This is a genomic window from Gaiella sp., from assembly GCF_057140465.1.
The window spans coordinates 1-56086 of record NZ_DBNHWK010000065.1; the positions used below are offsets into that span (position 1 = coordinate 1).

Genomic DNA, 56086 nt, shown 5'->3' on the forward strand with positions numbered 1-56086 from the left:
CGGGGCGGGCCTCCCGGTGGGAGGCCCGCCTCGAAAGCTTCTGTCGCCCGGCCTAGGCCGCGGCGACGACGTTCGCGGCCTGGGCGCCCTTGGGCCCCTGGACGACCTCGAACTCCACCTTCTGACCCTCGACGAGGGTCTTGTAGCCGTCCATGGTGATCGCGGAGAAGTGCACGAACACATCCTCGCCGTTGTCGCGAGCGATGAAGCCGTAGCCCTTCTCGTTGGAAAACCACTTGACGGTGCCCGTCTCAGACACGAACGTCCTCCTACACACACGAAGCGTCGACGTGGTCGACGCTGAGGAACACCAGCGACGGAACCGTAGCGGTCACAGGCCCGGGTACGCAAGCAGTCTCCGCCGGAAGCGGGCTGCCTTGACCGCGCTCCGCAGGAGCATCGCGATCGTCATCGGCCCCGTGCCCCCGGGCATCGGCGTCAGCAGCCCGGCCACGGAGGCGACGTCCGGGTCGACGTCGCCCCGGATGCCCTCGTCGGTCCTCGTCAGGCCGACGTCGAGGACGGCCGCGCCCGGCTTCACCCAGTCCGGGGTCACGAGCCCGGGGCGGCCGACGGCGGCGACGACGATGTCGGCGCGGCGGACGTGGTCCGCGAGCTCCGCCGTCCGTGAGTGACAGATCGTGACCGTTGCGTGCGCCTGGACGAGCAGCATCGCCATCGGGCGCCCGACGATCTCGCTCCGCCCGATGACGACGGCGTCCTTTCCCGCGGGGTCGACGCCGTACGCAGCCAAGAGCTCCATGCAGCCGGCGGGCGTGGCGGGGACGTGGAGCGGCGTCCCGAGGTACAGGTGCCCGGCGTTCACCGGGTGGAAGCCGTCGACGTCCTTCGCCGGCGCGACGGCGTAGGTCACCGTCGTCTCGTCGATGTGCGCGGGCAACGGGAGCTGCACGAGGATGCCGTCGATCTCGTCGTCCTGGTTCAGCTGCTCGACGAGCGCGAGGACGTCGGCTTCCGGGGTGTCGGCGGGAAGCCTCACGTCGCGCGCGTCGATCCCCGCCTCCGTCGCGGCCTTGTGCTTGCCGGCGATGTAGACGTGCGATGCCGGGTCGTCGCCGACGAGGATCGTCGCGAGCCCGACATGGCCGAGCTCCTCGACATCACGGGCGACCGCAGCACGCACCTCCGCTGCGAGCGCCTTCCCGTCCATCAGCGTGGCCGTCACGCGGGCGACTCTACCGGCACGCGCGCCGGGGCACCGGCGGAACGACGCTCAAGTACCGCCCGCCGAGTGCCGATCCCAGGAGTGCCAACCGACCCCTCCTCTGGACATGGTGATCATCAAGATCGGGCTCGTCGCCGCCGCACTCGCGGCCGTTTTGATCGTCGCGCACCAGCAGGCGTGGTTCGAGCGCTCCGGTCTCCTCGCCGACTGCCAGCAGATCGCGGCACCGAGGGGCGCCCCAATCGGGGGACAGTGGTGGTCCTGCGAGGAGGGTGCGTTGAGCGGGCTTCCGAACCTCGCGGCCGACAACTGCCAGAGCAAGGGCATCCGCGGCAACACCGAGACCTGGTGGTGCCCGCTCGCGATCGACCGGCCCACGTTCGAGTAGGCCCGCCGAAGCGCGACGCACAACACCCGAGCGCCCGCTCACGCCTTCCCGCCGGGCCGGCGTCTTCGAGCCGTGGCAGCGGCTCCATCCGGCCCGTGAAGCGCCGTCACGGGCGGCCGGTAATACACAACTACACAACCGATCAGTTGTGCTACTGTTCCGCCGTCCCAGACGACGGAGGAGCACATGACCCTTCCCCATCCCCTTCCCGAGGCGCTCGTCGAGCTGATCGCACAGCGCTTCAAGATCATCGGCGAGCCCATGCGGATACGCCTCCTCGACCAGCTGCGCGAGGGCGAGGCGAGTGTCCAGGAGCTCGCGGACGCGACGGGTGCGTCCCAGCAGAACGTGTCCAAGCACCTCGGCGTCCTCCACGGCGCAGGCATCGTCGGCCGTCGGAAGGACGGCAATCGCGTGCTCTACGCGATCGCGGACGAGAGCGTGCTCGAGCTCTGCGAGGGCGTCTGCGGCGGCGTCCAGCGCCAGCTGGCCGAGCTCAACGAGCTGCTCGACGGGGTGGCCCGATGAGCTGCTCCAGCCTCTCCCTCGAGCGGGTGCTCTTCGCGCTCGCCGGCTCGATGGTGCTGCTCGCGACGGCCCTCGCCGTCGTCGTCAGCCCCTGGTGGCTGCTGCTCGTCGCCTTCGTCGGCGTCAACCAGTGGCTGTACGTCCTCGTCGGCAACTGCCCGGCGTCGCTGGTGCTCGGGCGCGTGCCCTGCCTCGCGGAGACGCAGGAGGTGCGGTCGTGACGCCCGTCGGGCCGATCGGGCGGCTCGGCGGCTGGATGGCCGGCCACGTCCGGCACGTCGTGATCGCCTGGGTCGTGATCGCCGTCGGCCTCGGCGTCTTCGCCCCGTGGGCCGAGCACGCGCTCTCCGGCGCCGGGTGGGAGGCGTCGGGCTCGGAGTCCGTTGCGGCACGCGATGAGGTCGAGCGCTCCTTCGGCGGCCAGTCGAGCTATGCGCTGATGGCGGTCGTCCACGGGGCCGGCGATCTCCAGCCGACGGTCGCCGAGGCGACCCGCGTGCTCGAGGCCGACCCTCGCGTGACGACGGTCGCGCCGCCGCAGGTGTCGGAGGACGGACGCACGATCGTGCTCTCCGCCGGTGCGGGCGCGAATCCGACGGAGATGGTCCGGGCTGCGGACGACCTCAAGGGTGAGCTCGCGGCACTCGGCACCGAGACCACGACCGTCAGCCTCACCGGGGCTCCCGGCATGTGGTCGGACTTCAATCAGGCCAACAAGGACGCGATGATGAAGTCCGAGCTGCTCTCCTGGCCGGTGACGCTCGCGATCCTCGTGCTCGCCTTCGGCTCGCTCGTGGCGGCAGGCCTGCCGCTGCTCCTCACGATCCTCGGGCTCGTCGCCTCCGCCGGGAGCCTGTTCCTGCTCTCGCAGCTCTTCGACATCTCGATCTGGTCGATGAACTTCGCGCTCATGTTCGCGCTCGCGCTCGGCATCGACTACGCGTTGTTCATCGTCGCCCGCTTCCGCGGCGCGCACTTCGGGTCCAAGATCGACACGCGCGAGGCGGTCGCCGTGACGATGGACACTGCCGGGAAGGCCGTGCTCTTCTCGGGTGTGACGGTCCTGATCTCGCTGTCCGCGGTGATGCTCGTCCCCAGCCCTGCGTTCCGGTCGATGGCGCTCGGGATCATGCTCTCCGTGATCTTCGTGCTCGCGGCGACGCTCACGCTGCTCCCGGCGCTCCTCGGCAAGCTCGGCGATCGCGTCGACAAGCTCGCACTGCCGTGGGTCCACGCCGGTGAGCACCGCTCTCCGCTGTTCGCCCGCTGGGCGGGGCTCCTCTGGCGGCGACCGGCGCTGTTCGGGATCGGCGCGACCGCGATCCTCGTCGCGCTCGCGATTCCGGTCTTCTCGCTCGACACCGGGATGCCCTCGATCAAGGTCGTCCCCGAGGAGGACGGGAGCCGCGCCGGCTACGTCCAGGTGCAGGAGGCATTCGGCCCTGGCGCTCCGGGCACGCTCCAGGTCGTCGCCCCCGCGGCCGAGGCGCAGCGCGCTGAGGCCGTGCTCTCCGACGACCCCGGGATCGTCGCCGTCACGCCCGCGCAGGAGTCGGGAGGGACGGCGCTCCTCCTCGCCGTCCCGGCACAGGATCCCTCGGATCCCGCCGTCGGGGCGACGATCGACCGTGTCCGGTCTGCGCTCCCTCCGGGCGCGCTCGTCGGCGGCGCCGTCGCCGAGAACCACGACCTCGAGGAGGCGCTCGCGAGCCGCACGCTTCCGGTGTTCGCGGTCGTCCTCGTCCTCGGCTTCGGGCTCCTGCTGCTGGCGCTGCAGGCCCCGCTGATCGCCGCGGCGGGCGTGGTCACCAACCTGCTCGCGACCGGCGCGGCCTTCGGCGTCGGGAAGCTGATCTTCCAGGACGGGAACCTCCAGGGCCTCCTCGGGTTCGAGTCGCAGGGGTTCCTGAACGCGTGGGGCCCGGTGTTCTTCTTCGCGATGATCTTCGCGATCTCGATGGACTACACGGTGTTCCTGCTCTCGTCGGCGAAGGAGCACTGGGACCGCTCCGGCGATGCGCAGGAGGCGATGATCGGCGGCGTGGCCCACTCGGGACGCACGATCTTCGCGGCCGCGGCAGTGATGGTCGCCGTGTTCTTCACGTTCGCCCTGTCGGGGCCCCTCCCGCCGAAGGAGATGGGCGTGATCCTCGGCGTCGCCGTGCTGCTCGACGCGATGCTGATCCGCCTCGTGCTGATGCCCGTGCTGCTGAGGGTGATGGGCCCGGCGGCGTGGGCCCTCCCGCGCTGGCTCGACCGGCTCCTCCCCGACGTTCGCTTCGGGCACTGACCGACCCCGCACGGCGCGGGGCCCGGCCCTCGGGTCAGGCTCCGCGCCGAGCGGCGATTCCGGTGAGCGCCTCGCGCACGATCCTCTCCGCGACGAGGGCGGTCAGGTCGCCGGACCCGACGCCGGTCGGTATCACCTCGACGACGTCCATGCCGACGAGCTCCAGCTCCGCCGCGACCGTGCGCACGGCCCACAGGAGGTCGACCGAGGTCATCCCCCCGGGCTCGGGCGTCCCCGTGCCCGGCGCGAACGCCGGATCGAGCACGTCGACGTCAACCGTGAGGACGACGGGCCCTGGGCCGACGACCCCCACCCCCTCCTCGACGACCGCGCGGATGCCGCGGTCGCGTACGTCGTGCATGAAGAACGCCGTGATCCCGTGCTCCCGCTGCCAGGCGAACTCGCGCTCACCGGGCCAGTAGCCCCTGAGCCCGATCTGCACGTAGCGCGCGGCATCGACGTGTCCGTCTCGGACGAGCCGGAACATCGGCGTCCCGTGTGACACCTCGACCCCGAACACCTCGTCGCCCGTGTCGGTGTGCGTGTCGAAGTGGACGAGCCCGACCGGCCCGTGCACGCGCGCAAGCGCACGGACGTGCGGCTCGGTGATCGAGTGGTCGCCCCCGAGCACGACCGGCACGACGCCGGCCCGTGCCACCTCCGTCACGAGCGCCTCGATCGCCGTGCGCGAGCGGGCCGGGTCGGCCGGGAGCACGGGCGCGTCGCCGTAGTCGACGACGCGGAGGCGCTCCCCCCAGTCGATCCCCGCTTCGAGATGCGGCCCGGGCGGACAGCTCGCCGAGCGGATCGCGCGCGGGCCGAAGCGCGCTCCCGGGCGATCGGAGACGAGGTCGTCCATCGGCGCGCCGAGCACCGCGACGTCGACACCGTCGAGCTCGGCCGGATCCTGTGTGTACGGGAGCGCCGCGAACGTGAGCAGCCCGGCGTAGTCGGGCTTGTCGGGCAGGCCCAGGCGGCGCCAGCGCTCGAGGGGGTCGACCACGGGCCGATCCTACTGCGGCCGGCGCCCTCCGCGATCTACCGTGGGCAGGTGGACAAGATGGATGAGCGCGGAACCGTCCAGATCGCCCTCCGCATCGGTGCGCTCGGCTTCGTCGTGTGCTGGCTCCTCGTGCGCGCCCTGCAGGAGGCGATCCCGTTCTGGCTCCCGTTCGTGATCCTGCTCGTGGCGGAGGTCGAGGTCCTCGCACGCGGCTGGCGGGAGCGACGATGGGGTGGCGTCGCGCCCACCTCCACGGAGCTCTCGGCACGCCGGCGGCCGGGCGAGGCGGACGCCGACCTGGGCTGGGGTGAGATCGTCGAGGGAGAGGACGGCCCGGTGCTCCTCCCGCCGCCACCGCGTCCGCCGCGCACGCGGCGTCGCCGCATCGTCACCGTGCTCGGTGTCGCCGTTGCCGCGGCCCTCTTCATCGCAGCAGCGCGCGTCGACCGCGATCGCTCGTGGAGCGCGCTCTCGAGCGAGCGGCGCGCGGCCGCGGAGGCGCTGTTCAGCCGCGAGGCGGGTCGTATCGCCGGAGCGCCGGTCACCGTCCGGTGCGACGACGGCTACGCGTACACCGGCATCGGCAGTGACGCGCTCGGTGTCGCGTTCGTCCGCAGCAGGCTCGCACTCCTCGACCCCACCATCTGCCGGCGCCTCGTGGCGATCGTGTTCGACGACGACCGCCGCGAGCGGGACGACTCGGCCCGAGCCGTCCTCGTCCTCGCCCACGAGGCCGTACACCTCGGCGGAGAGCGGGACGAGGGGGTGACGGAGTGCAAGGGGCTGCAGGAGGGCGTCGCCCTGGGGGAGCGACTGGGCCTCGAGCGCGCGGCCGCGCAGCGCATGATGGGGACGCTCTATCTCCGGAACCTCGGCGAGCGGAGCATCACGCGGCTCTCGTACGCCCTTCCCGACGGGTGCGTCGACGGGGGCTCGCTCGACCTGCGCCCCGACGACGGCGCGTTCCCGTAGCGGGATCCGGAGGTGCCTACCGGAGCGCCTGCTCGAGGCGGCGCCGGACGAGGGCGACGCTCGTCCCGACCATGTCCTCGCCGAGCACCGATGCTCCGAGCGACCCCGCCTCGGCCACGATCCGCTCCCGTTCGGCGTCCAGCGTCCCCCGGGCGACGAAGAGCGCGGCGCGCGCGCGTCCACCCCACTCGTCGAGCTCGGCCAGCGTCGTCCCGGGCTCGCTCTTCCCGCCGTCGGAGACCCGCGGCACCTCGGCGATCGCCGCGGCGACCTCCCGGGCCGTGACGACCGCCCCGTCGGCGGCGGCGGCGAGCGCGCGCTCGAGCTCGTCGAGCTCCACCCGCCGACCCTGCAGACGGACGATCCGCGCCTCGGCGTCGGCGACCGCCTCGCGGGCGTCCTGCGTGGTGCGCCGCATGCGCTCGATCTCCTCGTTGCGCGGGCGGCGTGCGCGCTCGAGGTCGGCGAGGCGCGCCTCGAGCTCCGCGAGCTCGCGGTGGGCACTGCGCGCTGCCTCCAGGGCGTCGCCTTCGGCACGATCGAGCCCCTCGAGCTCCGACGGGATGGCGGCGAGCTGCTCGGCGATCGCGGCCGCGTCGGCGCGGACCGCGCCGGCCCGCTCCGCGAGGGCCGCGACCTCGTCGATCTGGCGCGCGATCACCTCGTCTCGCCGCTCCAGCTCCGCCGCGAGCGCGAGCAGGCGGCTCACGCCTGGGTCGGCCTCGGTACCGTCGGCGTCCGGCGTCATCCGGACGAGCGTACCGCAGCATCCGTAGCCGCCCCCGCCGTGGTCAGCGTTCCCGCGGATGACACCCGCCGTCGGGGCTGTGAGCGTGTGCCTGGATGAGCCAGCCGACCGAGATCCACGTCCACGACCCGACCGCGAACCCGGCGCCGCTCGGCCTGATGGGCTTCGGGCTGACGACGCTCCTCCTCAACATCCACAACGCGGGGTACATCGAGTTGAGCTCGATGATCCTCGCGATGGGGATCTTCTACGGGGGGCTCGCCCAGGTGATCGCCGGGGCGATCGACTTCCGCAAGGGCAACGAGTTCGGCGCGACCGCGTTCACCTCGTACGGCCTCTTCTGGCTGTCGCTCGTCGCGCTCGTGGTCTTTCCGGACTGGGGCATGGGCGACGAGCCGAGCGCCCGCGCGATGGGCTGGTACCTCTTTTCGTGGGGCGTGTTCACGGCGATCATGCTCGTGGGGTCGCTCCGCACGACGCGCGCGCTCCAGCTCGTCTTCCTCGGACTGGCGACGCTCTTCTTCCTCCTCGCGATCGCGGAGTGGTCGGGCGACGCCACCGTCCTCAAGATCGCCGGGTGGGAGGGGATCGTCACCGCCCTCCTCGCCGTCTACACGGCCACGGCGCAGATCTGGAACGACGTGTACGGCCGGCGGATGCTGCCCCTCGGGCCGATGCGGACGTAGCCGACCGCGCGCACCGGGCCCGGTCGTCGCCGCGCCTCCGCGGGCGCGGGCCGGCAGGGTCGCGTCACCCGAACGGCGAGTCAGTCGCCGCCTGCGTCGGCGGCCAGGTTGGCGATCACCTGCGCACGAGCGACGGGGCCGAGGCCCGCGAGCTCCTCGGCGATGGTCTCCTGCGCCTCCTCGATCTGCTCCTCGCGCTCCTGCATCCACTCGGCGGCGAGCAGCGCGCCTCCGCCGAGCCCCGCCACGAAGCCCACCAGTCGGAGGAATCGCGAGCCGAGCAGGATGCCCGCGAGGAAGACGGCGGCTCCGCCCCCGAGCAGACCGAGGGCAAGGGCGTCTTCGCGGTCGCCGGGATTCGTGGGTGATGGGTCGGTGCTCATGACGACCTCCCTTCGCGGGTCGCTCACGAGATCGTAGGCGACGGCCGCACCCGAGCCGCCGAACGCGCGATGCCACAGCCGTCTCGGCGCCATCACGGCATCTTCACAACACCCAGACATCCGCCGGGGACAATCTCCTTCAAACGACTAGAAGGAGATCCCATGACTTCCATCGCTCGAGCCCGGAGGCGCCTCGCCACGCGGCGCGCAGCCGTGATCGCGCTCGTCGGGGCGGCCGTCCTCGCGATCCTCGTCCCCGTCGGCCTCGGGGCACAACAGGCGGCACCGAACAACACCGCGCAACCCACGATCTCCGGGACACCCGTGGTCGGGGCGAACCTGACCGGCGGCGCGGGGACGTGGGAGAACGCGAGCTCGTACGCCTACCAGTGGGTGCGGTGCGCGGCGTCCGGTAGCGCGCCGGACGGCTCGGACTGCGCCGTGATCGGCGGCGCGACGACCACCGCGTACAGCCCCTCGTCCTCGGACGTCGGCTTCCGCCTTCGCTTCCGGGTGACGGCGACGAACACGGACGGCTCGACGACCGCCGCCTCCAACGCCACCGCCGTCGTCGCCGAGGCGCAGCAGGGCCCGACGAACACGCAGCGGCCGAGCATCAGCGGCAAGGCGGTCGTCGGTGAGACGCTGACGGCGAACCCGGGCACGTGGACGGGTACCGGGATCACCTACAGCTACGCGTGGCAGCGGTGTGACGCGGCCGGCGCGAACTGTGCCGCGATCGCGGGCGCCACGGCCACGACGTACAAGCTCGTCGCGGCGGACGCGGGTCGCACCCTGCGCGTCCAGGTGACGGCGAAGAACGCCGGGGGCACGAGCGACGCCACGTCTCCGCAGACGCCCGTCGTGACGGGCACCTCGCCGACCACCGGGTGCCCGGTGGGGACGGGCCCGATCAACGTCGCGAACCTCCAGTCGCCGGCGCGGCTGAGCATCGGCGGCCAGCAGATCGTCCCGTCCGTCGTCACCCCCGACACCCAGGTGATCCGGGTCACGTTCAGGGTGACGGCCTGCGGCGGACGCCCGGTCCAGGGCGCGCTCGTGTACGGAACGCCCGTTCCCTACCAGCAGTTCTCGACGGCCGAGCAGCCCACCGGCACGGACGGACGTGTCGTGCTCACGATGGAACAGCTCCGGTTCTTCCCGGCGAGCAACCAGCAGCAGCTGCTCGTCGTGTTCGCCCGCGCGCGCAAGAGCGGAGAGGACGTGCTCGGCGGCGTCTCCACCCGTCGGCTCGTCTCGTTCCCGGTCAACGTGCGCGGCTAGCCCGTCGAAGGAGTCGCACGGACTGCGGGGGGAGCCCGAAGGACGGGCTCCCCCCGCTTCACCGCGGTCGTGTCTCCTCGGCGACCTCGGAGGCTCCAGCGAACACGCCCGACGTGCGGGACGTTCGCGAGGAGCGAAGGCGACGAGCGGATTCGAACCGCTGTACGAGGCTTTGCAGGCCTCTGCCTAACCACTCGGCCACGTCGCCGCTCCTTCCATCCTAGCCCCGGCCGTCGGCAGGGACGACGCGTCGGATCGTCGCCCTAGACTCCGTTCGATGAGCGTCCCGCCCTCGACGCCGCCCCCGCGGGACGATCCAGACGGCGGCGAACGCTGCCTGCGGTGTGGCGCGACGATGGAGTGGCGTCACGCCACCTTCCAGTGCCCGCGCTGCCGCTTCAAGATCGGGTGTTGCGAAGGCACGACCGGCGAGTGCGTCGCCGGGTAGCCTCGACGGGATGCGCAACCTGGCAGCCGCGCTCGACGCGAGGCGGATCGTCGACCTGACACAGCCCCTCGGGCCGAACACCGTCGTTCCCGCATGACCACGCCCGTGATGATCCGGCCGGTGCTCCCCGACGAGTGGGCACGCTGGCGCGACATCCGGGTGCGCATGCTCCGGGACGATCCCGTCGCGTTCGCAACGCGGTGGGAGGACGCCGCCGCCGAGCTCGACGAGACCTGGCGCGACTGGGTCGGAGCCGCGACCGGCGAGCGGCGGATCCTCTTCGCCGCCGAGACCGACGGTCGCTGGATCGGTGTCGTCGCGGCGTTCGTCCGCATCGATCCACGCGAGGCGCAGCTGATGTCGATGTGGGTCGATCCCGCCGCGCGCGGACAGGGCGTCGCCGAGGCCCTGATCCGCGCGGTCGGCGAATGGGCGTCGGAGCGCGGGTGCGAGACGGTGTACCTCTTCGTGCAGGAGGCGAACGCGCGCGCGCGGCGCCTCTACGAGCGGGCGGGCTTCCGCCCCACCGGCGCCCGCACGCCGACCGGGCGCGGGCGGGCGGGCTTCAAGGTCGTGCTCGCCGCTCCCGTCGACGAGCTCACCCGACCGCGGTAGACGCCGCCGACGACGTCTCCCCCACGAGACCCGCCGGGGCGGACCCCGCCGTCAGTCGAGCTCGCGTCCGCCGACGTAGACCCGCTCCACCGCGAATGCGTCGTCGAGGACGACGAGGTCGGCCGGGCTCCCCGGGCCGAGGACGCCGGCGTCCGAGCGGCCGAGCAGCCTCGCGGGTGTCCGCGTGACCGCGTCCACCGCCTCGACGATGGGGACACCGAGCTCCACGAGGAGGCGCAGGCCCCATGCGAGCGGTCGCACGGAGCCGGCGAGGGTGCCGTCGGCGAGCCGCGGCACGCCGTCGGCGACGACGACCTCGACGTCTCCCAGAGACGTCACGCCGTCTCCCTCTCCGGCCGCGGCGATCGCATCGGAGACGAGGGCGAGGCGGCCGCGGGCGGCACGCCACGCCGCGACCACGGCATCCGCGGCGACGTGGACGCCGTCGGCCACGAGCATCACCGTGACGTCACCGCGGGCGAGCGCGACCCCGACCACTCCCGGGTCGCGGTGATGGAAGGGCCGCATCGCGTTGAAGAGGTGCGTCACCGAGCGGGCACCCTGGTCGAAGGCAGCGTGGGCGACCACTGCGGTCGCGTCGGTGTGGCCGAGCGAGACCACGATGCCCCGTTCCGCGAGCGCGTCGATCAGCTCGGCGGCGTCGTCGAGCTCGGGCGCGAGCGTGACCATCGTCAGCGGGCACCCGGCGAGGAGCAGCGCGGCGAGCGCGTCCAGGGACGGTCGCCGCAGGTGCTCGGAAGGGTGCGCGCCGACGCGCACGGGGCTGAGAAAGGGGCCCTCGACGTGCGCCCCGAGCATCCTGGCGGGAGCCGGTCGCTCGAACGCCTGCCCGATCGACGTGAGCGCATCGCGCATCGCCGCCGGGTCGGCCGTCACGACCGTCGGCTGATACCAGAGCACCCCGTCCCGCGCGAGCGCGTGGGCGAGCTCGGCGAACTCGCCGGGCTCCGCCCGCTGGACGTCGACACCCCCGTAGCCGTTCACCTGCAGGTCGACGAGACCCGGGATCGCCAGTCCGGCCCCCGGCCCGGGGAGCCCGACGGCGGCGACCGCTCCCTCCTCGACCTCGACGTCGCCGCGGACGAGCGAGCCCCCGACGACCGCCGCTGCTACTCCGAGCCGCATCGCAGTAGCCTACGCGTGTCCATGCCGTCCTCCCCCTCCCCGTTCGATCTCACAGGCCGACGAGCGGTCGTCACCGGCGCCTCGAGCGGGATCGGCGCCGCGATCGCGGTCGCGCTGGCGCGGGCCGGCGCGGACGTCGCCGGGATCGCCCTCGACGAGGCGGCCGCGACCGAGGCGGCGATCCGCTCGCACGGCCGAGAGGCCGTGATGATCGTCGGCGACACGGGGCGCGCGGAGGACGTCGAGCGGCTCGCCGACGAGGCCACCGTGCGCCTCGGCGGCATCGACGTCTGGGTGAACAACGCGGCCCGCCTCCTCGTCAAGCCGTTGCTCGAGACGACGGACGAGGACTGGCACGCGCTGCTCGCCGCCAACCTCCACGGCTACTTCTACGGCTGCCGGGCTGCCGCCCGGCGCATGGTCGAGAGCGGTCGCGGCGGCCGCATCCTCAACGTCTCGTCGGCGGCCGACGTGCAGCCGCTCGCCGACCTCTCCGCGTACATCACCGCGAAGGGCGGGATCGTCGGTCTCACCCGCACGCTCGCGCTCGAGCTCGCGCCGCACGGCGTCACCGTCAACGCGATCGCCCCCGGCGCGACGGAGACGGCGATGAACCGCGACGCGTACACGCCCGATGTCCGCGGCGCCTACGAGCAGCGGATCGCGCTCGGTCGGATCGGCACGCCCGAGGAGATCGCCGACGTCGCCGTGTTCCTCGTGAGCGACGCCGCGCGGTACGTGACGGGGCAGGAGCTGCTCGTCGACGGCGGGCTCACGATCAACGGCACCGTCGGTCACGCGCGGAACTGACGCAGGAACGCGCCCCCTGCGCGATGATCGGGGCGATGCGGGCGTTGGCCGACATCCGGGCGGGAGTCGTCGGCACCGGCTTCGTCGGCGCCGTGCACGTCCACGCGCTGCGCCTGCTCGGCATCGAGGTCGTGGGCGTCGTCGGCTCGACCGCCGAGCGCGCCCGCGCGAAGGCGCTGGCACCCGTCTTCTCCTCGCTCGACGCCCTCCTCGCCGACGAGGCGATCGACGTCGTCCACGTCACGACGCCGAACCACCTCCATGCCCCACAGGCGCGACGGGCACTCGAGGCCGGGAAGCACGTCGTCTGCGAGAAGCCGCTCGCGACGACCGCGCAGGAGTCCGCGGAGCTCCTCGCGCTCGCCCAGGAGAGCGGGCTCGTGCACTGCACGAACTTCAACCTCCGCTTCTTCCCCCTCGTCCACGACGCCCGTGCCCGCGTGCACGCCGGCGAGCTGGGCACGGTCTGGAACGTCCACGGTGGCTACCTCCAGGACTGGCTTCTCCGGCCGACCGACTGGAACTGGCGCCTCGAGCCCGAGAAGGGCGGCGCCCTGCGCGCGATCGCGGACATCGGCTCGCACTGGATGGACATCGCCCAGTTCGTCAGCGGCCGGCGGATCGTCGAGGTCTGCGCCGACCTCGCGACGACGATCCCCGTCCGCCGCCGGCCGATCGGCGAGGTGGAGACGTTCACGAACGCCGGTGACGTCGAGCGCGAGAACGCGCCGACGGCGACCGAGGACCTCGGCCACGTGCTCGTCCGCTTCGACGACGGCGCCCGCGGGGCGTTCTCGGTCTCCCAGGTGAGCGCGGGGCGCAAGAACACGCTCCACTTCGAGATCGACGGGTCGGAGGGCGCGCTCGCCTGGAACACCGACCGGCACGAGGAGCTGTGGCTCGGGCGGCGGGACGAGCCGAACGCGACCCTGCAGCGCAACGCGGGGTTGATGCGGGCCGAGGCCGCGGTGCGCACCCACCTGCCGGCCGGGCACCCGGAGGGGTGGGTCGACACGTTCCGGGAGCTGTACCGCGCCGTCTACGAGGCCGTCGCGACGGGCGGAATGTCGGAGCACCCCGACTTCCCGACGTTCGCGGACGGCCACGATGCGAACGTGCTCTGCGATGCGATCGCACGCTCCAACGAGGAGCACCGCTGGGTGACGGTGGCGCGATGACCCGCCGGCGGGTGACGATTCGTGCCCCGCGGGGCCGGGGGGCGGACACGTCCACGACGAGCCCTCTCCCCGTCCACTGACGTCGCGTCTCCCGCCCGTGGCCTCCGTGGCGCTCCTCCTGCTCTCGCTCGGGCTCGTCGCCGCCGTCGCCGCACTCGGCGGCGTGGCGACGTCCCGGAGCGTCGGTGACTGGTACGAAGGCCTCGACCGCGCCCCCTGGACACCTCCGAACTGGGTGTTCGGGCCGGCGTGGACGCTGCTCTACGTGCTGATGGCGGTCGCCGCGTGGCTCGTCGCGCGCGAAGGCCTCGACGAGCGCTCGACGCGCGTCGCGCTCGCGCTGTACGGCGCACAGCTCGCGCTCAACCTCGGCTGGACGCTGCTGTTCTTCGGGCTGCGCGCACCGACCCTCGCGCTCGTCGAGATCGTCGTCCTCCTCGCAGCGGTCGTCGCGACCGCCGTCGCCTTCCACCCCGTCTCGCCGACGGCGGCCTGGCTGCTCGTGCCGTACGCGCTCTGGGTGGCCTACGCCGCGACCCTGAACGCCTGGGTCGCCGTCCGCAACTGAGCGGCCGCCCCGACGAGCCCGCGTGGCCGCCTGGCCACCTCAGCGGCCGGGATCCGGGCGTCCGACGGCCGCGGCGATACGCGCGATCTCGGCAGCCGTCGCCGTCGCGTCGGTCAGCGACACCCCGACCGCCGTGGCGCCCGCCTCGAGGTAGTCGGCGGCGTCGGCGACCGTCACGCCGCCCGTACAGAGGAGCGGTACGTCCGGCAGCGGCTTGAGCACGTCTGCCACGTACCGTGGGCCGCCCAGCCGCGCGGGGAACAGCTTCACGAGCGCTGCTCCGGCCCGCCAGGCCGCCTCGATCTCCGTCGTCGTGAGCGCGGACGGGATCACCGGCACCGCGTGGTGGTGGGCGCGCGCGACGACGGCGCCGGAGAACGCGGGGCAGACGATCGCCTGCGCGCCCGCCGCGACGGCGGCGTCGACCTGCTCGGGAGTCCGCACGGTGCCGGCGAGCAGGCACACGTCGCGACGCGTGCCGAGCTCCTCGAGCTCCCGCAGCGCCTCGTCGCGGTCGAGCGTGATCTCGACGACGCTCAGCCCGGCGTCCGTCACCGCGGCCACGGCGCTCGCCGTGTCGGCCACCGAGCGCAGCACGACCACGACGCGCTCGTCTCGGATCCTGCCGACGACGTCCACCGGCGTAGCCTACGCGGCAGCGGCTTGACCGATCGTCCGGGACTCGGGAGACTGACGCACCATGTGCTGCCTGTTCCTGTCGACGGTCCTGATCGGGCCGCGGTTCGCGTTCCTGCTCGTCTGGGTCTTCGGCGACCGCGTCGAGCTGATCTGGGACAGCTGGATCTGGCCGCTGCTGCTGCTGCTCCTCCTCCCCTGGACGGGGCTGGCGTACGTCCTCATGTGGTCGGCCGTCGGCGGGGTGTCCGGCTGGGAGTGGATCGTGGTCGCTCTCGGTGTCGTCGCCGACGTCGCCTCCTACTCGGCCCGGGCGGCGCGCCGCGAGTACGGAAGCCGGTACGCGTAGCCGGAGGCTGCGTGGCGGACGGCGGGCGTTGACCAACCGCCGGACGACTCCGATCATCAGACGGTATGGAGTACGCGCTCCTCACCTCGACGCTCGCGCTCGCGATCGGGACGGCGCTCGGCGGCGCCTCCGGGACGCTTCCGACGACGGCGGCCCAGGTGTCGGCCGCCGTCACGAAGACGGCCCGTGCGTCGAACGTCCCGCCGGCAGCCGCACGTCGCGTGCTCACGAAGGCTCCGTATCGGAAGCAGCCGCTGCGCTACCTGTTCACGGCGGGATGGATCGCCGGCACGCGCGACCGCATCACCTGCGGGTTCGTGAAGCTCGACGCCTCGACGGCCGACCGGGCCGCGCGCTTCGCCCTCTCACAGGTGAAGAACCGCGCCCGGATGCTCCGGAAGGCGAAGCTGTCCGAGCGGGCGGCGACGACGGCCGTCGCGCGCGGGATCCGCACGGCCTGTTCGTAGCCCGGCCCGTCGCTCAGGGCGACGACGCGCCCGCGTAGTGCCGCTGCGCGAGCGCCCACGCACGCTTCCCGACCGCGGCGCCCATCACCCGTCCCCTGACGTCGTCCTGCGGGATGTGGATCCCGCCGTAGAGCCGTGACACGCCGGCCTCGTCGGAGGCATCGGCGTACGCCGCCCACTGCAGCATCACGTCCCGTGCCGGGCCCGCCTCATGCACCAGCCCGCCCGCGGGGACGCGCCACTCGAAGACCCCGCCGGGAAAGAACGGGTCGCCGGTGAACGCCGCGAGCACCTCTGCGCCGGCCCTGCTGAAGGCGCTGTGGCCGGAGACGTAGCCGGCGAACGCGGGCGTGACGAACGTCGGCCGCTGGTACGGGACCCAGTCGACGGCACGGATCCAGCCGACGCCGCTGCGCTGCGCCGCCGGATCGCGCGGCGTGCCGCGCCACGTCCACACCACGACCTCTCCGACGTGGTCTGCGAGGTGGTCGTGGCGCCGGCCCGGCGCGCTCGAGGCGGGGGTCACGACCTCCACGAGTCCCGGCACGAGCGGGAGGCCGCGCGGGTCGTACGACGGCCCGGCGGGGTCGCTCGACTGGCCCTTCCCGCCCATGTACCGGATCATCGAGATCGGCCGCACCGAGTCGTAGAACGCCTTCGCGCCCCAGGCGGCGATCGCGGCGTCGTGGAGCGCACCGTTGAGCGCGAGGTACAGCTTGACGTCCCACTCGAGCCGGTCGATCGTCGCGCCGGCGCCGCCGACGCGCAGGGCCGTGCCCGGTGCGTCCGACACGGCGTTCGCGAGGGTGTTCCAGTGGCCGGGCGGCGTCTCCGAGTCGGGCCCGTCGGCCCAGAACTCGGCGACCGCCCGGCCGAAGTCGGCCCGGAGCGCGACGTTCGGAGCGAAGGGCCCCCCGGTCGCGGGATTCCGGTCGTGCCCCTGTCCGGCGTTCGTCCCGAGCGGATTGTCGCCGCGGCCGCCGGGCCCGATGTCGATCTCGACGCCGTCGTCGGGGTCGAGGAGGCTCGAGTAGCGCAGCACGGCGACCGCCGCCCGCTTGTACGCCTGGTCGGTCGCCGGGTCGCCGAGGGCGGGCGGAGGCCCGGGATCGATCGGCAGCCCCTTCGCGGATCGCGGCAGCGCGAACGGCTCGACGTATCCCCACTCGGAGCCGACGAACGTCTGCACCTGCGACGGGAGCAGGAGCCCGTTCTGCGCCACCTGCCGGTCGAGGGCGAGCGGCTGCCAGCGGTTCGGGTCGCGGAGCATCGCGCCCGGCTCCGCGACGACGAGCGGGTCGTTGACGGGTGCGTAGCCGGGGTTGTCGTAGCGCTGCTGCTCGTTCGCGCCGTCGTCGAGGCCGTGGGCGATGACGGCGGCGGCGATCCGGTTCCCGAGCGCAGCCGGCGTGTCGCCGACGGTCGAGGTGACGTCGATCGGGAAGCAGAGCCCCCCCATCGTCGCCGTCAGCTCGTCGAACGTCTCCTGCATCCCGACGGCGAGGGCGTAGCGGTAGAGCAGGATCCGGTACGCCGCGTAGCTCATCGCCTCCTCGCGTGCCGCCCGGACGTCGTCGGCGTCGTGCTTCTCGTCGACGAACACGCCGTCCGCCACGGGGTCGTACGCCGCCCAGGCGTCCCACATCCCGGCCGACAGGTGGAAGAGGTTCCGCGCGTGGACGGTCGGCGCCGGGAAGTCGCGGCGGATCGCGTCGAGCAGCGCCTCGTCCCAGATCCGCGCGACGGAGCGCGTCTCCGCAGGGTCGCGGGTGCAGCCGTCGGCGATGTGGCGGCTCGACCCCGTGTCGATCGCCAGGAGCGGCGGCCCCGGGCGCGAGGCCGGCGGCTCGACGAGGAGCACCTGGTTCGCCGTCACGTCCTCGACCCGGGACGATCCGCCGCCGGGCCAGCGCACCTCCACGACACGGGCGCGGTCTGCGGCGCCGAGCCCGAAGTGGAGCCGGGGATCCTCGGACGACAGGTAACTGCTCCCGGCGTGCGCCTCGCGCATGAGCCGCCGGCCGTCCGGGAGCTCGACGGTGACACGCGCCCCCGGCGCGAAGCGGCCGAGCTCGACCTCGAGCCAGCTCCCACCCTCGCCGGTGTTCCGAAGCAGCAGCAGCGGGCCGCCGACCGCGACCACCGCGACGTCGAGGTCGCCGTCGCCGTCGTAGTCGGCGACGGCGCTGCCGCGGGCGTTGAGCGGGCCGGCGTCGTCGAGGCCGAGCGCGTCGCCCCACTCGGAGAAGCGCCCCACGTCCCCCTGCGCCGTACGGTTCTCGAACGCCTGGGGGAGCTCGGCGTCCTCCTCGAGGTCGGTCATCGGGACGTGCCCGTTCATCAGCACCAGGTCGGGGTCGGTGTCGAGGTCGAGGTCGGCCCACGAGGCGCCCCAACCCGACGACGTCGCGAGGTCGACGCCGAGCGATCCGCCCTGATCCGTGAACGACGGCGCGCCCTCGCCGTCCCACGCCCGGAACACCCCGTGCCCCTGGCCGCGAAGGTTCGTGACCAGGAGGTCGAACCGGCCGTCGCCGTCGTAGTCGCCCGAGGCGACGCCCATCCCCGCGTTGGAGTCGGCGACGCCGGCGCTCGCCGCCGTCTCCTCGAGCCGGAAGCCGAGGCCCGCCGGGTCGGCCCGTACGCCCCCGGGCCACGCGACGTTCCGGTACAGGAAGTTGGGCTCGGTGTCGTTCGCGACGTAGAGGTCGAGGTCGCCGTCGGCGTCGGCGTCGGTGAAGACGGCGCCGAGCGCGTGGTCGAAGCCCGTCACCTCCAGCCCCGCCTCGACGCCGACCTCGCGGAAGGTCACGTCGCCGCCCGGGTGCCGGCCCTCGTTGAGGAAGAGCTGGTCGCGGACGCCGAGGAACGTCCCCGGGAAGCCACCCCGGGCGTCGGGCACACGGTTGTTGAGGTCGGCGTACCCGGCGACGAAGAGGTCGGGTCGGCCGTCCCCGTTCACGTCGCCGACGGCAGCGCCGCTCGACCAGCCGTAGGAGGACACGCCCGCCGCGCGTGCGCCGTCCTCGAACCGTCCGCTGCCGTCGTTCCAGAGGAGGACGTTGTCCCGGGCCGTCGTCACGTACAGGTCGGTGTCGCCGTCGAGGTCGAGGTCAGCGGCGACGCAGCCCGTCCCCTTGACCGCGAGGGCCGCGCCCGAGCGGTCGCTCACGTCGGTGAAGCGGTCGCCGACGTTCCGGAAGAGCACGGTCGTCGGCAGCCCCCCCTCGCTCCGCCAGCGCCCCGCCTCCGCGTCCGCGTAGGAGTTGACGACGAACAGGTCGAGACGCCCGTCGCCGTCGGCGTCGAGCCAGCAGAGGCCCGTGCCCATCATCGCCACCACGTCCGCCGAGCTCTCCCAGCGGAACGCGCCGTGCCGGAAGCCGAGGCCGACGTCGCCCGCGACGTCGACGAGGTGCGTCGACGCGCGGGGCGTCGGAGGCGCGATCGTGGGCCCGTCACCCGTCGAGGAGCAGCCCGCGAGCACGACGCCGATCGCGAGGACGAGGGCTGCGAGTGGGATGCGCTCCGCGGCCGTCACCGCCGCCGACGCTAGACGCCGCCGCGGGCTGCGCGTCGCCGCTTCGCGTACGCGTCCACCAGCACCGCCGCGAGCAGCACGAGGCCGGTGATCACGAACTTCGTGCCGGAGGCGAGCCCGAGCAGGTCCATCCCGTTCGTGATCGCCGTGATCACGAGCGCCCCGAGCAGCGCCGAGACGACCCGTCCCACGCCGCCGAAGAGGCTCGTGCCGCCGATCACGGCGGCGGCGATCACGAGCAGGAGCAGGTTGCCGCCGCCCGTGTTGGTCGCGACCGAGCGGAGCCGCGAGGCGAGCATGATCCCGCCGACGCCGGCCATGAAGCCGCTGATCATGAACACCGCGATCCGCACCCGATCGACGCTGATTCCTGCGCGGCGCGCCGCCTCGGGGCTGCCGCCGATCGCGTACACGTGGCGCCCGAAGCGCAGCCGCGTCGCGACGAACGACCAGAAGACGAGGAAGACGAGGAGGATCACCGTGATCTTCGGGACGCCTCGGTCCTCGTTGGCGTACCAGACGGCGACGGCGGTGACGACGGCGAGCCCCGCGATCTGGATCGCGATCAGGACCGTCGGCTTCGCGTCGAGCCCGCGGGTGCGCCGCGTGATCGCGGTGCGGACCTGGGCGAGCGCGTACCCGGCGACGACGACGAGCGCGAGGATCCAGCCGGCGACCTCGCTGAGGAAGTCGTTGGCGATGCCGATCACGGTGTCGTCCTGGATCCGGATCGTGCCCTGCGTCGAGTACTGCGTCGTGAGGATCAAGACGACGCCGGACCAGATCAGGAACCCGGCGAGCGTGACGACGAACGACGGCACGCCCGCTTTCGTGATCACCACGCCCTGGACGAACCCGATCGCGGTCGTGATCGCGAGCGCGGCGAGGATCGCGAGCCACCACGGCCAGCCCGGGTCGTCGGGGCGGAGGAGCAGGGTCATGGTCACCCCTCCGACCGCGCTCACGTAGGCGACGGAGAGGTCGATCTCGGCGATCAGGAGCACGAAGACGATCCCGATCGCCATCGTCGCGATCGCCGTCATCTGCAGGAGCAGGTTCGTGAAGTTCCGCTCGGTGAGGAACTTGTCGTCGAGGATGCTGAACGTGATCACGATCACGATCAGGCCGACGATGATCGGCAGCGATCCCAGCTCGCCCGCGCGGACGCCCTGCCACCAGCGGCGCGCGTACTCCCCGAGCGTCGGCGTCTCGGGAGACGCGAACGCTGTCGGCGGGCCCTCGGGCTCCGGGGCGCCCGGCTGCGCGGTCTCGCTCACGCCTCGGCCTCCTCGACGCCGTCCATGCCGGGCACGCGCTCGAGCGTCCCGGCCGTGATCGCGTGCACGACCTCCTGCTGCGTCGTCTCCTCTCGCTTGAGCACCGCGACGCGCTGCCCGAGACGGAGCACCGTGATCTGGTCGGCGACCTCGAAGACGTCGTGGAGGTTGTGCGAGATGATCACCACCCCGAGCCCCCGCTCCGCCAGCCGCCGCACGAGGTTCAGCACCTGCCGCGTCTGGGCCACACCGAGCGCCGCGGTCGGCTCGTCGAGGATCACGATCCGCGAGTTCCACATCACCGCCTTCGCGACCGCGACCGACTGCCGCTGGCCGCCGGAGAGGCCGCTCACGGTCTGACGCACGGACTGGAGGGTCGTCACGGCGAGCTCGGTCAGCGTCTCGCGCGATGCGCGCTCCATCCGCTCCTCGTCGAGGACGACGCCGTTGCGGATCCGCTCGCGGCCGAGGAACATGTTGGCGACGACGTCGAGGTTGTCGGCGAGCGCGAGATCCTGGTACACGATCTCGATCCCGAGCTTCGCGGCGTCGCGCGGCCCGTGGATGTGGACGTGCCGGCCCTCGACGTACGTCTCGCCGTGGTCGAAGGGATAGATCCCGGCGATGCCCTTGATCAGCGTCGACTTCCCGGCCCCGTTGTCGCCGACGAGCGCCATCACCTCCCCGGCGTGCACCTCGAAGTCGACGTGGTCGAGCGCCTGCACGGCGCCGAACGCCTTGGAGACGTCCTTGCACTCGAGGATCGGGGCTTCGGGCATCGTCGTGGAACGGGGTAGAGACGCCCCGCGGCGGAGGCCGGGAAGACGCTCCGCCGCGGGGGTTCACTCAGCGTCTGTCGATCAGGTGTTCTCCTGACACCAGTCGGTCGACGCCGCATCGCCGGTGCAGATCTCCTCGACGGTGCGGAAGCCGTCCGCGATCACGGTGTCGGCCATGTTCTCGGTCGTCACGCCGATCGGCACGAGCGCCACGTACGGGACGACGCCGTCGCCATCGGCGGACTCGGCAGGCTTCCCGTCCTCCGAGTTGATGCCGATGACCTCGAAGTCGTAGCCGGGGTCGATGCTCTCGATGTCGTCACCTGCGCGGAGCGCGAGTGCGACGGCCGCAGCGACCTTCGCCTCCGCCTCGATCGGCTTGTAGACGCTCATCGTCTGCTTGCCGAGCACGACGTTCTGCATGCCCGCAGCGGTCGCGTCCTGACCCGAGACGGGGATCGTCGTCGGGTCGAGACCGGCCGACTCGAGCGCGGTGATCGTGGACTGCGCGAGCCCGTCGTTGGCGGCGAACACGGCGTCCACCTTGTTGTCCGCCGAGACGAGGATCTGCTCCATGATCTTCAGCCCTTCGGCGTTGTCCCAGCCGGGCGTGAACTGGTCGGCGACGAGCTCCCAGTCACCGGCGTCCACACGAGCCTGGACCGTCGCCGAGTAGCCGTCCTTGAAGAGGAACGAGTTGTTGTCCTCCTCACCGCCGTTCAGCATCACGACGCGCGGCTTGTCGAGCCCGAGGTCGTCGATCGCCGGCTCGAGGACCTCGGCCATCGTCGCCCCGACCTTCACGTTGTCGAAGCTCACGTACGCGTCGCCGCCCGAAGAGCCGGTGTTGAAGCGGTCGTACTCGACGACCTTGACGCCGGCTTCCTTGGCCTGCTCGATGATCGCGCCGCCCGAGCCGACGTCGAGGCTCGTGAGCAGGATCACGCTCGCGCCGTCGGCGATCGCCTGCTCCGCCTGCGACTGCTGCGTCGCGGCGTCGCCCTCGGCGTTCACGATGGTGTAGTCGACGCCGGCCTCGTCGAAGGCCTCTTCGAAGAAGCGCCGGTCGTCCGCCTCCCAGCGCGCCGAGCTGGCACTGTCGGGCAACAGAACCCAGATCGAGCCGTCGCCGGCGGCGCTGCCACCACCCTCGTCGTCCCCGCCGCAACCGGCGGCGACGAGCGCGAGCGCGGCGACTGCCAGCAGAAGCGCCCATACGAGCCTCGGCGGACGCGCTCCCCTCCTCAACTTGCTCATCAACTGACCTCCTCTTCTCGACGACGCCCTCGTCGCCTCGGGGTGTTCCCGCATGACGACAGCGTCCTCGTACCCCATGGGTTGTACGGATCCGTCGGCTGAACTATTTCAGAATCGGCGGCAACGCAACAATGGACCGTCCGCACGGGGGGCGCCGACCGCCCGCCGCCGACCTGACGATCACCCCCACGACTCCTCCGTCATCGGCCGCATCGCGAGCTCCAGGATCCGGTGGCCTCGTGGGCGCGTGAGCACGAAGAGGACGGCGTCGGTGACGTCCTGGGAGTCCATCATCCCCGCGAGCTCCGGCATCTCCGGCGTCCGTCCTCGTCCGTCCTCCATCGCGAAGTCGGTCGCGACGCCGCCCGGACAGACATTGGTGCACCGGATCCCGTGCGGGCGGAGCTCGTGGTCGAGCGCCCGCGTGAACCCGACCTGCGCGAACTTCGAGGCGCAGTAGACCGCCTCGTTCGGAAGCCCGCGCCGGCCGGCCTCCGAGGCGACCGACACGAGGTCTCCCCCGCCGCGGGCGATCAGGTGCGGGACGGCGGCGGAGGCCGCGTAGATCACGCCCTTCACGTTCGTGTCGATCATCTCGTCGAGGTGCGCGGGATCGAGATCGACCAGCGGCCCGTAGGCACCGACGCCGGCGTTCGCGACGAGGATGTCGAGCCCGCCGTGACGCTCGACCGTCGCGTCGACGAGCGCCTGCACCTGCGCGCGATCGCGCACGTCGGTCGGGAGCGCGACGGCGTCGGCGATCCCGAGGTCGTCGCCTGACCGCGACGCGAGGCCGAGCTTCGCGCCCTGGGCGGCGAGCGCACGGGCGATCGAGGCGCCGATGCCGCGACTCGCGCCCGTGACGACGGCGACCTTCCCTGTGAGTTGACTCATCGTTCCTCCTTGTGATCGTGAAGTGCCGGGTAGAGCCTGCGGTACCGGTCGTGGAGCGGCCGGTACACGTCCACCGCCGACGGGTCCGGCTCAACGCGCTCGGAGACGCGGACACAGCGTGCGACCGCGTCGTGCGCGTCGTCGAACACGCCTCCGACGACGCCGCCGAGCAGCGCCGCACCGTAGGCGGAGCCCTCCTCGGAGACCGTCGTCTCGAGCGGGATCCCGAGCACCGAGGCGACGATGCGCAGCCACTCTCCGCCTCGGGACCCGCCGCCCGAGACACGGGCCACCTCGGCGTCGACGCCGAGCGACCGCACGAGGTCGAGCGAGTCGCGCAGCCCGAAGGCGACACCCTCGAGGACGGCCCGCGTGAGCGCCCCGCGGTCGTGGTGGAGCGCGAGCCCGACGAACGCGCCCCGGGCATCGGGGTCGGCGTGCGGCGTTCGCTCGCCGGCGAGGTAGGGCAGGAATACGAGCCCGTCGGCCCCGGGGCCCCAGCCCGCGGCCTCGGCGACGAGCGTGTCGAACGGCGTGCCGGGCGCGAGCCGGTCACGGAACCACTGGAGCGAGCCGGCGGCCGAGAGCATCACGCCCATCGCATGCCACGTGTCGGGCACCGCGTGGCAGAAGACGTGGAGGCGGGCCTCCGCCTCCGGCTGGTACGCCGGAAGGGCGGCGAAGACGACGCCGGACGTGCCGAGGACGATCGAGAGCGGGCCGGGCCGGTCGATGCCGACGCCGAGCGCCGCCGCCGCGCAGTCGCCCGCGCCCGCGGCGACCGGCACGCCGCGGAGCGGCGCGAGGACCGAGTGCTCGCGGCCGTCGGTCCGGACGACGCCCGAGACGGCGGGCGACTCCAGCACCGGAGGCAGCCACTCGGCCGGGATCCCGAGCGCGTCGACGACCTCCCCCGACCATCGCCTGCCGGCGACGTCGAGCAGGAGCGTCCCCGAGGCGTCGGCGACGTCGATCGCCCACTCGCCGGTGAGCCGCAGCCGCACGTAGTCCTTCGGCAGGCAGACGCGTGCGATCCGCCCGTAGACGTCGGGCTCGTGATCGCGCAGCCAGAGCAGCTTGGGAGCCGTGAAGCCGGTGAGTGCGCGGTTGCCGGTGAGCTCGATCAGGTGTTCGACGCCGATCCGGGACTCGATCTCGGCGCACTCGGCTGCGGTGCGCTGGTCGTTCCAGAGGATCGCCGGCCGCAGGACGCGGCCGCGGTCGTCGAGCGTGACGAGGCCGTGCATCTGGCCCGACAGCCCGATGCCGACGACCTCGCGGCCGTCCGCGACGTCAGCGAGGGCCGCCTCCGATGCCCGCCACCATGCGTCGGGATCCTGCTCGGACCATCCCGGGTGGGGCGTCGAGAGCGGATAGGAGCGCTCGGCGCGCGCGACCACCGCGCCGTCGACGGCGACCGCCACCGCCTTCACGCCGGTGGTGCCGACGTCGAGCCCGACGCAGACGCTCATGCGCAGAACTCCGACGCGACGGCGACGTAGAGATCGCGGCAGCGCGTCAGGCTCTCGACGTCGACCCACTCGACCTCGGCGTGGGCGCCTGCGCCGCGCGGCCCGAAGAGCACGGTCGGGATGCCCGCGCCGTGGAGGAGCGCCGAGTCGGCCCAGTAGGAGATGCCGACCGGCTCCGGCGCCCCGGCGAGGCGGGCGACGAGCGCGGCGATCTCGGCGTCGGCGTCGATCTCGAACGGCTCGCGACCGAGCGTGAGCCGCCACGACCCGTCGACGTCGCCGAGCAGTCCCGCGACTTCCTCGGCGACCTGCTCGGTGGTCTCTCCCGGGATCGTCCGCCGCTCGCCGACGATGCGGCACCACGCCGGGTAGCTCGAGTACTCCTGCCCCCCCGAGATCACCGAGGCGTGGGCGGAGCCGGTGCCGAGCAGCGGGTGCGCCGAGGCGCCCCGCAGCTGCTCGTCGAGCCCGCCGATCCGGGAGAGGACGGGCGCCGCGCGCACGATCGCGTCGATCCCGAGGTCGGGACGCGACCCGTGCGCGGCGCGCCCCGCGACCTCGATCTCGAAGCCCGCGAACCCCTTGTGCGCGAGCACGAGGCGCTCGTCCGTCGGCTCCGTGACGATCGCGGCATCGGCCGTCCGCCGCAGCGCGATCGCCTCGGTGCCGACGCTGCCGAACTCCTCGTCGGCGACCGCCGTCACGACGACGTCGCCGGCCAGTCTGCGCCGGCCCGCCTCGGCGGCCGCGAGCAGGCAGGCGGCGAGGCTCCCCTTCATGTCGTACGCGCCCCGTCCGTGGAGCCGTTCTCCGTCGAGACGGCCGGAGAACGGCTCGGCCATGCCGACGACGCCGACGGTGTCCGTGTGCGCGTTCAGCATCAGGGTGCGGCCGTCGCCGTGGCCACGCGCGGTGACGATGACGTTGGGGCGCCCCGGCGCCGCCTCCTCGAGCTCGACGTCGAGCCCGGCACGCGCCGCCCAGTCGGCGACGACGCGGGCGACGCCCGCCTCGCCGCTGCCGCCGACACCGAGGTCGGGGTTGATCGACTCGACGGCGACCAGAGCGCGGGTGAGCTCGACGAGCTCGCTCACGCGCCGAGCGCTGCGTACACGAGCTCGTAGGCGCGCTCGGCGTCCTTCGCCTGCTGTGCCTCGCGGAGCGCGGCGTCGTCGATGCGCCCCGAGACCTCCCAGATGAAGTTCCACTGGTGGACGCTCCGGGCGACCGCGGCGACGGCGTCCTCCGTGTAGGGGTAGAGATCGAACCCGAGCCGCTCCCCCCGCGCCCCGTAGTCGGCGCGGCGCAGCTCGAGCGCCAGCTCGAGTGTCTCCATGAATGCGGTCGCACCGACCATGTTGTCGTCGTCGAACGTGCCCCAGCCGGAGTTCGCGTGCTGGTGCCCGAGCAGGTCGACGGCGGCGAGCATCGCCGCGTACTCCCCGAGCGACTCGCCGTTCATCAGCAGGTGCTGCCAGTCCATGTTGACCTTGACGTTCGTGATCCCGCGCGCGCGCAGCGTGTGGATCACGTGCAGCGTCATGCCGACGTTGCGCATCAGGATCTTCATCGCCGGCTCCGAGTTCTTGTGCTCGAGGAAGAGGAGCCGGCCGTGCTCGGCGCACCGCGCCGCGACCTCGCCGACGCCGTCGACGAAGCGTGCCCATGCCTCGCCGTAGGGCGTCTGGAACGGGTAGTTGTAGCCCTCGACCCCGGGCCAGAGGATCATCTGCGCGCCGATCGCCCCGGCGAAGTCGGCCGCGGCGAGCGCCTCCGCCAACGCATCGGCACGGACGGCGTCGTCGGGCGAGGAGAGCCCGCCCTTCCCGAACCGTGGGTTGAGGTGCGTGCCCGTCGCGATCGCGTAGATGCCGTGCCCGTCGAGGGCGTCGCGCACCTCGTCGAGGTTCGCCTCGGAGAGCTCCTGCGGGTAGTGGAACTCGTAGTCGTCCATCAGCTCGCCGAGGCCGGAGACGGCCCGGTGCACCTTCTCGGCGGTCGACTCGCCTGCGTGCTCCGGCTGGTACCCGCCGGGCACGAACCGCGTCACCATCGGCCCGAGGGCCCAGATCCCGAGGCTCGTCTTCACGCTCCGGACTCCACGACACCTGAGCCTACGGCTTTTCGACGTCCCCCGTCCCGCGAACCGGTCGGCGGATCGCCGGTGGCCCTCACTCCGACGGAGGGGCCGGGAAGCGCTGGCGGCGCCCGAGCACGATCCCGGCGCCGATGACGATGCCGCCGACCACCTGCAGGGCGCTCAGGCTCTCGGAGAGCACGATCACCGCGATCACGGCCCCGAGGAACGGCTGCAGGTTCGCGAACAGCGACGCCCGGCCGGGTCCCACGCGGTCGATGCCCGCGAACCAGAAGAGGTTCCCGAGCGTGATCGAGGCGAGCGCGCTGTAGAGGAGCGCCCCCCACGCCAGGCCGCCGATCGCGGCCCAGCTCTGGGACGCGAGTACGACGCTCGACACGACGACGAGCATCACGCCACCCGTGAGCGCGGTGAGGGCGTTGACGACGAGCGGAGACCGCCTCCGCATCACCGGGACGACCGCCACGGAGTAGACGGCGAACGTCAGCGTGGTGACGAGCGCGAGCCCGATCCCGCCGAGGCTCGTCGAGAGGCGTGACTCGGCGCCGAGCGCGACGAGCATGACGCCGCCGAAGGAGATCGCGGCGGCCAGCCACTGGCGGGCGCGGAGCCGCTCCATCCCGGCGAGCTGGGCGAACAGCGCCACGAAGATCGGCAGCGTCCCGAACACGAGGGCGACCGTCGACGCCGACGCGAGGCGGAACGCGTAGACGAACGAGATCTGGTTGATCACGACGCCGACGACCGCCGCGACGGCGAGGGTCGTCGCGTCGCGCCAGCCGACGCGCACGTTGTGACGGCGCCACACGGCCAGCGCCAGCAGGGCGAGGCCGGCCAGCACCCACCGCAGCGACGCGTACGAGAGCGGCTCGAAGCCGTGCGAGACACCGTAGGCGACCGCGGTGAAGTTGAAGCTCCAGAGCACGACCGTGCCGAGCAGGAGGGCGTCGGCAGGCACGCGGTGCACGCGGACGAGCGTAGTCCCTCCTGCCGGCATGCGCACGGCCGTCCGCACCGCGACGCGTGACGACCGGAGCCCCGGGGCGGGGCGCCCAGTACGCTGCCCCCGTGGCGGCGCACGACGTCCTCATCTGGTCGGACTACATCTGACCGTTCTGCCGCATCGGCCAGCCGGCGGCCGAGCGGCTCGAGCGCCGGTTCGGCGCCACGGTCGAGTGGCTCCCCTTCGACTTGCATCCGGAGTACCCGCCGGAGGGCATTCCGCGCTCGGACCTCATCCGCCGCTACGGCGAGGAGTTCCACCGGCACGTCGAGGCGGCCTTCGACCGCGAGGGGCTCGTCTACAACCCACCGCCCACCGTCGTGCCGAACTCGCATGCCGCCCTGCGGCTGACCGAGCTGGCGCGGGCCCAGGGCAAGCACGCGGTGACGCACGACCGGCTGATGCAGGCCTACTGGGAAGAGGCGCTGAACATCGGTGACCCCGACGTCCTTCGGGAGCTGGCGGGCGAGCTGTCGCTGGAGGACGCCGACGACGCGATCGTCGGCCGTCGGCACGCGGACGCCGTCGCCGCCGCCACCGCGCAGGCACACGCGGCCGGGATCAACGCGATCCCCGCGTTCGTCCTCGACCGGCGCCTGCTCGTGCTCGGCGCGCAACCCGACGAGGTGTTCGAGCGCGCCTTCGCCCACCTCGAGGACGGCGCCGCGGGCGATGCGCGGACGCCGGACGCCGACGCGGGCGGGCCTGGGCCCGGCTAGCCCATTCCCAGCGAGATCACGCCGCGGTCGATCAAGCCCTGCGTGAACGCGGGCGTCGGCACGAGCTTGACGCCGTACTCGTCCCGGAGGAACCACTCGAAGTACACGAACGCGCTCGACCGAACGGCGCCGATGCGCTCGAGCCGCCCGAGGTCGCAGACGGCGAGCCGGGCCCGCAGCCCGGGGTCGTCGAGGAACGCGCGGACGAGGTCGTCGAGTCGCGGCTCGATGTCTCCGAGCAGCATCGTCGGCGTGCCGGCGGCCAGGTGCTCGATCCCGAAGAAGCCGTTGCGCAGCTCGAAGCGGCTGACCTCGGCGCGCCAGCGCACGGTGAGCGTCGTCGCGTCGGCCGCCTCGACCTCGATGTCGTCGAGGTCGCGACGGCAGTGCTCTGCGAACGCCGCCAGCACGTCGCCCTGGAGCACCGTCCCCGACACCCAGTCGATCGACCGGTCGCGGGCGCGCTCGTCGAGCGCACGCCGCGCCGCGTCGTGCTGCTCGGGTGCGAGGAGCCCCTCGTCCTCGAGCCCGGTGACGACGTCCGCGGGGAGGCCCTCGCGGCCGCGCTCGGCGAGGCGCTCGTCGAGGAGCGCCTCCAGCACCGCCGCCTGATCCGTGGAGAGCACCCCCAAGTTCTACCGCGTCCTACCTCGCTGCCTGCTCGAACAGCCCGACGAGCGCGTCCGGCGAGAGCTCGCCGAGCGGGACGTGGACGCCCCTCGCGGCGTCCGCGAGGGCACGGCCGCAGCTCTCGCCCTCCTTTCCCGGCAGGACGGCGTCGACGACGACGCACGACATCCCGGCCCGGCGGAGGAGCGCCGCCTGGGCGAGCACGTCCTCGAGCGGGTCGCTCCCGCGCACGAGCGGCACGTTCGGCAAGCCGTCACTGACCACGACCACCAGCGGTCGTGCGTTGGGGCGCTTGTGCAGCTCCTGGCGGAGCATGCGGCGGCCGAGGTCGAGCGCGGCCGCCAGCGGCGTGCGGCCGCTGAGCGGGACCTGCCGCAGCTTCTCGGTCGCGACCGCGATGCTGCGCGTCGGACGGAGGGCGACCGTCGCCTCGGCGACCCCGCTCCGGAAGGCGACGACCGACGCGCGGTCGCCGCGGGCGGCCGCGTCCTCGAGGAGGCGGAAGACGACCCCCTTCACGGTCTCGACGAGGCGCTCGGCGTGGAGCGAGTACGAGTTGTCGAGGACGATGCAGACCTCGAGCGGCACCCGGTGCTGTCGCACCTTCCGACGCACGTCCTCGGGCTCGATGCCGTAGCGCGAGCCGGTGCGCCCGGCGCGTGTCGCGGCCGCCCGCACGGTCGCGTCGAAAGCGACGTCGGAGCTGGGCTGGCGCGGAACCCTCGGGCGCGAGTACTTGCCGCGACGCAGGGCGACCAGTGAGCGCTGACGCCTGCCGATCGCTCCCCGTTCCAGGTCGTCGGCCTTCGACCGGGGGCCGAGCACGCGGTCGACGTCGACGTCGAGGTCGATCAGCGGGACTGCGCCTTCGAGCTCCGAGAGGTCGACGTCTCTTCCGGCCTCGCCGGGCCCGCCGCTTTTTTTTCCGCCGTCTCCTCGTCGAGGACGTCCTCGAGGATCCGCTGCAGGATGCGCTCGTCGAGCTCCGACGAGGCGTCGAACGGGTCGCGGGCGACACGGTGGCCGAGAGCGAGCGACGCGGCGGCGAGGACGTCGTCGGGCCCGATCTCGGCCCGTCGGTCGATCGCCGCGAGCGCCTTCGCGCAGTGCAGGATCGTGATGTCCGCCCGGTGGCTCGTGACGCCCGAGCCCGTGACGAGCTTCGCGATCGCGCGGTACATCGTCGGTGTCACGGCGACGTCCCGGACCTGCTTCCTCGCCTCGCTGATCGCTGCGGCGAGCCGCTCCTGCTCGTCCCGCCACTGCTCGGTGAACTCCTCGGGGTCGGCGTGGAACGCCTCACGGCGCATGATCACCTCCGCCCGCCGTGCGGGCTCGCCGAGCGCGTCGACCACGACCCGCAGCCCGATCCGGTCCGCGAGCTGCGGCCGGAGCTCGCCCTCCTCGGGGTTCATCGTCCCGACGAGCAGGAACTCCGCCGGGTGGGAGACGGAGACCCCCTCCCGCTCGACGATGTTCACGCCGAGCGCGGCGGCGTCGAGCAGCACGTCGCAGAGGTGGTCGTCGAGGAGGTTGATCTCGTCGACGTAGAGGATCCCCCGGTTCGCATCGGCGAGCAGCCCCGGCTCGAGCGCCATGATCCCCTCGCGCAGCGCGTGGGCGATGTCGACCGAGCCGGCGACCCGGTCTTCGGTGGCGTTGAGCGGCAGGTCGACGACGCTCACCTGCCTGCGCATGGGCTCGAGCCGCTCCCCCCGCTCGAGGCGAGCGCGACAGGCCGGGCACGGATGTGCCGGATCGCACGAGAAGGGGCAGTCGGCGACGACGTCGATCTCGGGCAGCAGCTCGGCGAGCCCGCGGACGGCCGTCGACTTCCCCGTCCCGCTCGGGCCCTCGATGAGGACGCCGCCGACGGCGGGGTTGACGGCGTTGAGCAGGAGCGCCTGCTTGAGGCGCCCCTGCTCGACGATTGCCGTGAACGGATACAGGCTCACGTGAGGATCAGCGGCTTGCCGAACGTCGGCTCGGCCTGCGGGATCGGCGCGAAGTGCCACGTGCCGATCAGCGGCACCGCCGTGTCACGGTTGACCTTCACGTCGATCACGTACGGCGTCCCCGCGGACAGCGCCGTCTCGAACGCGGAGGCGAGGTCGCTCGGGTGCTCGACCGAGATCCCGCCTGCGCCCATCGCCTGCGCCATCTTCGCGAAGTCGGGGTTCCAGAACTCTCCGGTCGAGTGCTTGATGAAGCTCGTCCCGATCTCGCGACCGTCCATGTAGAAGCGCTGGAGGTCACGGATCACGCCGATCGTGTAGTTGTTGAGGATCACCCAGATCGCCGGGATGCCGTACTCGGTAGCCGTGGCCACGGCCCCCGGGAACATCATGAAGCTGCCGTCGCTCGTCACGCAGATGGCCGGCTGGTCCGGCCGGGCCAGCTTGAGCCCGAGCACGCCGTAGGTGCCGAAGCCCATGCCGGCGAACCCGCCGGGCGTGAACACCATCTGCGGCCCGAGCGCATCCCAGTACTGCTCGACCCAGGTCTGGTGGTTGCCGGTGTCCGTGATCATCAGCGTGTCGTCCGGTGCGGCCGCGCGAAGCTCCTTGATCAGGCGCCGCGGATCGATCGGGACGGCGTCGGACGCCTTCTCCTGCTCGATGAAGTTCGTCCACTCCTCCTTGTAGCCGTCGATCTGGTCGTGCCACGGCGAGCGGTCGCGCTTCGCGTCCCGCTGGGCGAGCTCGAGGAGCTGCTTCAGCACCTCGCGCGCGTCCCCGACGATGCCGAGCTCGGTCGGGTAGTTGCGACCGATCTCCTGCGGGTCGATGTCGACGTGGACCAGCTTCGTCGGCGGGATGTTGTACGTGTAGCCCGGCAGCCACGACGAGCTGTGGATGTCCGAGAACCGGCACCCGAGCGCGAGGATCACGTCCGCGTTGCGTGCCGCCTCCTGTGCGGGGTACTCGCCCCAGCATCCGGCGATGCCGAGATGCAGCGGGTGGCGCGCCGAGAGCGCTCCCTTGCCCATGAACGTCGAGTAGACGGGGACGTTGACGTGCTCGGCGAACGCCGCAAGCTCAGCGCTCGCCTCCGAGCAGATCACCCCGCCGCCCGCGAGGATCAGGGGACGACGCGCGCCGAGGAGCATCTCGAGCGCCTTCGCCACCGCCTCGGGCGACCCGGGTGTGCGCCAGTTGAGCTGGCGCGACCGCTCGGCCGGCTCGGGCACCTCGACGTCCGCCTTCGTCACCCACAGGTCGTACGGGACGTCGATGTGCACGGGGGCGGGGCGCCCCTCGCGGGCGAGCTTGAACGCCTTGGGGAGGAACTTGCCGAGATCGGCGACCGAGTGCGCCTGGAAGCTCCGCTTCGTCAGCACCTTCGCGATGCTCGGGAAGTCGGCCTGGAAGTGCCGGTACTCCTCCTGCAGGGCACCGGAGTCGTACTGCGTCGTCGCGACCTGGCCGGTGATCGCGACGAACGCCGACGAGTCGTAGAAGGCGTTGCCGAGCGCCGGCGTGAGCAGCATCGGCCCGGGGCCCGTCGACGTGTAGACGGGGATCACCTCGTGGCTGACCCGGAAGTACGCGTCGGCCATGTAGGCCGCGCCCGTCTCGATCCGCGGGAAGACGACCTTGATCTCGTCCTGCCGGTCGAAGACGCCGTCGAGGAGCCCGACCGCGCCGTGCCCGGCATAGCCGAACAGGTACGGCACCTTCTCGCGGATCAGGTACTCGACGACGAGGTCAGCGCCACGCATCTCGCCCATGGCGGACTCCCTTCTCTCTCGATAATCGATTGTGCGGTCGATCATGACGCGCCACCCACGGTGCGACAACCGGGAAACCACGTACCGGCCTCCGCACCGGGCGCGAGGCGGCTCCCGAGACGCCGCGAGACCGCGATTGGCGGCAGTCGAGATCCGTGCGCCCACCGATGCGGCGGTGCCCTTCCGGACGGAGACTCGTGCCGGAAACGGAGGCGTCGTGCTCTACGTCGTCGTCTCGATTTCGGCCGTGACGGTCGGCATCGTGTCGGTCGTGGCGCTCGCCCGCGCGCTCCCGACGCGGGTGGCCGTGCCGCGCGGAGGCCGGCACGCCTGGGTCGCCGGGCTCGCGATGCTCGCCGCGGGGGCCGGGTTCTTCGTCGTGGGAGCGATCGACGTCGAGGGCGCCGACGTCGGGGAAGGCCTCGAGATCGCCTCCGTGGTCCGGGACCTCGGCGGCGGGTACGCGGCGACCGGCTACGCCGTCGCGTTCGCGCTGATCGCGGTGCTCCTGCTGGGGCTCGTCGACCCCGAGCGCAGTGCCCGGGTCCTCGTCCGGACGGCGCTCGCAGCGGTTCCGCTGCTGGCCGCGCTCACCACCCTCACCGCGCTGTTCGACCGCGAGGAGTGGAAGGAGAGCACGATCGGCCCGTTCATGGGCAGCCTCTTCTTCTTCACCGTGCCCGCCTCGCTCGCCGCCTGGTTGCTGGCGCGGGCCGTTCGCGAGCACCCGGAGAGAGACAGGCCGGAACCTCCGTCTCCCGGAGTCGGCCGACCCCGAGAGCACGGCGACCCACACCGGGTCAGCTCAGCCAGCCGGGGAGCTGCGACAGCAGCCAGAACCCCCAGAAGGCACCGAGCAGCGTCGGGATGAGCATCAGCACCGAGCGCTCGCCGTACCGGAGCGTCGCCACGAGCGCGGCGACACCGCCTCCGATCGCCGTGACCGCATAGCCGACGGCCGCCGCGACGACGTGCGGGTCGGACCAGAGGTCGTACGGCTGCCAGTACGTCGTGTGGGTCGACTGCAGGAGCACGAGCAGCCCGACGTGGACCGCCGCGAGCGCGAGCGCGACCCAGCCGAGCGGTGAGAGCGGACGGAACCCGTCCCAGTCCCACGAGGGCCGGGCACGACGCTCGACCGCCTCCACGCGAACCCGCATCACACACCTCCTCTCCGTGTCACTCTCCGCGTCATCGACAGGATCGCGCAGCCGACCGTGACCCGCATCCGCAGTTCGCCGCCTCCCGCCGCGCAATACGCCGCAGCCCGGGAGGTGCCGCTCTCCTGCCCGATCGCCGCTAGGAGCGACGCACGTGGAGCGACAGCAGCCCGATCCCGAGCGCGAACGTCGTCACTCCGACGGCGGCGGTCAGCTCGGCGACGCGGAACGCCATGTAGGCCTGCATCAGCCCGTTCTGCAACGTGGTCGACTGGATCCAGAGGTCGTGCTGGGGGTTCTCCACGGGCTTCCCGGTCCGCTCGTCGATGCGGGCGAGCGCGGCGTCGGACGTCGGGTTCCCGTCTGCGTCGACGTACTCGTCGGTCTCGGCAAAGGTCCGGCCGCCGGACGCCGCGACCGTGCGCTCCCTGATCACCTCCGCCATCGAGCGCGCCCCTCCCGGTGTCGTCACCAGCGTGCTCGGCGGCCTGGCGTCGGCGGTGCTGACGATGCGTTCGCGCGCGAGCGCACGCGCGACGTCGCGTCTCGCCCAGACGCCGACACCGACGAGCACGAGCCCACCGACGGCCGCCCCCACGCCGGCCGCCGCGGGGACGACAGCAGCGGCAGCGGAACTTCTCGGCCCGACGGTCCGGCTCCGTACACGGGAGACGCGTCGTCGACTCACTGCCGATCGAAGGCAACCGCTGCCCTCCCACCTCCGCATCGGGGAAACCACTGATCGCGACCCGTGTTCGGACGCTCCGGCAGGAAGGCGTCGCGAGTCGGAGCGGGCGACGCGCACGAGGCTCACTGCGCGAGGGGGAAGGAGCCCTCGTACGGTGGAACGGCGTCTCCCGGAAGGCCCGTGTCGCCCGGGCTCGAGGGCGGCTCCCAGCGACAGCTCTCCCCGTCGCACACGACGCGCACGATCGAGACGTCGCCCTCACCGCCCTCGACCAGACAGTCGAAGGCGCGGCGGCCGGTGTCGCCTTCGGCCTCCGCAGGCGCACACGTCGCGACGCGGACGTCGCCGTCGGGGCAGAACGCGGCCTCCACGCAGGCGGGCCAGTCAGCAGCGAGGCCACGGGCGACCGTCTCCCCCGAGGGCGCCGGCGCCCCACCCGAGCCGCACCCCACGAGAACGGCGGCGGCGAGCCCGACGGCGAGACCGAGCGCTCCGGCCATCGGCACCCGTCGCGCGCCGCGCCGTCGGCCGGTCACGAGGCTCCCGTCGTCATGCGGCCGGACGGTTCACCCGACGAGCTCGAGGAACGCCCGACGGACGCTCCCGGGCCGTTCGAGCCACGGAAAGTGGCCACAGCGGTCGACAACGGCGAGGTGGGCACCGCGAATCAGCTCGGCGCTCTCCGCGCTGCGCCGCCAGGGGATCGGGCTCTCGCGCCCGTGGACGAACACGGCCGGACAGCGGAGGCGGGGAAGGCCCCCGACGAGCGTCGCCCGTGCGAAGTGGTCGTTGATCGACGCCCAGGTGTCGGCGTAGACGGCCGCGCTCATCCGCATCGCGGGCATCGGCGGCGCGGCGTCCGGGTCGGCGAAGTAGCACGGCCAGACGATGCGCAGCATCGCGAGTGCGTCGGCCTCCCCACCCTCGCCCGCCAGCAGGCGCTCGTCGAGCGCCCGGGCTTCGTCCCTGGCGGCAGGCGACAGCTGCTCCGTGAGATTCTCGTCGAGCTCCTTCGCACCGCCGTCCGGGACGGCCCCGAGCGGGTCGACGACGACCAGGCCGGCGACGCGCTCCGGGGCGGCGACGGCGACGTGCATCGCCAGGTGCCCGCCCCACGAGTGGCCGACGAGCCACGACCGCTCGAGCCCACAGGCGTCGAGAACCGCGAGCGCGTCCGCGACATGCGCCTCGACGCCCCCACCGGGAGGCGCGGTCGACGGCGCCGTACCACGCTGCTGGTACCGCGTCGTACGCAGCACGCCGTCGAGCTCTCCGGCGAGCCCCTCGAGGTAGTCACTGAGACCCGGGCCGCCGTGCAGCAGGACGGCGTCACCGTCACCTCCGCCCTCCGTCCGGCAGGCGAGCATCCCACCCTCGACGTCGACCTCGAACGGCGATCCCATTGTGAGGAACACTCCGCGTTCGCGGGACCTGGCGCAACCGGGCACGCGATCGTGGCCGGGCGGCGAACGACAACCCGGCACGCGGCATGCTTGCCCTGGCGCACGACGAGCCGGCGCGACCCGGCCTCGGCTCTTCCCTCGGCCCGGCCGCGCCTGCTCGCTGTTGGACGTCTGCGCTCAGCGTGTCACAGCTCCGGGGTCGGAAGCTCGAGGTTGTAGATGAAGATGGCGTTGAGCTTGCCCTTCATCGTGTGGCCCATCGGCATCACCGTCACCGACCCGGTCACTCCCCGGTACGCCCCGGTTCCGCGCTTCACCTTGTACACGGCGCGATTGACCAGCTTCCAGTCGTGCGCCCGGGTCTGCGCGTAGATCGTGCCGGCCGGGAGCTTCGTGGTGACCTTCGCGACCACCATCGTCTTGTTCTGATAGTCGAACCGCCATGCGGCCCGACCGATCGCGGCTCCCGCGACCTTCCCGAGCTGCGCCCGGTTGTTCGTGAGCACGCCCGTATAGAGCTCCCAGTCGCCCTTCGAGACGGTCACCTCTCCGAGGTCCCAGTTCCTGAGCGCCATGAAGTAGCCGAACTCGGGATGCATCCCGCGCGGCGGCTTGTCCTTGAAGCGCCAGCCCGTCTCCGTCCAGGTCACGTGCACGTTGCTCGTTGCGGATGTCGCGCTCACAGCGGACGTCGCTGCCGCAACCAGCACCGATGTGGCCACCAGGACGGAGAACGCGGCAATCAGCAAACGTCTCACCTGATCTCACCACCTTCGTCCAGTCGGTGGCTCTCCCCGTGTGCCATCCACGGTAGGAGACGATCGGCTTCGTGTCATCAGCCCTTTCTGCGGGTCGTGCTCCGAAATTCCGAGCAAGGCGTGCATCAACTCGACGACCCATCCCGCCGCGGCGCCTCTCCACCCCCCCGGCTCAACCCGACGAGAGCCCGACCCCTCTCCGCCCGCCACGCCGGACGTCCCGCGGGCACGGAGAAACCCCGCCTGGGCGGGGCTTTCCTCGAAGCGGATGAAGGGACTCGAACCCTCGACCTCGTGCGCGGCAGCCCAGCACCGGCCGCACAGGCGGGGGCAGACGCAGCCGGTCCCCGCGCTGGAGGAGAGACCGGCGCCGTTGAACGCCGTCACCGAACACGCCTGGCTGGACTGGTCGCGGCGCTCGGAGCATGATCGGCTCAGCCCGATGCGCGTTGATCTTCCGTCCGGCACTGTCACGTTCCTCTTCACGGATGTCGAGGGCTCGACGAGGCTGCTCCACGAGCTGGGCGCCGAGGCGTACGGTGCGGCGCTCGCCGAGCACCGGCGGGTGGTCCGCGAGGCCTGCGCGGCCGAGGGCGGCGTCGAGGTGGACACGCAGGGGGACGCGTTCTTCTTCGCTTTCCCGACTGCACCGGGGGCGCTCACCGCCGCGGCGGCCCTGACGGAGGCGCTCGCCTCCGGGCCGATCAGGGTGCGCGTCGGTGTGCACACGGGGACGCCACTTCTCGGCGAGGAGGGCTACATCGGCCACGACGTCCACCGCGCCGCCCGGATCGCTGCGGCCGGCCATGGCGGCCAGGTGCTCGTATCCGCTTCGACCGCTTCCCTCGTCGAGACCGAGCTCACCGACCTCGGCGAGCACCGGCTCAAGGATCTCTCCGCCCCGGAGCGCATCCACCAACTTGGCGACGGCGAGTTCCCGGCGCTGAAGAGCCTCTACCGCACCAACTTGCCGATTCCCGCAACGGCGTTCCTGGGCAGGGAGCAGGAGCTGCAAGAGATCTTGGAGCTTCTCTCCACGGGCGACGGTCGACTCATCACCCTCACGGGGCCTGGCGGCACCGGCAAGACCCGCCTCGCCCTGCACGCAGCCGGGCTCGCAGCCGACGCCTATCCGGACGGCGTCTGGTGGGTCCCGCTGGCGCCGCTGCGCGACCCGGCGCTGGTGCTCGAGACGGCAGCTCAGGTGCTCGGATCGACGAACGGTGTCGCCGAGCACGTCGCCGACAGGTCGATGCTCTGCCTGTTCGACAACTTCGAGCAGGTCGTCGACGCGGCCCCAGACCTGGCTGCGCTCGTCGGGGCCTGCCCCAATCTGGACGTGCTCGTCACGAGCCGGGAGCGCCTGCGCGTCGCCGGGGAGCGGATCTACCCGGTGCCGCCCCTCGCCGAGGGAGACGGCGAGGCGTTGTTCCTGGCTCGGGCCCGCGCCATCGAACCGGGCTTCACTGCAAGCGAGGCGGTTCGAGAGCTCTGCCTCCGACTCGACGAGCTTCCGCTCGCGATCGAGCTGGCGGCCGCTCGTACCGCGCTCTTCGACCCCGACCAGCTGCTCGCACGACTCTCCCAGCGACTCGATCTGCTCAAGGGCGAGCGCGACGCCGACCCGCGCCAGCGCACCCTGCGCGCGACGATCGAATGGTCCTACGACCTCCTCGACGATTCCGAGCAGCGCCTCTTCGCTCGCCTATCGGCCTTCACGGGCGGCTGCACCTACGAGGCCGCCGAGCACGTGGCCGACGCCGAAGCCGACACCCTCCAGTCGCTCCTCGACAAGAGCCTCGCGCGCAAACGTGAAGCGAGCGCTGGGCCCCGCTACTGGATGCTCGAGACCATCCGCGAGTTCGCAGGCGAGCGTCTCGACGCCTCCGGCGAGGCCGACGAGCTGCGCCGGCGCCACGCCGCCTACTTCCTCGCACTCGCCGAGGAGGCCGAGCCGCAGGCGGAGGGGAACTCGGCCGTGCTCGCGCGGCTCGAGGACGAGCACGACAACGTCCGCGCCGCACTCGACCACGTCGAGTCCTCGGGCGAGACACAGCAGGCCCTCGCGCTCGCCGGCGCTCTGAGGGAGTTCTGGGAGTCGGGCCACATCAGCGAGGGCCGGCAGCGGCTGGAGCGCCTGCTCAGCCACGACGAGCATCCGACCGCCGCACGTGCCAAGGCGCTCGTCGCGGCAGGCCTGCTCGCACGCCACAGCGGCGACAGCTTGAGGCACAGGCGCCGAGCAGAAGAGGCACTCGCCCTCTATCGCGACTTCGGCGACGCACCTGGAATCGCCATCTCGACCCTCCTCCTCGGGCTTGCATTCGCCGACGAGGGCGACTACGCGCGTGCCGCACAGATCTTCGAGGAATGCATCGACCTCTTCGGCGACCTCGGCGACGACACGCGCGCGCTGTTCACGTCGCGCACCCTCGGATGGATGTACGAGGAGCTCGGCGACCTCGACCGCGCACGCCGGCTGCACGAGGGCAATCTCGAGCGTGCACGCGCGCTCGGCAACAAACAGATGGAGGGCCAGACGCTGGCCGCACTCGCCTTCCTGGCTCGCACGGACGGCCGGTTCGCGGACGCGATCACGATGCTCGAAGACGTCCTACGCATCGACCGCGCTCAGGGATCGCCTCTCCAAACGTCGTTCGACCTGTGCCGCTTCGCCCGCCCACTCGCTGACATCGGCGACGCCAGACGCGCCGGGGTGCTGCTCGGGGCGGCCGAGGCGATCCGCGAGGAGATCGGAGCGGCCTGGACGCCGTGGCTGGCTTTGGCAGTCGACGAGACGCGTGGACGCGCCGTCGCGCAACTCGGAGAGCCTCGGTTCACGGAAGCGTGGGAGCACGGCAAGACACTGACCGCCGACGAGGCCGTCGCATTCGCTCTCGGCGAGCTCGATCGAGATGAGTAGCAACCTCCCATCCGGCACGGTTCAGCGGTACGAGTGTGCTGAGATTCCACGTCGCGCGGAGCAGATCCTCGCTCCTCAAGCAGCGGTTCACAAAGTGCTGACCCAACTGCTGACCCGCGGCCCATTTCCGCGAATCCTGCCGCCATCCTGACAACACAAAACCCCCCGTTTCCGGGGGGTTTCGGTCAAGGAGCACAGCCTGCCAGCCGTTCACAACTAGTGGAGGCACGACACCTAGCTAGGGCATCCGGGGTAGCTCGGCGGATAGCTGGACGTGTCCTGCTCGACTCCGTCGGTGACGGCTACGCACTCGCCATCAGAGGCCGTCGCAGTGCTGTCCCTTAGTGCGAACGCCGAGCTTTCGTCTGTTGCGGTCGCTTGGCTGTCGAAATCGGCGGAGGCCAGGCTTCCGTTGCGAGCGACTGCGACGCTGCCCGAGGCCGCGAAGGCGGTGCTGTCGTTTAGTGCGAACGCTCTGCTGTCGGTGAGCGCGGTCGCGCTGCTCCCGTCGCCGATTGCGATGGCGACGCTGTCCTGGTTGGCAGTGCAGGTCGCCGAGCCGTTCTGCTGATCGACCTGCTGGAAACCTCTGCTGATAGACACACAGGTATCTCCCGCGGCCTGCCCGACTGCCACACCAACAGCGCCCGCCCCGATGATCGTGGCGATGACGGCCCCTAGGACGCTTCTCCAAGACACGATTCCCTCCCCTCTGAAGGAATTCTGGCCGACCCGTCAACAAGGCGGCCCGCTCGACTCGCCATTGTTGCAGCCGCAACCATTGTACTCATCGGTAGATGCCCGTAGTCATGCGTCACGAGTGCTCCCGGCGTGCTCGGTAGGGCGGCGAAACCTGACCAGAACCTGACCAGCGGCCTGCTAGTGCCACGACGGGCGTCTCGCAGGCAACGAAAAACCCCGCCGGAGCGGGGCTTTCCTCGAAGCGGATGAAGGGACTCGAACCCTCGACCTTCTGCATGGCAAGCAGACGCTCTAGCCAACTGAGCTACATCCGCCGGAGCACTCGAGTATAGCTGCGTCGGCCTTCACCGACGCCGGTCAGCCCGTCTCGAACGCGGCGGCCGCGGCCTCCTGGGCGGCGCGCAATGCGATCGCGCGATTGACGGCGTTGACGACGGCGCGGAGCGACGCGGTCACGATCGAGCCGTGGATACCGACGCCCCAGACGACGTCGTCGCCGACGTCCGCCTCGACGTACGCGGCCGCCGTCGCGTCCTCCCCCTTCGCCATCGCGTGCTCGTGGTAGTCGCGCACGTGCAGGTCGATCCCGAGCTCGGAGCCGAGGGCCGTGACGAGCGCCGCGATCGGGCCGTTGCCCTCGCCCTCGACGATCCGCTCCTCCCCGTTCACGAGCAGTCGCACGGCGATCTGGTCGGCGTCGCCCTCGCTCGAGTGCGTGTACGCGACGAGCTCGTAGGGCGACGTGTGGTCGAGGTAGTGCCCGCGGAAGGCGTCGAGCAGCTCGTCGGCGGTGAGCTCGCCGCCACGGGCATCGGTGATCGCCTGCACCTTCTGCGCGAAGTCGACCTGGAGGCCGCGGGGCAGCTCCAGGTGGTGCTCGGACTCCATCAGGTAGGCGACACCCCCCTTGCCCGACTGCGAGTTGACGCGGATGATCGCCTCGTAGGTGCGCCCGACGTCCATCGGGTCGATCGAGAGGTACGGCACGTCCCACACCTCCGACTCCGATCGCTCCTGCGCGACCATGCCCTTCTTGATCGCATCCTGGTGCGACCCGGAGAACGCCGTGTACACGAGCTCGCCCACGTACGGATGGCGCGGGTGCACGGGGAGCTCGTTGCACTCCTCGACGATCGCCTTCGCCTCGTCAATCGCCGACAGGTCGAGCCCCGGGTCGACACCCTGCGTCAGCAGGTTCAGCGCGAGCGTGATCAGGTCGACGTTGCCCGTGCGCTCGCCGTTGCCGAACAGCGTCCCCTCCACGCGCTCCGCGCCCGCCATCAGGCCCATCTCCGCCGTCGCGACCGCGGTGCCCCTGTCGTTGTGCGGGTGCACGGAGACGATCGCGCTGTCGCGCTTCGAGAAGTGCCGGCAGAACCACTCGATGCGGTCGGCGTACACGTTCGGGGGGAACTGCTCGACCGTCGTCGGCAGGTTGACGATCATCTTCTCGTCGGGCGTCGGCCCCCACTCCGCCGCCACCGCCTCGCACACTTCGAGCGCGTAGTCGAGCTCGGTGTGGTGGAAGCTCTCCGGCGAGTACTGGAACACGACCTCCTCGTCGGCCCGGGAGGCCAGCTCCCGGCAGAGCGCGGCGCCGTTGACGGCGAGGCCCTTCACGCCCTCCCGGTCCATCCGGAACACGACGCGGCGCTGCGTCACCGAGGTCGAGTTGTAGAGGTGGACGATCGCGCGGGGAACGCCCTCGATCGCCTCGAACGTGCGCTCGATCAGCTCCGGCCGCGCCTGCGTGAGCACCGCGATCGTCGTGCCCCCGGGGATCAGGCCCTCGTCGACGAGGACGCGCGCGAAGTCGAAGTCCGCCTTCGACGCGGACGGGAAGCCGACCTCGATCTCCTTCACCCCGAGCCGCACGAGCAGGTCGAAGAACCGCCGCTTGCGCTCGATGTCCATCGGGTTGACGAGCGCCTGGTTGCCGTCGCGGAGGTCGGTCGAGCACCAGACGGGAGCGCGCGAGAGCACGGTGTCGGGCCAGGTGCGGTCGGGCAGGTCGACGGTGTCGTACGGGCGGTAGCGGCGGTAGGGCATCGTCATCGGCGGGGTCTCCTCCAGGCGAACTCGGGACGTACTGGTCCCGGTGGACATGGACGGGTATGTCGAGCGCTCGCTTCCCCTAGAGGGGAAGGAGGAGGGCGAGCGCGCTCAGGCCCTGGCCGGCCGAGGACGGACGGTTGCGCTCGCAGTGCATCGCATCACGATAGCCGACCGGGGTAGCGTGCGCGAGTGCTCAGCCCGCGCTCGTTCCGTTCCGCCGTCGTGCGCCTCGCACGGGACGACGCCGACCTCGCCGCGATCGTGGAGCACCACGGGACGCCCGCCTTCTGGTCGCGTGACCCGGGCTTCGCGACACTCGTGCTGCTGATCCTCGAGCAGCAGGTCTCGCTCGCCTCCGCGCGCGCCGCGTACACGCGGCTCGAGCGCCGTGTGGGCACGGTCGAGCCCGTCGCGCTGCTCGCCTCGAGCGACGGCGAACTGCGGGCCGACGGCTTCAGCCGGCAGAAGGCACGCTACGTCCGCGCGCTGGCCGGCGCGCTCGTCGCCGGTGACCTCGATCTCGACGCGGTCGCCGCGCTCCCCGACGACGAGGCACGCCTCGCGCTCGTCGCGCTGCCCGGAATCGGCCCATGGACGGCCGAGGTGTACCTCCTCTCCGCTCTGCGCCGGCCCGACACGTGGCCCGTCGGCGACATCGCCCTCCAGGAGGGAGCGCGGCGCGCGCTCGGGCTCGAGGCGCGCCCGTCCGCGGCCGAGCTCGAGGAGATCGGTGAGCGCTGGAGGCCGCATCGCGCGACCGCCGCCCGCCTCCTCTGGCACCTCTACCTCTCGGAACGGTGACCGCGTGGGATCATGCGCTACGGTCGGCGGGATCCGAGACGAGGAGGGACGATGGCGTTCGAGGACTTGAAGCAGCAGCATGCGGCGATGTGGGGTGCCGGCCCGTTCGAGCGGGTCGCGCACACGCTGCACGACATGCACGAGCTGATGATCGACTCGGTCGAGGCGCGCCCTGACGACGTCTGGCTCGACATCGGCTGCGGCACCGGGGAGCTCGCGTTCCTCGCCACCCGCACGGGCGCGACGATCCACGGCACCGACATCTCGCTCGTGATGATCGAGACCGCGCGGCGCCAGGCCGAGGAGCGGGGTCACGACCTCGTCTTCGAGACCGCCGACTGCGAGGCGCTCCCCTACGACGACGCGACCTACGACGTGGTCACCTCCTCCGTCGGGGTGATCTTCGCCCCCGACCATCGGCAGGTCGCGTCGGAGCTGGCACGGGTGCTCAGGCCGGAGGGCAAGCTCGCCCTCACCGCGTGGACGACCGAGGGAACCGTCGGCGAGTTCTTCCAGCTGCTCGGGCGCTACTCGCCGCCGCCGGTCGCGGGCGCCGGTGTGTCGATCGACTGGGGCCAGGAGGCGTACTGCGAAGCGCTCCTCGGAGACGCCTTCGAGCTCACGTTCTCGCACCACGACGTGCCCTGGGTGGGCGAGTCCGCCGAGGATCTCTGGAACGAGATGGCCGAGGCCTTCGGGCCGATCGTGGTGCTCCTCCGCTCGCTCGACGACGAGCGGAAGGCGGCGCTCCGCGAGGAGATGATCGAGCTCTTCGGGCGACTGCAGACGGAGTCGGGGGTCGTGATGCCCCGCCCGTTCCTGCTCGTGCGCGGGACTCGGAAGGCCCCGCAGCCGTAGCGGAGCCTCGCTCGAGCCTCCGGGCCGGGGTAGGATCGTCGCTCCCGACAGGAGGAGAGATCCATGGCGTTCGAGGAGCTGAAGAAGCGGCACGCGCACGTGTGGGGAGCGGCGCCCTTCGAGAAGGTCGCCGGGACGATCCACGACATGCACGACGACCTCGTGGCCCACCTCGCGCCGCGACCCGGCGAGCAGTGGCTCGACCTCGCCTGCGGCACCGGCGAGGTCGCGTTCAGGGCCGTCCGGGCCGGCGCCGTCGTCAGCGCCTCCGATCTCGCGCCCGCGCTCGTCGACACGGCCCGGCAGCTCGCCGCCGACGAGGGGCTCGAGCTGACGCTCGAGGTCGCGGACTGCGAGGACCTCCCGTACGAGGACGCCAGCTTCGACGTGGTGTCGTCGTCCGTGGGGATCATCTTCGCGCCCGACCATCCGCAGGTCGCCTCCGAGCTCGGTCGCGTGTGCCGCCCGGGCGGGCGCATCGGCTTCACCGCTTGGCGGGGCGAGAGCGGCGTCGGCGACATCTTCCGCGCGATGTCGCCGTTCGCGCCGCCGCCGCCGGAGGGGGCCGGCTCTCCGTTCCAGTGGGGGGACGAGGCCTACGTCGAGCAGATGCTCGGCGACTGGTTCGACCTTCGCTTCGCCGAGGGGAACTCGCCGCACGTCGACGAGGACGCGCGCGAGATGTGGGAGCTGTTCCGGGACAACTACGGCCCGACCTTCACGCTGTGGAGCTCGCTCGACGAGGAGCGCCGTGCGGAGCTCGACACGGCGATGACCGAGATGTTCGAGCGGTCGCGGGTCGGCGACCGGATCGCCCAGGAGCGCCTCTACGTGATCGCGCTCGGCACGCGGAAAGCGTAGGCCCGCAGCAGGCACAGCGCCCCGCGAGCCGTGGCGCGACGATTCCGGGGCTATGCGTCGAGCGCCTCGTTGACGAGACGGTCGGCGAGCTCGTTGTGCTCGCGACGGACGTGCCGGTAGGTGACGGTGTCGAGGCGCCGTGCATGCCGCGACGCGTCGAGGAAGAGGCCTTGCAGCGCCCGGTTCTTGACCTTGTACTCGCCGCGCATCTGCTTCACGAGGAGCTCCGAGTCGGAGACGACCTCGAGCTCGTGCACACCGGCCTCCACGGCTCGTTCGAGCCCGGCGACGAGCGCACGGTACTCGGCGACGTTGTTCGTCGCGACCCCGATCGCCTCGCCGCGGGCGTCGAGCACCGTCCCGTCCTCGGCCTCGAGGACGAACGCGTAGGCGGCGGGACCGGGGTTCCCCCGCGCACCGCCGTCCGTGTAGAGCGTCGCCCTCACCCCTCGATCCTCGGATAGACGTCGTGTGCAGGCTCCTCGTAGGGGTGCGACCGGCGGAGGGCTGCGAGGACCTCGCCGAGCGCCTCCTCCGGGACGACCGTCTCGACACGCGCCTCGGTCACCTCCTCGTCGCGGCCGGCCTCCCCGATCGCCGGCGCCGTCGCGTCCGAGCCGTGGAAGGTCCCCGTCCCGACCGTGTGCCACGAGCACCGTGTGTACTCCCCGATCCGTCCCGCACCCGCCGCGAACACGGCGTCACGCGTCGCGTCGAGATGCGACAAGGGCACGAACCACACGAGCTTCACCGACGACATCGTCGGCCCAGCGTAGACGGATCTGCGCGATCCCGTCACCGGATCGAGCGCCGCCTCTCCTACAGCGCCGTCGTCGGAACTGCCAACTAGGCGCAGCGAGTCTGCTCGGAAATACCGAGGAAACGGCAGACACGAAATCCTATGCTCGGGGCGAGAAGGGGGTACAGCCATGAGACACGTGATTCGTGTCCTTCTGCTGGGCGCCCTCGTGGCGCTGGTCGCCCTTGCGACGACCAGCGGCGCCTGGGCGGATCAGAGCTACACGGACCCCAATGGTGACGGTGGTGTCGGGACGGACATCACGAGCGTGACCGTCCGGAACGACACGGCCGGAGGGATCTCGATCCAGGTGGGCTCGGCCAGCCCGATCGTCGCGAACCACGCGGTCGCGATCTTCATCGACGCCGACCGCAACCAGATGACGGGCGGCGACGGGGATGAGTACTGGATGTTCGGCGGGCCGCTCGTGGGCGCCGCGTTCTTCGCCTGGAACGGATCCGATTGGAGCTACGTCGACCCGCCGAGCTTCAGCGCGGGACCGGCTGCTCCGAACGTCTCCGAGTTCAGGTTCAACAAGACCGACATCGGGAACGTGACGGCGTTCAACTTCGTCGTGGTCGCGATCAGCATCGACGAGACGGAGATCAACTTCTGGGACGCCGCCCCGGACCGGGGGTACTGGTCGTACGACCTCACCACCGCCGAGTCGACTCCCCCACCGACGACGACAGCGCCTGCGGTCGTGAAGCCGGTGATCGGCAAGCCGGTGATCGCGCCGAAGAAGGCGACCGCCGGCAAGCCGCTGACGGTGACGTTCATGGTGCGCAGGAGTGACAACGGCAAGCCGCTGACGGGTGCGGCAATGGTGTGCAACCCCACCTTCAAGGGGAGGCAGCTCGCACACACGGAGTCGTTCGTGCGCGGCAAGGCGAAGGTGCGCTTCGTCGTCCCGAAGGCCGCCAAGGGCAAGGTCGTGAAGCTGAGCCTCAAGGTCACCACGTCCGACGGTCGCGCCGCCAAGCGCGTCGTGACCTTCAAGGTCCGCTAGCCGGAACGGGCGTGAGCGGGGTCCGACCCGCTCACGCCCGAAACCCCGGCTCGCGAGGAGGCGCGATGGGTCGAACATTCGCTGTTCGTGGCACGACGGCGCTGCTCGTTGCCGTGTGTGCCTTCGCGGCCGGCAGTGTGCTGAGCACGCTCGACCAGCCGGGTGCCGGCCACGTCGCCGACGGACAGGCGCAGTACATGAGCCGCCGAGCGACGCCCTTGGCCGCGAGAGGTGCCGCGTGGCACGGAGGCCCGGTGGTCGCGAGCGACGGCCACACCGTCACCGTCCTCGTCTCGGACGCCTACGGCCCCGATGCGAACACGCCCGAGCAGTGGGCGGAGACGATCTCGCGGCTCGTGCACGGCGCCGAGATCGCCAGCGTCGTCGTCCACGTGATGCCGCTCGCCGAGCTCCAGGGCATCTGCGGCGACGACGCCCTCGGCTGCTACGGCTTCGGCCGGATGTACGTCCCGGGGGACGTCGTCGACGGACTGGCCCCCGAGACCATCGCCACGCACGAGTACGGGCACCACGTCGCCCTCAACCGATTGAACCCGCCCTGGGCCGCGATCGACTGGGGCACGAAGCGCTGGGCGACGTACGCTGAGATCTGCCCCCGCGAACGGACGGGCCAGGTGTTTCCCGGCGACGAGACGTCGCGCTATGCGCTCAACCCCGGCGAAGGCTTCGGCGAGGCCTACCGGGCCTTGAACGAGGTGCGCCAGGGAGCCGCGTCGTTCCAGTGGATGCTCGTCGACCCGCTGTTCTTCCCCGACCAGGAGGCACTGTCGCTCGTGGAGCGAGACGTGCTCGACCCCTGGGTCGAGCCGACGCAGCGCACGCTCCGGGCACGGTTCCGCGAGGCCGCGGGGCGCGCGTGGTGGCGCGTGATCGACCTGCCGCTGGACGGGACGCTGGAGATCAGCGCCTCGATGCCGCTTGCGTCGGGGTACACGGTGACGCTGAGAACGGTCGACGGGTCCACCGTCCTCCACCGCACACGATGGACGTCCGGCGCACCGTCCCGGACGCTGTCGTACGTCGTGTGCGGGATGCGGGCCGTCCGGCTGCAGCTGTGGCGGACGGGTGGGCCCGGCGTCGTCACGATGCGACTGCTCGTCCCGTGACCGTGCCCCGAGCGGCCGGTGCCCGGGTCGAGACGCGCGGCGGGGCCGTGTACGGCCGCCCGCGCGCGACGCCGCTCAGGGGAGGTCGAAGACGATCCCCTGGGCGAGCGGGAGGTCGCTCGTGTAGTTGACGGTCGCGGTCTGACGGCGCATGTACGCCTTCCAGGCGTCGGACCCCGACTCGCGGCCGCCGCCGGTCTCCTTCTCGCCCCCGAAGGCGCCGCCGATCTCCGCGCCGCTCGGGCCGATGTTGACGTTCGCGATCCCGCAGTCCGACCCCGAGGCGGCGAGGAACCGCTCCGCCTCGAGCAGGTCGGTCGTGAAGATCGACGACGCGAGCCCCTGCGGCACGCCGTTCTGCAGCGCGATCGCCTCGTCGAGGTCGTCGTAGGTGAGGACGTAGAGGATCGGCGCGAAGGTCTCCTCCCGCACGATCTCGGCCTGGGTCGGCATGCGGACGAGCGCGGGGCTCGCGTACCACGCATCCGGCCAGCGGTCGGCGAGCATCCGCTCGCCACCCGCGACGACCTCGCCCCCGTCGGCCCGTGCCCGTGCGAGCGCAGACTCCATCCGCTCGAACGCCTCGCCCGTGATCAGCGGCCCGACGAGCGTCCCCGACTCACGGGGATCGCCGACGGGGATGCTGCGGTATGCGGTCGCGAGCCGCTCGACGAGCGCGTCCGCGATCGACTCGTGGACGACCAGGCGCCGCAGGCTCGTGCACCGCTGGCCGGCCGTGCCGACGGCGGCGAAGAGGACGCCGCGGACGACGAGGTCGAGATCGGCGCTCGGGGCGACGACCGCCGCGTTGTTGCCGCCGAGCTCGAGCAGCGAGCGACCGAGGCGTCCCGCGACCCGCGGTCCGATCGCCTTGCCCATCTGCGTCGAGCCCGTCGCGGAGACGAGCGGGATCCGCGGGTCGTCGGCGAGCTGTAGCGCCCGGTCGGCGCCGCCGACGACGAGCTCGAAGAGGCCGTCGGGCACATCGCCGAGCCGCTCGGCCGCACGACGGAGGAGCGCCGTGCAGGCGAGGGCCGTGAGCGGCGTCCGCTCCGACGGCTTCCACACGACGGGGTCACCGCACACCAGCGCGATCGCCGCGTTCCAGCTCCAGACGGCGACGGGGAAGTTGAACGCGGAGACCACGGCGACCGGCCCGAGCGGGTGCCAGGTCTCGGTGAGCCGGTGCCCGGGCCGCTCGGACGCGATCGAGCGGCCGTAGAGCTGGCGGGAGAGGCCGACGGCGAAGTCGCAGATGTCGATCATCTCCTGAACCTCGCCGAGGCCCTCCTGCGTGATCTTGCCCACCTCCAGCGTGACGAGCGCGCCGAGGGCGTCCTTCTCGCGGCGGAGCTCGTCGCCGAGCAGCCGCACGAGCTCGCCGCGCCGCGGCGCCGGAACGTCGCGCCAGACGGCGAACGCGTCGTGGGCGCGGGCGACCGCGGCGTCGGCAGCCGCGGCGTCGGTGCGGGCGACGCGGCCGATCTCCTCCCCCGTGATCGGCGTGCGCACGACGAGGTCGCCCTGCAGCGAGCCGGTGTCGACGCCGAGACGGTCGAGCAGGCCTGCTGCGGCCGAGACGTCGGTCGTGGTCACGTCGACCGTCGGGGCTAGACGCGCACGAGATCGGGGACGAGCCGGTCGCTCTCGTCGAGGCGGGCGTTCCACTGCGCGAACGGCGGCTCGATCTCGGCGGCGTCCTGGCCACGGTCCTCGAGGCGGACGGGCTGCGGCGCCTCCGGGGAGACGCGGTACTGGTACCACGTGATGTCCCAGGCGAACGTGATCACGGTCTCGCCGTTGACGCCGCTGAGCGGCACGATCGACACGTCCGGCTCGCCGAGGCTCCGGGCGACGCCGACGACCGTGCGCCGGAACGCGCTCTGGTTGAAGAGCTCGGCCGCCTCGACGAAGGTGATCTCCTGGTCGCTGAGTCGGCGCAGGATCGGCTCGGCCACGACGGGGTCGGGCTCGACCTCGCGCGCTCCGAGCAACGCCTGCCAGAGCGTCTTCTGGCGCCGACGGCGGGGCGCCGACTGGAGTGCCGGGGACATCGCGCCGCCCTCCCTGATCCAGCCGTGGTCGATCGCGGTCTCCTGGCAGAGGGTGCAGACGTCGACCTGCTCCCCGCCGCCCGGCGAGAACCGCACCGCCTGCTCGCCCTGCAGCAGCGTGCGCTCGCAGACCGCGCAGGTACGGACGACGGTGGCCTTGATCACGCGCATCGGCGACTGACTATATCCCGCCGCGGACGGTTTTCCACAGGTATCGCGCGGAGCGGACGCTCGGCGCCGGCCGAGACTAGGCGTTGGCGGCCTCGCGCTGCGCCTGCGTCTCCTCGATCACCTTCTGCGCGACGTGCTGCGGAACCTGCTCGTACCGGAGCAGGTGCATGCCGTAGTCGCCCCGGCCGCCGGTCATCGACGTCAGGGACTGCGCGTACGTGAGCAGCTCCGCCATCGGCACCTCGGCCTGGATCGTCGTCATCCCGCCCGCGGGCTCCATGCCGAGCAGGCGGCCGCGGCGGGAGTTGAGGTCTCCGTTGACGGCGCCGACGGCGTCGTCGGGAACGGTCACCTCGAGCTCCATGATCGGCTCGAGCAGCACCGGGTCGGCCTTCGCGTAGGCCTCCTTGAACGCCATCGAGCCGGCGATCTTGAAGGCCCTCTCCGACGAGTCGACGTTGTGGTACTGGCCGTCGACGAGCAGCACACGGACGCCCTGCACGGGGGCACCGGCGAGCTCGCCGTGCTGCATCGCCTCCTGGATGCCCTTGTCGACCGCCGGCCGGAAGCTCTGCGGGATCACGCCGCCCACGATCTTGTCGAGGAACTCGTAGCCCTCGTGCCCGTCGATCGGCTCGAGCACGATCTCGCAGTCACCGAACTGGCCGCGCCCACCCGTCTGCTTCTTGTACCGATGGCGCGCGCGCGACTCCTTTCGGATCGTCTCCAGGTACGGGACGCGCGGCGGGTGCAGCTCGACGTCGACCCCGAAGCGTCGCTTGGCCCGCTCGAGCGCGACCTCGACGTGCATCTGGCTCATGCCCGCGAGGATCTCCTCGCCCGTCTGCTGATCGCGCCGCAGCCGGAGCGTCGGGTCCTCCTCGGCGAGGCGCCGGATCGCGTTCGCGACCTTCTCCTCGTCGCCCTTCGTCTTGGGGGTGATCGCGAAGCTCATCACCGGCTCGGGGAACCCGAAGCCCGGCGCCGCGAGGGCGGCGTCCCGGTCTGCGAGCAGGTCGCCGGTCTGGACGTCCTTGAGCTTGGCGACCGCGCCGAGGTCGCCTTCCCCGAACTCCTTGACGGGCGTGTGCTCCTTCCCCTGCAGCTGGAGGAGGGAGCCCATCCGCTCCTTCCCCTTCTCGCGGAGGTCGAGCAGGGTCGTCTCCGAGGTCACGGACCCCGAGAGCACGCGGAAGACGTTGATCTTTCCGGCGAACGGGTCGGCCACGGTCTTGAACACGAAGGCCGCGGTGTCGACCCCGTCGACGTCGATCGGCGACCCGCGCTTCGCCGGCGAGGAGACGCCCTCGACGACGAGGTCGAGCAGCGCGTGGGTGCCCAGGTTCTTCGAGGCGATCGTGCACGCGACCGGGAACACCTCGCCGCGGGTCATCGCCGCCTTCAGCGCGGCCGCCACCTCGTGGGCGTCGAGCTCCTCGCCCTCGAGGTAGCGCTCCATCAACGCCTCGTCCGTCTCGACCACGGCGTCGAGCAGCTTCTCCCGGTACTCCTGCGCCACGTCGGCCATCTCGTCGGGGATCGAGACGGGATCGCCCTCCTTGCTGCCGTCCGGCGTCGTGTAGGCGCACATGTGCAGCACGTCGACGATGCCGGTGACGTCGTGCTCCGAGCCGATCGGCAGGTGCACGGGGACGCACGCGGCCGAGAGCTGCTCCTGGAGCTGCGCGAGTGTGCGGTAGAAGTCGGCGCGCTCGCGGTCGAGCATGTTGACGACGACGAGCCGCGCGAGACCGAGCTCGTCCGCGGCCTTCCACACCCGGGTCGTCCCGACCTCGACGCCCATCACGGCGGACACGACGACGACCGCCCCCTCGACGACGGGGAGCGCGCACCGCCACTCACCCTGGAACGAGGGGTCGCCGGGGCAGTCGACGAGGTTGACCTTCCGCCCCTGCCAGTCCGTGTGCGCGAGGGAGAGGGAGATCGACAGCCTCCGGTTCTGCTCGTCCTCGTCCCAGTCCGTGACGGTGGTGCCTGCCTCGATCGTGCCGAGCCGGTTCACCGCCCCCGTCTGGTACAGGAGCGCCTCGACCAGGGACGTCTTTCCCGTCCCGCGGTGGCCGACGACGGCGACGTTGCGGATCTTCCCGGGCTCGATCACAGCCATGTGCAGGCGTTCCTCCTCGAAGTCGCGTGTGGGACGAATCCTAGTTGGGGCAGGATTCGCAATGCCCGCGGTACCGCCCCGCGCCCGTGACCACCGGTGCCGAGGCGCGAGTGTCGGAGGCGCACGTCACGGCCGCCCGACGGGAGACGGGCCCCGGTGACCGCTTCGGCGACGCCGCTAGCTCTCTGCCGCGTCCCGCGGGCCGCCGGAGAGGCGGGCCTTGAGCCGGAGCACGGCCTTGGTGTGGAGCTGCGAGACCCGGGACTCCGTGACACCGAGCACCTCGCCGATCTCGCGCAGCGTCAGCTCCTCGTAGTAGTAGAGCGTGACCACGAGCTTCTCACGCTCGGGGAGGTGGGCGATCGCCTCGCCGAGCGCCTCCTTGAGCTCGGTCTCCTCGAGCGAGAGCCCGGGGTCCGGGCCCGTCGTGTCCTCGATCGTGTCGATCAGCGAGATCTGGTCTCCGCCGCCCTGTGGCGTCCACAGCTCGTCGAGCGCCGCCATCGAGGAGCGCGAGATCTCCGCGAGCGACGTCTCGAGCTCGGACGTGTCGAGGCCGAGCTTGGCGGCGATCTCCTCGTCCGTCGGCGCCCGCATCAGCTGCCGCTCGAGCTCTGCGATCGCACGCTCGATCTCGCGGGCGCGCGTCCGCACCGAGCGGGGCACCCAGTCGAGCGAGCGGAGCTCGTCGATGATCGCGCCCTTGATCCGCGCGATCGCGTAGGTCTCGAACTTGATCTCACGGTCGGGGTCGAAGCGCTCGATCGCGCCGATCAGCCCGAGCAACCCGTACGAGACGAGGTCCTGGTCGTCGACGTGTGCGGGGAGGCTCGCGCCGAGACGGCCGGCGACGAACTTGACGAGCGGCGCGTACGTGAGGATCAACCGGTCACGAATGACCGGGTCCTCGGTTCGCCTGTACTCCTGCCAGAGGGCAAGCGTGTCCGACGCCACGTTCGAACTGGCCACGGGGAGAGAATACGCCGCCCGCAGCCGGGTTCCCCCCCGAACGGGGGACACGGCCTCAGCGGAGCGCCCGGCGCCCCAGGTCGCCCAGCCAGAGCGCGAGGCCGGCGGCGGCGGCGGCCACGATCCATGCACGCCCGCCCTCGAGCGCCGAGAGGACGGCGACGACGCCGAGGCCGACCGCGAGGGCGAGGAAGAGCGCGCCCAGGGCCCGGCGCTGCACTACGCGGAGGGGCGCAGCCGACGCCTGACGAGGACGAGCACGCCGACGGCGAGCGCGGCGTACATTGCGCTCGCGCCGAGGGCGGCCCGTCCGAGCACCGCGTTCAGCCCGAGCGGGTCGTCGGCCGCCGTCGCCAGCAGGTACGCGCCCCAGACGCCGACGATCCCCGCGAAGCCGGCAGACGCGAGGCCGAGGACGGCGAGGATCCGCGTTGCGAGGCTCATCCGCGGATCCTGACACGCCGTCGCGATCGGCGAGAGGCCATCGCTACACTCGGTGCCGCGACCCAGGGGCGTAGCTCAATTGGCAGAGCACCGGTCTCCAAAACCGGGGGTTGCAGGTTCGAGTCCTGCCGCCCCTGCTGGGCTCACCCGGTCACCGGACGGCTCGAAGCGTCGACCGCTCACCGCGTCGGGCCGCCGACGACCTGGGTCTTCGCCGGCACCGCCTCGACGGGAACGTCAGTGATCGTCGCCGATGGGGATGAGTGCGACTCAGGGGGCGACGGCGGCCTCGAGCTCGTCGAGCCGCGCACGGATCCGCCGCACGGCCGGTGTGATGCCCTTGCGCTCGTACAGGGCGAGCGCCTCCCGGAGGGCTGCGGCCTCGTCCGACGGCCGGTCGGCACGGCGCATGACCTCGGCGAGCGCGACGAGCGCCTGCGCGCGTCCCTCGAGGTAGTGGGCATCCTCGTCCGTCGCCTCCGCCACCGCCCGCTGCGCCAGGTCGAGCGCCGCGTCGATCTCCCCACGCGCTGCGAGGACGCGTGCGCGGGCGCTCGACGCGAGGAACGGCATCGATACGTGCCCGCTGCCGTCGTCGAGCGCAGCGGCCGCCTCGTCGTACCGTCCATCGGAGCAGAGCGTGTGCGCCAGGAACGACCGGACCTCGTTGCCGAAGGCATGGTTGCCCATCTCCTCGAACTCCTCGATGCTCTGTCGGAAGGCCATCTCCGCGCGATCGAAGCCGCCGGTCGTGAGCTCGCTCCTGCCCCAGCACTGCCAGTTGACGGCCTCTCGATGTCGCATGCCGAGCTCGCGGTAGAGCGTGTCCGCGCGCAGGTAGAGCTCCCGTCCTTCGACGAGGTCGCCGCCGCGCACCGTCAGCGCGGCCAGGATCTCGAGCGTCCCCACCTCCGCCAGCGGCCCGTTGGCCTCTGCGAGCAGCTCCGTGCAGAGCTCGGTCACCTCCGCGACGGGCCGCTCACCGTAGAGCGCCGCCCCCAGCCTCAGGAACAGCGCGTCCTCCTCCTCGCGCGGAAGGCGCGCGCGTCGTGCGTAGGCGAAGGCGGTCGTCGCGGCCGCTTCCTGGACGGCGCTGCCAAAGGGGGCGGCCAATGCGAACAGGAGCCAGGCTCTCGCGACGCCGGCGTCGTCGCCGAGCTCCTCGAGCACGGGAATCGCGCGCTCTGCCTCGGCGCTCACCTCGTCGTCCGTTGCGCTGCCGGTGAGCGTGCGCGCAAAGAGGCGCTCGAGGGCGGCTCTCGTCGCCAGGCGGCGGTCGCCGACCTCGCCGGCCCGCTCGATCGCCTCGGAGAGCGCCCGGTCGGCCCCTTCCAGGTCGCCCGCCTCGATCCGGGCGACGCTCAGCTGGAAGCCGACGGCGGGCGGGACATCGTCCGGTGTCGGAGCGAGCGCGACCGACCGATCCAGCAGATTGACGGCCGCGGGCACGTCTCCCCGGGCGAGGGCCCGCTCGCCCGCGGAGGCGAGGAACTGGGCGGCACGGCTTGCGAGCGCCGCGTCGGGGCGACCGAGCTCGACGCGGAGCCGATGCGCCCGCTCGAGGTGGTACCCGAGGAGCTCCTCGTAGTGGAGCGCGTGCTCTCGCGCCCGAGCCTCGAGCCAGCCTGCGTAGCGCTCGTGGCCCTCCGCGCGGAGCTCCTTCGACGCCGCCTCGTAGGCGGCGTCGTGGATCAGCGAGTGCCCGAAGCGGAAGCCGTCGTCGCCTGCGAACTGGGAGCGGTCGGCGCGGATCAGCTCCTGGCGGACGAGGGAGATGAGGCGCGCCCCGAGCATCGGGCGGGCCCGCTCGGGCAGGAGCTCGGCGACGGCTCCGCGATGGAACGTCTTGCCCTCCACCGCGGCCCGCACGAGCACGGCGCGCTCGTCCGCATCCAGCTGGTCGATGCGGGCGGCGAGGAGCGCCTGCACCGTCGGCGGGATCGCCCCGCGCCCGTTTCCGCCGCCGGGGCGATGGGCGAGGAGCTGCTCGAGGAAGAGCGGGTTCCCCTCGGCCGTCTCGACGATCCGTGAGCGCTCCGCCTCCGGGATCCCGCGGGCCGTCGCGAGCGTCTCGACGAGCGTCGCCGACTC

58 protein-coding genes and 3 tRNA genes (1 of these 61 cut by a window edge) are annotated in these 56086 nt (G+C 72.0%); 24 read left to right on the plus strand and 37 right to left on the minus strand.

What is annotated here, in order from left to right; all coding sequences use genetic code 11:
* Positions 1-52: 52 nt before the first annotated feature.
* Together AC162C_RS08975 and AC162C_RS08980 are read right to left on the minus strand one after the other, a co-directional pair.
* Positions 53-259: a cold-shock protein gene (locus AC162C_RS08975; protein ID WP_462974254.1), complete on the minus strand. Its 207-nt coding sequence runs from the start codon at positions 257-259 to the stop codon at positions 53-55.
* 72 nt (positions 260-331) lie between these two features.
* Positions 332-1186, minus strand: coding sequence for a bifunctional 5,10-methylenetetrahydrofolate dehydrogenase/5,10-methenyltetrahydrofolate cyclohydrolase (locus tag AC162C_RS08980; protein WP_484097255.1), 855 nt, complete (start codon positions 1184-1186; stop codon positions 332-334).
* Positions 1187-1295: 109 nt separating this feature from the next.
* Here AC162C_RS08980 and AC162C_RS08985 point away from each other — a divergent pair, with 109 nt between their 5' ends.
* The 4 genes from AC162C_RS08985 (at position 1296) to AC162C_RS09000 (ending at position 4392) form a co-directional block, all read left to right on the plus strand.
* Complete coding sequence (locus AC162C_RS08985) at positions 1296-1574, plus strand: hypothetical protein (protein WP_484097256.1); 279 nt, start codon at positions 1296-1298, stop codon at positions 1572-1574.
* A gap of 186 nt (positions 1575-1760) precedes the next feature.
* Positions 1761-2102 carry an ArsR/SmtB family transcription factor gene (locus AC162C_RS08990; RefSeq protein ID WP_462974251.1) on the plus strand — a complete coding sequence of 114 codons (342 nt, stop codon included), beginning with the start codon at positions 1761-1763 and terminating at the stop codon, positions 2100-2102.
* Entirely contained in the window at positions 2099-2323 is a 225-nt protein-coding gene (locus AC162C_RS08995; protein ID WP_484097257.1) for a YgaP family membrane protein, read from the plus strand. The genes AC162C_RS08990 and AC162C_RS08995 overlap by 4 nt, the downstream gene beginning before the upstream one ends.
* Before the next feature lie 35 nt (positions 2324-2358).
* The gene (locus tag AC162C_RS09000) at positions 2359-4392 is read left to right on the plus strand and encodes an MMPL family transporter (RefSeq protein WP_484097304.1); all 2034 of its coding nucleotides are present in this window, start codon (positions 2359-2361) and stop codon (positions 4390-4392) included.
* Between the two features lie 34 nt (positions 4393-4426).
* Here AC162C_RS09000 and speB read toward each other — a convergent pair whose 3' ends face one another.
* A complete protein-coding gene (speB, locus tag AC162C_RS09005) occupies positions 4427-5395 on the minus strand; it encodes an agmatinase (protein ID WP_484097258.1) in 969 nt (322 codons plus the stop codon).
* Positions 5396-5443: 48 nt separating this feature from the next.
* Between speB and AC162C_RS09010 the strand changes: the two genes are divergently transcribed.
* A complete protein-coding gene (locus tag AC162C_RS09010) occupies positions 5444-6367 on the plus strand; it encodes a hypothetical protein (protein ID WP_484097259.1) in 924 nt (307 codons plus the stop codon).
* A 16-nt stretch (positions 6368-6383) separates the two neighbouring features.
* On the opposite strand, the gene AC162C_RS09015 is transcribed toward AC162C_RS09010, so the two are convergent.
* Positions 6384-7115, minus strand: a complete 732-nt coding sequence (locus AC162C_RS09015; protein ID WP_484097260.1) for a hypothetical protein — start codon at positions 7113-7115, stop codon at positions 6384-6386.
* Between the two features lie 95 nt (positions 7116-7210).
* Here AC162C_RS09015 and AC162C_RS09020 point away from each other — a divergent pair, with 95 nt between their 5' ends.
* On the plus strand, positions 7211-7801 hold the full coding sequence (locus AC162C_RS09020; protein WP_484097261.1) for an acetate uptake transporter: 591 nt from the start codon (positions 7211-7213) through the stop codon (positions 7799-7801).
* Between the two features lie 80 nt (positions 7802-7881).
* Here AC162C_RS09020 and AC162C_RS09025 read toward each other — a convergent pair whose 3' ends face one another.
* On the minus strand, positions 7882-8277 hold the full coding sequence (locus AC162C_RS09025; protein ID WP_484097262.1) for a hypothetical protein: 396 nt from the start codon (positions 8275-8277) through the stop codon (positions 7882-7884).
* Positions 8278-8346: 69 nt separating this feature from the next.
* Here AC162C_RS09025 and AC162C_RS09030 point away from each other — a divergent pair, with 69 nt between their 5' ends.
* The gene (locus tag AC162C_RS09030) at positions 8347-9468 is read left to right on the plus strand and encodes a hypothetical protein (protein ID WP_484097263.1); all 1122 of its coding nucleotides are present in this window, start codon (positions 8347-8349) and stop codon (positions 9466-9468) included.
* A 137-nt stretch (positions 9469-9605) separates the two neighbouring features.
* Here the strand turns inward: AC162C_RS09030 and AC162C_RS09035 are convergent.
* Positions 9606-9676: transfer RNA gene (locus AC162C_RS09035), tRNA-Cys, on the minus strand.
* 69 nt (positions 9677-9745) lie between these two features.
* Here AC162C_RS09035 and AC162C_RS09040 point away from each other — a divergent pair.
* Complete coding sequence (locus AC162C_RS09040) at positions 9746-9916, plus strand: hypothetical protein (RefSeq protein ID WP_484097264.1); 171 nt, start codon at positions 9746-9748, stop codon at positions 9914-9916.
* 93 nt (positions 9917-10009) lie between these two features.
* Positions 10010-10531: a GNAT family N-acetyltransferase gene (locus AC162C_RS09045; RefSeq protein WP_484097265.1), complete on the plus strand. Its 522-nt coding sequence runs from the start codon at positions 10010-10012 to the stop codon at positions 10529-10531.
* 51 nt (positions 10532-10582) lie between these two features.
* Here AC162C_RS09045 and nagA read toward each other — a convergent pair whose 3' ends face one another.
* Positions 10583-11677, minus strand: coding sequence for an N-acetylglucosamine-6-phosphate deacetylase (gene nagA, locus AC162C_RS09050; RefSeq protein WP_484097266.1), 1095 nt, complete (start codon positions 11675-11677; stop codon positions 10583-10585).
* A 21-nt stretch (positions 11678-11698) separates the two neighbouring features.
* Between nagA and AC162C_RS09055 the strand changes: the two genes are divergently transcribed.
* The 3 genes from AC162C_RS09055 (at position 11699) to AC162C_RS09065 (ending at position 14233) form a co-directional block, all read left to right on the plus strand.
* Positions 11699-12487: an SDR family NAD(P)-dependent oxidoreductase gene (locus AC162C_RS09055; RefSeq protein ID WP_484097267.1), complete on the plus strand. Its 789-nt coding sequence runs from the start codon at positions 11699-11701 to the stop codon at positions 12485-12487.
* Between the two features lie 35 nt (positions 12488-12522).
* Positions 12523-13665, plus strand: coding sequence for a Gfo/Idh/MocA family protein (locus AC162C_RS09060; protein WP_484097268.1), 1143 nt, complete (start codon positions 12523-12525; stop codon positions 13663-13665).
* 97 nt (positions 13666-13762) lie between these two features.
* Entirely contained in the window at positions 13763-14233 is a 471-nt protein-coding gene (locus tag AC162C_RS09065) for a TspO/MBR family protein (protein WP_484097269.1), read from the plus strand.
* A gap of 39 nt (positions 14234-14272) precedes the next feature.
* Here AC162C_RS09065 and AC162C_RS09070 read toward each other — a convergent pair whose 3' ends face one another.
* Positions 14273-14872 (minus strand): bifunctional 4-hydroxy-2-oxoglutarate aldolase/2-dehydro-3-deoxy-phosphogluconate aldolase, encoded by a 600-nt coding sequence (locus tag AC162C_RS09070; RefSeq protein ID WP_484097270.1) that lies wholly within the window; start codon positions 14870-14872, stop codon positions 14273-14275.
* A gap of 61 nt (positions 14873-14933) precedes the next feature.
* On the opposite strand from AC162C_RS09070, the gene AC162C_RS09075 reads away from it, so the two are divergent.
* Complete coding sequence (locus AC162C_RS09075; RefSeq protein ID WP_484097271.1) at positions 14934-15218, plus strand: hypothetical protein; 285 nt, start codon at positions 14934-14936, stop codon at positions 15216-15218.
* Positions 15219-15283: 65 nt separating this feature from the next.
* The gene (locus AC162C_RS09080) at positions 15284-15685 is read left to right on the plus strand and encodes a hypothetical protein (RefSeq protein ID WP_484097272.1); all 402 of its coding nucleotides are present in this window, start codon (positions 15284-15286) and stop codon (positions 15683-15685) included.
* Positions 15686-15698: 13 nt separating this feature from the next.
* Here AC162C_RS09080 and AC162C_RS09085 read toward each other — a convergent pair whose 3' ends face one another.
* From AC162C_RS09085 to AC162C_RS09125, 9 genes are all read right to left on the minus strand, one after another.
* The gene (locus tag AC162C_RS09085) at positions 15699-19226 is read right to left on the minus strand and encodes an FG-GAP-like repeat-containing protein (protein ID WP_484097273.1); all 3528 of its coding nucleotides are present in this window, start codon (positions 19224-19226) and stop codon (positions 15699-15701) included.
* Positions 19227-19237: 11 nt separating this feature from the next.
* Positions 19238-20503, minus strand: a complete 1266-nt coding sequence (locus AC162C_RS09090) for a sugar ABC transporter permease (protein WP_484097274.1) — start codon at positions 20501-20503, stop codon at positions 19238-19240.
* On the minus strand, positions 20500-21282 hold the full coding sequence (locus AC162C_RS09095; RefSeq protein WP_484097275.1) for an ATP-binding cassette domain-containing protein: 783 nt from the start codon (positions 21280-21282) through the stop codon (positions 20500-20502). The genes AC162C_RS09090 and AC162C_RS09095 overlap by 4 nt, the downstream gene beginning before the upstream one ends.
* Positions 21283-21363: 81 nt before the next feature.
* The gene (locus tag AC162C_RS09100; protein WP_484097276.1) at positions 21364-22539 is read right to left on the minus strand and encodes a sugar ABC transporter substrate-binding protein; all 1176 of its coding nucleotides are present in this window, start codon (positions 22537-22539) and stop codon (positions 21364-21366) included.
* Between the two features lie 180 nt (positions 22540-22719).
* Positions 22720-23433, minus strand: coding sequence for an SDR family oxidoreductase (locus tag AC162C_RS09105; protein WP_484097277.1), 714 nt, complete (start codon positions 23431-23433; stop codon positions 22720-22722).
* Positions 23430-24905 (minus strand): xylulokinase, encoded by a 1476-nt coding sequence (gene xylB / locus AC162C_RS09110; RefSeq protein WP_484097278.1) that lies wholly within the window; start codon positions 24903-24905, stop codon positions 23430-23432. Before xylB ends, AC162C_RS09105 begins: the two co-directional genes overlap by 4 nt.
* Complete coding sequence (locus AC162C_RS09115; protein WP_484097279.1) at positions 24902-25999, minus strand: M20/M25/M40 family metallo-hydrolase; 1098 nt, start codon at positions 25997-25999, stop codon at positions 24902-24904. Before AC162C_RS09115 ends, xylB begins: the two co-directional genes overlap by 4 nt.
* The gene (locus tag AC162C_RS09120) at positions 25996-26994 is read right to left on the minus strand and encodes a TIM barrel protein (RefSeq protein WP_484097280.1); all 999 of its coding nucleotides are present in this window, start codon (positions 26992-26994) and stop codon (positions 25996-25998) included. Before AC162C_RS09120 ends, AC162C_RS09115 begins: the two co-directional genes overlap by 4 nt.
* A gap of 82 nt (positions 26995-27076) precedes the next feature.
* The gene (locus AC162C_RS09125) at positions 27077-27970 is read right to left on the minus strand and encodes a DMT family transporter (RefSeq protein WP_484097281.1); all 894 of its coding nucleotides are present in this window, start codon (positions 27968-27970) and stop codon (positions 27077-27079) included.
* A 155-nt stretch (positions 27971-28125) separates the two neighbouring features.
* On the opposite strand from AC162C_RS09125, the gene AC162C_RS09130 reads away from it, so the two are divergent.
* Positions 28126-28725 (plus strand): DsbA family protein, encoded by a 600-nt coding sequence (locus AC162C_RS09130; RefSeq protein ID WP_484097305.1) that lies wholly within the window; start codon positions 28126-28128, stop codon positions 28723-28725.
* On the opposite strand, the gene AC162C_RS09135 is transcribed toward AC162C_RS09130, so the two are convergent.
* From AC162C_RS09135 to AC162C_RS09150, 4 genes are read right to left on the minus strand one after another with little or no spacing between them, the layout of a single operon-like run.
* Positions 28722-29351 (minus strand): hypothetical protein, encoded by a 630-nt coding sequence (locus tag AC162C_RS09135; protein WP_484097282.1) that lies wholly within the window; start codon positions 29349-29351, stop codon positions 28722-28724. The two genes, AC162C_RS09130 and AC162C_RS09135, sit on opposite strands and share 4 nt — an antisense overlap.
* A 19-nt stretch (positions 29352-29370) precedes the next feature.
* Positions 29371-30180, minus strand: a complete 810-nt coding sequence (locus tag AC162C_RS09140) for a VWA domain-containing protein (protein WP_484097283.1) — start codon at positions 30178-30180, stop codon at positions 29371-29373.
* 26 nt (positions 30181-30206) lie between these two features.
* The gene (locus AC162C_RS09145) at positions 30207-31310 is read right to left on the minus strand and encodes a magnesium chelatase ATPase subunit I (RefSeq protein ID WP_484097284.1); all 1104 of its coding nucleotides are present in this window, start codon (positions 31308-31310) and stop codon (positions 30207-30209) included.
* Positions 31307-33085 (minus strand): thiamine pyrophosphate-binding protein, encoded by a 1779-nt coding sequence (locus AC162C_RS09150; RefSeq protein ID WP_484097285.1) that lies wholly within the window; start codon positions 33083-33085, stop codon positions 31307-31309. The genes AC162C_RS09145 and AC162C_RS09150 overlap by 4 nt, the downstream gene beginning before the upstream one ends.
* A 247-nt stretch (positions 33086-33332) precedes the next feature.
* Here AC162C_RS09150 and AC162C_RS09155 point away from each other — a divergent pair, with 247 nt between their 5' ends.
* A complete protein-coding gene (locus tag AC162C_RS09155; RefSeq protein WP_484097286.1) occupies positions 33333-33956 on the plus strand; it encodes a hypothetical protein in 624 nt (207 codons plus the stop codon).
* Here the strand turns inward: AC162C_RS09155 and AC162C_RS09160 are convergent.
* The 5 genes from AC162C_RS09160 to AC162C_RS09180 all read right to left on the minus strand — a co-directional run bounded on the left by AC162C_RS09160 (position 33886) and on the right by AC162C_RS09180 (position 36986).
* On the minus strand, positions 33886-34245 hold the full coding sequence (locus tag AC162C_RS09160; protein ID WP_484097287.1) for a hypothetical protein: 360 nt from the start codon (positions 34243-34245) through the stop codon (positions 33886-33888). The two genes, AC162C_RS09155 and AC162C_RS09160, sit on opposite strands and share 71 nt — an antisense overlap.
* 139 nt (positions 34246-34384) lie before the next feature.
* Positions 34385-34843 (minus strand): hypothetical protein, encoded by a 459-nt coding sequence (locus AC162C_RS09165; RefSeq protein WP_484097288.1) that lies wholly within the window; start codon positions 34841-34843, stop codon positions 34385-34387.
* Between the two features lie 212 nt (positions 34844-35055).
* The gene (locus AC162C_RS09170; RefSeq protein ID WP_484097289.1) at positions 35056-35433 is read right to left on the minus strand and encodes a hypothetical protein; all 378 of its coding nucleotides are present in this window, start codon (positions 35431-35433) and stop codon (positions 35056-35058) included.
* Between the two features lie 66 nt (positions 35434-35499).
* Complete coding sequence (locus AC162C_RS09175) at positions 35500-36336, minus strand: alpha/beta fold hydrolase (RefSeq protein ID WP_484097290.1); 837 nt, start codon at positions 36334-36336, stop codon at positions 35500-35502.
* A gap of 185 nt (positions 36337-36521) precedes the next feature.
* Positions 36522-36986: a hypothetical protein gene (locus AC162C_RS09180; RefSeq protein ID WP_484097291.1), complete on the minus strand. Its 465-nt coding sequence runs from the start codon at positions 36984-36986 to the stop codon at positions 36522-36524.
* A gap of 550 nt (positions 36987-37536) precedes the next feature.
* Between AC162C_RS09180 and AC162C_RS09185 the strand changes: the two genes are divergently transcribed.
* Both AC162C_RS09185 and AC162C_RS09190 read left to right on the plus strand, forming a co-directional pair.
* A complete protein-coding gene (locus tag AC162C_RS09185; protein ID WP_484097292.1) occupies positions 37537-40017 on the plus strand; it encodes an ATP-binding protein in 2481 nt (826 codons plus the stop codon).
* A gap of 331 nt (positions 40018-40348) precedes the next feature.
* Positions 40349-40588, plus strand: a complete 240-nt coding sequence (locus AC162C_RS09190; protein ID WP_484097293.1) for a hypothetical protein — start codon at positions 40349-40351, stop codon at positions 40586-40588.
* A 371-nt stretch (positions 40589-40959) separates the two neighbouring features.
* On the opposite strand, the gene AC162C_RS09195 is transcribed toward AC162C_RS09190, so the two are convergent.
* Both AC162C_RS09195 and leuA read right to left on the minus strand, forming a co-directional pair.
* Positions 40960-41033: transfer RNA gene (locus AC162C_RS09195), tRNA-Gly, on the minus strand.
* Between the two features lie 43 nt (positions 41034-41076).
* Positions 41077-42774, minus strand: a complete 1698-nt coding sequence (leuA, locus tag AC162C_RS09200) for a 2-isopropylmalate synthase (protein WP_484097294.1) — start codon at positions 42772-42774, stop codon at positions 41077-41079.
* Positions 42775-42963: 189 nt separating this feature from the next.
* On the opposite strand from leuA, the gene AC162C_RS09205 reads away from it, so the two are divergent.
* From AC162C_RS09205 to AC162C_RS09215, 3 genes are all read left to right on the plus strand, one after another.
* Positions 42964-43575 (plus strand): DNA-3-methyladenine glycosylase family protein, encoded by a 612-nt coding sequence (locus AC162C_RS09205; protein ID WP_462974421.1) that lies wholly within the window; start codon positions 42964-42966, stop codon positions 43573-43575.
* Between the two features lie 51 nt (positions 43576-43626).
* Positions 43627-44433, plus strand: a complete 807-nt coding sequence (locus tag AC162C_RS09210) for a class I SAM-dependent methyltransferase (protein ID WP_484097295.1) — start codon at positions 43627-43629, stop codon at positions 44431-44433.
* Positions 44434-44496: 63 nt separating this feature from the next.
* Positions 44497-45294: a class I SAM-dependent methyltransferase gene (locus AC162C_RS09215; protein ID WP_484097296.1), complete on the plus strand. Its 798-nt coding sequence runs from the start codon at positions 44497-44499 to the stop codon at positions 45292-45294.
* A 50-nt stretch (positions 45295-45344) separates the two neighbouring features.
* Here AC162C_RS09215 and AC162C_RS09220 read toward each other — a convergent pair whose 3' ends face one another.
* Positions 45345-45740: a ribonuclease HI family protein gene (locus AC162C_RS09220; protein ID WP_462974418.1), complete on the minus strand. Its 396-nt coding sequence runs from the start codon at positions 45738-45740 to the stop codon at positions 45345-45347.
* The gene (locus tag AC162C_RS09225; protein ID WP_484097297.1) at positions 45737-46045 is read right to left on the minus strand and encodes an NGG1p interacting factor NIF3; all 309 of its coding nucleotides are present in this window, start codon (positions 46043-46045) and stop codon (positions 45737-45739) included. The genes AC162C_RS09220 and AC162C_RS09225 overlap by 4 nt, the downstream gene beginning before the upstream one ends.
* A 178-nt stretch (positions 46046-46223) precedes the next feature.
* Between AC162C_RS09225 and AC162C_RS09230 the strand changes: the two genes are divergently transcribed.
* Positions 46224-47102: a hypothetical protein gene (locus tag AC162C_RS09230; RefSeq protein ID WP_484097298.1), complete on the plus strand. Its 879-nt coding sequence runs from the start codon at positions 46224-46226 to the stop codon at positions 47100-47102.
* A gap of 65 nt (positions 47103-47167) precedes the next feature.
* Positions 47168-48229 (plus strand): hypothetical protein, encoded by a 1062-nt coding sequence (locus tag AC162C_RS09235; RefSeq protein ID WP_484097299.1) that lies wholly within the window; start codon positions 47168-47170, stop codon positions 48227-48229.
* A gap of 75 nt (positions 48230-48304) precedes the next feature.
* On the opposite strand, the gene amaB is transcribed toward AC162C_RS09235, so the two are convergent.
* The 6 genes from amaB to AC162C_RS09265 all read right to left on the minus strand — a co-directional run bounded on the left by amaB (position 48305) and on the right by AC162C_RS09265 (position 53995).
* Entirely contained in the window at positions 48305-49825 is a 1521-nt protein-coding gene (gene amaB / locus AC162C_RS09240) for an L-piperidine-6-carboxylate dehydrogenase (protein WP_484097300.1), read from the minus strand.
* Positions 49826-49839: 14 nt separating this feature from the next.
* Positions 49840-50454, minus strand: coding sequence for a hypothetical protein (locus AC162C_RS09245; protein ID WP_484097301.1), 615 nt, complete (start codon positions 50452-50454; stop codon positions 49840-49842).
* A gap of 76 nt (positions 50455-50530) precedes the next feature.
* Positions 50531-52582: an elongation factor G gene (gene fusA, locus AC162C_RS09250; RefSeq protein WP_484097302.1), complete on the minus strand. Its 2052-nt coding sequence runs from the start codon at positions 52580-52582 to the stop codon at positions 50531-50533.
* A 177-nt stretch (positions 52583-52759) separates the two neighbouring features.
* Positions 52760-53575, minus strand: a complete 816-nt coding sequence (gene whiG, locus AC162C_RS09255) for an RNA polymerase sigma factor WhiG (RefSeq protein WP_484097306.1) — start codon at positions 53573-53575, stop codon at positions 52760-52762.
* A gap of 31 nt (positions 53576-53606) precedes the next feature.
* The gene (locus AC162C_RS09260; RefSeq protein WP_462974410.1) at positions 53607-53771 is read right to left on the minus strand and encodes a hypothetical protein; all 165 of its coding nucleotides are present in this window, start codon (positions 53769-53771) and stop codon (positions 53607-53609) included.
* Positions 53771-53995: a hypothetical protein gene (locus AC162C_RS09265; protein WP_462974409.1), complete on the minus strand. Its 225-nt coding sequence runs from the start codon at positions 53993-53995 to the stop codon at positions 53771-53773. Before AC162C_RS09265 ends, AC162C_RS09260 begins: the two co-directional genes overlap by 1 nt.
* Positions 53996-54059: 64 nt before the next feature.
* On the opposite strand from AC162C_RS09265, the gene AC162C_RS09270 reads away from it, so the two are divergent.
* Positions 54060-54132: transfer RNA gene (locus AC162C_RS09270), tRNA-Trp, on the plus strand.
* Between the two features lie 133 nt (positions 54133-54265).
* Here the strand turns inward: AC162C_RS09270 and AC162C_RS09275 are convergent.
* Positions 54266-56086 carry part of the coding region annotated (locus AC162C_RS09275; RefSeq protein WP_484097303.1) for an ATP-binding protein on the minus strand (this coding region is incomplete at its 5' end). Its footprint extends 302 nt past the window's final position, so 1821 of the 2123 annotated nt are shown.

Coding starts and splice junctions, on each gene's coding strand:
- AC162C_RS09015 (WP_484097260.1), bottom strand. CDS start 7,115: ATGACGCCGGACGCCGACGGTACCGAGGCCGACCCAGGCGTGAGCCGC.
- AC162C_RS09245 (WP_484097301.1), bottom strand. CDS start 50,454: ATGCGCGTGATCAAGGCCACCGTCGTCCGTACCTGCGCGGTCTGCGAG.
- AC162C_RS09170 (WP_484097289.1), bottom strand. CDS start 35,433: ATGGCCGGAGCGCTCGGTCTCGCCGTCGGGCTCGCCGCCGCCGTTCTC.
- AC162C_RS09175 (WP_484097290.1), bottom strand. CDS start 36,336: ATGGGATCGCCGTTCGAGGTCGACGTCGAGGGTGGGATGCTCGCCTGC.
- AC162C_RS09000 (WP_484097304.1), top strand. CDS start 2,359: ATGGCCGGCCACGTCCGGCACGTCGTGATCGCCTGGGTCGTGATCGCC.
- AC162C_RS09020 (WP_484097261.1), top strand. CDS start 7,211: ATGAGCCAGCCGACCGAGATCCACGTCCACGACCCGACCGCGAACCCG.
- AC162C_RS08995 (WP_484097257.1), top strand. CDS start 2,099: ATGAGCTGCTCCAGCCTCTCCCTCGAGCGGGTGCTCTTCGCGCTCGCC.
- AC162C_RS09055 (WP_484097267.1), top strand. CDS start 11,699: ATGCCGTCCTCCCCCTCCCCGTTCGATCTCACAGGCCGACGAGCGGTC.
- AC162C_RS09080 (WP_484097272.1), top strand. CDS start 15,284: ATGGAGTACGCGCTCCTCACCTCGACGCTCGCGCTCGCGATCGGGACG.
- AC162C_RS09215 (WP_484097296.1), top strand. CDS start 44,497: ATGGCGTTCGAGGAGCTGAAGAAGCGGCACGCGCACGTGTGGGGAGCG.
- AC162C_RS09040 (WP_484097264.1), top strand. CDS start 9,746: ATGAGCGTCCCGCCCTCGACGCCGCCCCCGCGGGACGATCCAGACGGC.
- AC162C_RS09030 (WP_484097263.1), top strand. CDS start 8,347: ATGACTTCCATCGCTCGAGCCCGGAGGCGCCTCGCCACGCGGCGCGCA.
- AC162C_RS09185 (WP_484097292.1), top strand. CDS start 37,537: ATGCGCGTTGATCTTCCGTCCGGCACTGTCACGTTCCTCTTCACGGAT.
- AC162C_RS09105 (WP_484097277.1), bottom strand. CDS start 23,433: ATGAGTCAACTCACAGGGAAGGTCGCCGTCGTCACGGGCGCGAGTCGC.
- fusA (WP_484097302.1), bottom strand. CDS start 52,582: ATGGCTGTGATCGAGCCCGGGAAGATCCGCAACGTCGCCGTCGTCGGC.
- AC162C_RS09100 (WP_484097276.1), bottom strand. CDS start 22,539: ATGAGCAAGTTGAGGAGGGGAGCGCGTCCGCCGAGGCTCGTATGGGCG.
- AC162C_RS09235 (WP_484097299.1), top strand. CDS start 47,168: ATGGGTCGAACATTCGCTGTTCGTGGCACGACGGCGCTGCTCGTTGCC.
- leuA (WP_484097294.1), bottom strand. CDS start 42,774: ATGACGATGCCCTACCGCCGCTACCGCCCGTACGACACCGTCGACCTG.
- nagA (WP_484097266.1), bottom strand. CDS start 11,677: ATGCGGCTCGGAGTAGCAGCGGCGGTCGTCGGGGGCTCGCTCGTCCGC.
- AC162C_RS09160 (WP_484097287.1), bottom strand. CDS start 34,245: ATGCGGGTTCGCGTGGAGGCGGTCGAGCGTCGTGCCCGGCCCTCGTGG.
- AC162C_RS09210 (WP_484097295.1), top strand. CDS start 43,627: ATGGCGTTCGAGGACTTGAAGCAGCAGCATGCGGCGATGTGGGGTGCC.
- AC162C_RS09150 (WP_484097285.1), bottom strand. CDS start 33,085: ATGGGCGAGATGCGTGGCGCTGACCTCGTCGTCGAGTACCTGATCCGC.
- xylB (WP_484097278.1), bottom strand. CDS start 24,905: ATGAGCGTCTGCGTCGGGCTCGACGTCGGCACCACCGGCGTGAAGGCG.
- AC162C_RS09230 (WP_484097298.1), top strand. CDS start 46,224: ATGAGACACGTGATTCGTGTCCTTCTGCTGGGCGCCCTCGTGGCGCTG.
- AC162C_RS09095 (WP_484097275.1), bottom strand. CDS start 21,282: ATGCCCGAAGCCCCGATCCTCGAGTGCAAGGACGTCTCCAAGGCGTTC.
- AC162C_RS09265 (WP_462974409.1), bottom strand. CDS start 53,995: ATGAGCCTCGCAACGCGGATCCTCGCCGTCCTCGGCCTCGCGTCTGCC.
- AC162C_RS09025 (WP_484097262.1), bottom strand. CDS start 8,277: ATGGCGCCGAGACGGCTGTGGCATCGCGCGTTCGGCGGCTCGGGTGCG.
- AC162C_RS09045 (WP_484097265.1), top strand. CDS start 10,010: ATGACCACGCCCGTGATGATCCGGCCGGTGCTCCCCGACGAGTGGGCA.
- AC162C_RS09075 (WP_484097271.1), top strand. CDS start 14,934: ATGTGCTGCCTGTTCCTGTCGACGGTCCTGATCGGGCCGCGGTTCGCG.
- AC162C_RS08990 (WP_462974251.1), top strand. CDS start 1,761: ATGACCCTTCCCCATCCCCTTCCCGAGGCGCTCGTCGAGCTGATCGCA.
- AC162C_RS09060 (WP_484097268.1), top strand. CDS start 12,523: ATGCGGGCGTTGGCCGACATCCGGGCGGGAGTCGTCGGCACCGGCTTC.